The 41,472-nt window shown below is 34.5% G+C and carries 37 protein-coding genes, 1 rRNA gene and 1 pseudogene; 31 read left to right on the forward strand and 8 right to left on the reverse strand.

Going from position 1 to position 41,472, the window contains the following annotated elements; all coding sequences use genetic code 11:
• The 8 genes from GZ63_RS0108075 to rpsI all read left to right on the forward strand — a co-directional run.
• Positions 1–726 (forward strand): DNA-directed RNA polymerase subunit alpha (locus tag GZ63_RS0108075; protein WP_029268419.1); only part of this gene is annotated, 726 nt, incomplete at its 5' end.
• 42 nt (positions 727–768) lie between these two features.
• Complete coding sequence (gene rplQ, locus GZ63_RS0108080; RefSeq protein WP_029268420.1) at positions 769–1,122, forward strand: 50S ribosomal protein L17; 354 nt, start codon at positions 769–771, stop codon at positions 1,120–1,122.
• A gap of 221 nt (positions 1,123–1,343) precedes the next feature.
• Positions 1,344–2,183, forward strand: coding sequence for an energy-coupling factor ABC transporter ATP-binding protein (locus tag GZ63_RS0108085; protein ID WP_029268422.1), 840 nt, complete (start codon positions 1,344–1,346; stop codon positions 2,181–2,183).
• Positions 2,159–3,028 (forward strand): energy-coupling factor ABC transporter ATP-binding protein, encoded by an 870-nt coding sequence (locus GZ63_RS0108090; protein WP_029268424.1) that lies wholly within the window; start codon positions 2,159–2,161, stop codon positions 3,026–3,028. Before GZ63_RS0108085 ends, GZ63_RS0108090 begins: the two co-directional genes overlap by 25 nt.
• The gene (locus GZ63_RS0108095; RefSeq protein WP_029268427.1) at positions 3,025–3,822 is read left to right on the forward strand and encodes an energy-coupling factor transporter transmembrane component T family protein; all 798 of its coding nucleotides are present in this window, start codon (positions 3,025–3,027) and stop codon (positions 3,820–3,822) included. Before GZ63_RS0108090 ends, GZ63_RS0108095 begins: the two co-directional genes overlap by 4 nt.
• A 17-nt stretch (positions 3,823–3,839) precedes the next feature.
• A complete protein-coding gene (gene truA / locus GZ63_RS0108100; protein WP_029268428.1) occupies positions 3,840–4,589 on the forward strand; it encodes a tRNA pseudouridine(38-40) synthase TruA in 750 nt (249 codons plus the stop codon).
• 156 nt (positions 4,590–4,745) lie between these two features.
• Positions 4,746–5,183, forward strand: coding sequence for a 50S ribosomal protein L13 (gene rplM / locus GZ63_RS0108105; protein WP_029268429.1), 438 nt, complete (start codon positions 4,746–4,748; stop codon positions 5,181–5,183).
• An 18-nt stretch (positions 5,184–5,201) separates the two neighbouring features.
• Positions 5,202–5,594: a 30S ribosomal protein S9 gene (gene rpsI / locus GZ63_RS0108110; protein ID WP_029268431.1), complete on the forward strand. Its 393-nt coding sequence runs from the start codon at positions 5,202–5,204 to the stop codon at positions 5,592–5,594.
• Between the two features lie 121 nt (positions 5,595–5,715).
• Here the strand turns inward: rpsI and GZ63_RS0108115 are convergent, their stop codons facing one another.
• Both GZ63_RS0108115 and GZ63_RS0108120 read right to left on the reverse strand, forming a co-directional pair.
• Entirely contained in the window at positions 5,716–6,759 is a 1,044-nt protein-coding gene (locus GZ63_RS0108115; RefSeq protein WP_029268433.1) for a tyrosine-type recombinase/integrase, read from the reverse strand.
• 161 nt (positions 6,760–6,920) lie between these two features.
• Complete coding sequence (locus GZ63_RS0108120; RefSeq protein ID WP_029268435.1) at positions 6,921–7,955, reverse strand: site-specific integrase; 1,035 nt, start codon at positions 7,953–7,955, stop codon at positions 6,921–6,923.
• A 753-nt stretch (positions 7,956–8,708) separates the two neighbouring features.
• Between GZ63_RS0108120 and GZ63_RS0108130 the strand changes: the two genes are divergently transcribed.
• From GZ63_RS0108130 to GZ63_RS0108170, 9 genes are all read left to right on the forward strand, one after another.
• Positions 8,709–9,179, forward strand: a complete 471-nt coding sequence (locus GZ63_RS0108130; RefSeq protein WP_029268439.1) for a MarR family transcriptional regulator — start codon at positions 8,709–8,711, stop codon at positions 9,177–9,179.
• 19 nt (positions 9,180–9,198) lie between these two features.
• The gene (locus GZ63_RS0108135) at positions 9,199–9,603 is read left to right on the forward strand and encodes a hypothetical protein (protein WP_029268441.1); all 405 of its coding nucleotides are present in this window, start codon (positions 9,199–9,201) and stop codon (positions 9,601–9,603) included.
• A 291-nt stretch (positions 9,604–9,894) separates the two neighbouring features.
• Entirely contained in the window at positions 9,895–10,098 is a 204-nt protein-coding gene (locus GZ63_RS0108140) for a hypothetical protein (RefSeq protein ID WP_029268443.1), read from the forward strand.
• Between the two features lie 361 nt (positions 10,099–10,459).
• On the forward strand, positions 10,460–11,305 hold the full coding sequence (locus GZ63_RS0108145) for a hypothetical protein (RefSeq protein ID WP_156947707.1): 846 nt from the start codon (positions 10,460–10,462) through the stop codon (positions 11,303–11,305).
• A gap of 157 nt (positions 11,306–11,462) precedes the next feature.
• Complete coding sequence (locus tag GZ63_RS0108150; protein ID WP_029268448.1) at positions 11,463–12,509, forward strand: YaaC family protein; 1,047 nt, start codon at positions 11,463–11,465, stop codon at positions 12,507–12,509.
• A 193-nt stretch (positions 12,510–12,702) separates the two neighbouring features.
• Complete coding sequence (locus tag GZ63_RS0108155) at positions 12,703–13,257, forward strand: recombinase family protein (protein WP_029268450.1); 555 nt, start codon at positions 12,703–12,705, stop codon at positions 13,255–13,257.
• Between the two features lie 186 nt (positions 13,258–13,443).
• Positions 13,444–16,005 carry a type I restriction-modification system subunit M gene (locus GZ63_RS0108160; protein WP_029268453.1) on the forward strand — a complete coding sequence of 854 codons (2,562 nt, stop codon included), beginning with the start codon at positions 13,444–13,446 and terminating at the stop codon, positions 16,003–16,005.
• Positions 16,005–17,177, forward strand: a complete 1,173-nt coding sequence (locus GZ63_RS0108165; protein ID WP_029268455.1) for a restriction endonuclease subunit S — start codon at positions 16,005–16,007, stop codon at positions 17,175–17,177. The genes GZ63_RS0108160 and GZ63_RS0108165 overlap by 1 nt, the downstream gene beginning before the upstream one ends.
• Positions 17,178–17,192: 15 nt before the next feature.
• Positions 17,193–20,282: a type I restriction endonuclease subunit R, EcoR124 family gene (locus tag GZ63_RS0108170; protein ID WP_029268457.1), complete on the forward strand. Its 3,090-nt coding sequence runs from the start codon at positions 17,193–17,195 to the stop codon at positions 20,280–20,282.
• 51 nt (positions 20,283–20,333) lie between these two features.
• Here the strand turns inward: GZ63_RS0108170 and GZ63_RS17105 are convergent, their stop codons facing one another.
• On the reverse strand, positions 20,334–22,070 hold the full coding sequence (locus GZ63_RS17105) for a DNA methyltransferase (RefSeq protein WP_029268459.1): 1,737 nt from the start codon (positions 22,068–22,070) through the stop codon (positions 20,334–20,336).
• A gap of 1,179 nt (positions 22,071–23,249) precedes the next feature.
• Here GZ63_RS17105 and GZ63_RS0108180 point away from each other — a divergent pair.
• From GZ63_RS0108180 to GZ63_RS0108195, 4 genes are all read left to right on the forward strand, one after another.
• Positions 23,250–23,873 carry a ribonuclease H1 domain-containing protein gene (locus tag GZ63_RS0108180; protein ID WP_029268461.1) on the forward strand — a complete coding sequence of 208 codons (624 nt, stop codon included), beginning with the start codon at positions 23,250–23,252 and terminating at the stop codon, positions 23,871–23,873.
• Between the two features lie 128 nt (positions 23,874–24,001).
• Positions 24,002–24,640: a DUF6037 family protein gene (locus tag GZ63_RS0108185; protein WP_029268463.1), complete on the forward strand. Its 639-nt coding sequence runs from the start codon at positions 24,002–24,004 to the stop codon at positions 24,638–24,640.
• Between the two features lie 593 nt (positions 24,641–25,233).
• A complete protein-coding gene (locus GZ63_RS0108190) occupies positions 25,234–25,584 on the forward strand; it encodes a hypothetical protein (RefSeq protein ID WP_029268465.1) in 351 nt (116 codons plus the stop codon).
• A gap of 54 nt (positions 25,585–25,638) precedes the next feature.
• Positions 25,639–26,115 (forward strand): hypothetical protein, encoded by a 477-nt coding sequence (locus GZ63_RS0108195; protein ID WP_198020922.1) that lies wholly within the window; start codon positions 25,639–25,641, stop codon positions 26,113–26,115.
• Between the two features lie 791 nt (positions 26,116–26,906).
• Here GZ63_RS0108195 and GZ63_RS16550 read toward each other — a convergent pair.
• Positions 26,907–28,092, reverse strand: a pseudogene (locus tag GZ63_RS16550) (IS256 family transposase).
• A 285-nt stretch (positions 28,093–28,377) separates the two neighbouring features.
• Between GZ63_RS16550 and GZ63_RS0108205 the strand changes: the two are divergent.
• Complete coding sequence (locus GZ63_RS0108205; protein WP_051681432.1) at positions 28,378–28,836, forward strand: Panacea domain-containing protein; 459 nt, start codon at positions 28,378–28,380, stop codon at positions 28,834–28,836.
• A gap of 245 nt (positions 28,837–29,081) precedes the next feature.
• On the forward strand, positions 29,082–30,650 hold the full coding sequence (locus GZ63_RS0108210; protein ID WP_029268472.1) for a hypothetical protein: 1,569 nt from the start codon (positions 29,082–29,084) through the stop codon (positions 30,648–30,650).
• Between the two features lie 1,010 nt (positions 30,651–31,660).
• Here the strand turns inward: GZ63_RS0108210 and GZ63_RS0108220 are convergent.
• On the reverse strand, positions 31,661–32,212 hold the full coding sequence (locus GZ63_RS0108220) for a TetR/AcrR family transcriptional regulator (protein ID WP_318842366.1): 552 nt from the start codon (positions 32,210–32,212) through the stop codon (positions 31,661–31,663).
• 934 nt (positions 32,213–33,146) lie between these two features.
• The gene (locus GZ63_RS0108230) at positions 33,147–33,419 is read right to left on the reverse strand and encodes a hypothetical protein (RefSeq protein WP_029268481.1); all 273 of its coding nucleotides are present in this window, start codon (positions 33,417–33,419) and stop codon (positions 33,147–33,149) included.
• A gap of 208 nt (positions 33,420–33,627) precedes the next feature.
• Here GZ63_RS0108230 and GZ63_RS0108235 point away from each other — a divergent pair, with 208 nt between their 5' ends.
• The 5 genes from GZ63_RS0108235 to GZ63_RS0108255 all read left to right on the forward strand — a co-directional run bounded on the left by GZ63_RS0108235 (position 33,628) and on the right by GZ63_RS0108255 (position 37,873).
• Positions 33,628–34,263, forward strand: coding sequence for a TetR/AcrR family transcriptional regulator (locus GZ63_RS0108235; protein ID WP_029268483.1), 636 nt, complete (start codon positions 33,628–33,630; stop codon positions 34,261–34,263).
• Between the two features lie 20 nt (positions 34,264–34,283).
• Positions 34,284–34,685, forward strand: coding sequence for a transcriptional regulator Spx (gene spx / locus GZ63_RS0108240; protein ID WP_029268485.1), 402 nt, complete (start codon positions 34,284–34,286; stop codon positions 34,683–34,685).
• Between the two features lie 42 nt (positions 34,686–34,727).
• Positions 34,728–35,894 carry a GNAT family N-acetyltransferase gene (locus tag GZ63_RS0108245; protein ID WP_029268487.1) on the forward strand — a complete coding sequence of 389 codons (1,167 nt, stop codon included), beginning with the start codon at positions 34,728–34,730 and terminating at the stop codon, positions 35,892–35,894.
• 84 nt (positions 35,895–35,978) lie between these two features.
• The gene (gene cwlD, locus GZ63_RS0108250; protein WP_029268489.1) at positions 35,979–36,707 is read left to right on the forward strand and encodes an N-acetylmuramoyl-L-alanine amidase CwlD; all 729 of its coding nucleotides are present in this window, start codon (positions 35,979–35,981) and stop codon (positions 36,705–36,707) included.
• A gap of 107 nt (positions 36,708–36,814) precedes the next feature.
• Positions 36,815–37,873 carry an Mrp/NBP35 family ATP-binding protein gene (locus GZ63_RS0108255; RefSeq protein ID WP_029268491.1) on the forward strand — a complete coding sequence of 353 codons (1,059 nt, stop codon included), beginning with the start codon at positions 36,815–36,817 and terminating at the stop codon, positions 37,871–37,873.
• Positions 37,874–37,954: 81 nt separating this feature from the next.
• On the opposite strand, the gene gerD is transcribed toward GZ63_RS0108255, so the two are convergent.
• The gene (gerD, locus tag GZ63_RS0108260; RefSeq protein ID WP_038221079.1) at positions 37,955–38,575 is read right to left on the reverse strand and encodes a spore germination lipoprotein GerD; all 621 of its coding nucleotides are present in this window, start codon (positions 38,573–38,575) and stop codon (positions 37,955–37,957) included.
• A gap of 157 nt (positions 38,576–38,732) precedes the next feature.
• Here gerD and GZ63_RS0108265 point away from each other — a divergent pair, with 157 nt between their 5' ends.
• On the forward strand, positions 38,733–39,413 hold the full coding sequence (locus tag GZ63_RS0108265) for a KinB-signaling pathway activation protein (RefSeq protein ID WP_051681433.1): 681 nt from the start codon (positions 38,733–38,735) through the stop codon (positions 39,411–39,413).
• 48 nt (positions 39,414–39,461) lie between these two features.
• Here GZ63_RS0108265 and pdaB read toward each other — a convergent pair whose 3' ends face one another.
• Positions 39,462–40,220, reverse strand: a complete 759-nt coding sequence (gene pdaB / locus GZ63_RS0108270) for a polysaccharide deacetylase family sporulation protein PdaB (RefSeq protein WP_029268497.1) — start codon at positions 40,218–40,220, stop codon at positions 39,462–39,464.
• A gap of 349 nt (positions 40,221–40,569) precedes the next feature.
• On the opposite strand from pdaB, the gene GZ63_RS0108275 reads away from it, so the two are divergent.
• Positions 40,570–40,797 (forward strand): hypothetical protein, encoded by a 228-nt coding sequence (locus GZ63_RS0108275; protein WP_029268499.1) that lies wholly within the window; start codon positions 40,570–40,572, stop codon positions 40,795–40,797.
• 464 nt (positions 40,798–41,261) lie between these two features.
• A 16S ribosomal RNA gene (locus GZ63_RS0108280) occupies positions 41,262–41,472 on the forward strand; the annotation flags it as partial.

A 41,472-nucleotide genomic window follows, 5' to 3' on the forward strand; every position in this document is an offset into this window, starting at 1 on the left:
GATGTCACTACGATTATTTTAAATTTAAAAAAGCTAGCCCTTAAAATTTATTCTGATGAAACAAAAACACTAGAAATTGATGTACAAGGAGAAGGTAAAGTTACGGCTGCAGATTTAACATATGATAGTGATGTAGAAGTATTAAATCCAGAACTACCAATTGCTACACTGAATAGTAAAGGTAGCTTGTATATGAAAATCACTGCAGAACGTGGTCGTGGCTATCGTCCAGCTGAAGAAAACAAGCATGATGAGCAGCCAATCGGTGTAATTCCAGTTGATTCTATTTTTACACCTGTATCACGTGCTACTTATCAGGTAGAAGATACTCGGGTAGGACAAATTGCTAATTTTGATAAATTAACATTAGATGTTTGGACCAATGGAAGCATACGCCCAGAGGAGGCTGTTTCTCTAGCGGCAAAGGTTTTCACGGAACACCTTAATATTTTTGTTGGTTTAACGGATGAAGCACAAAACGTGGAAATCATGGTAGAAAAAGAAGAAGATCAAAAAGAAAAAGTAATGGAAATGACAATTGAAGAATTAGATCTATCAGTCAGATCCTATAATTGTTTGAAGCGTGCTGGCATTAATACGGTTCAGGAACTTTCTAATAAATCTGAAGAAGATATGATGAAAGTACGTAACTTAGGTCGTAAATCATTAGAAGAAGTTAAAGCTAAACTAGATAACCTCGGTTTAAGTTTACGAAACGACGACTAATGATTACAATCGCCCAAGCATCAAGAAAGGGAGGGATAGTCCATGGCTAGAAAATTAGGCCGTAGAACAGAAGATCGTATGGCACTACTTCGCAACCTTGCGTCTGACTTAATCATTCATGAGCGAATTGAGACAACAGAAGCAAAAGCGAAAGAACTTAAATCTATCGTTGATAAAATGATTACGCTAGGAAAACGTGGAGATCTTCATGCACGTCGCCAAGCGTCAGCTTTCCTATATAACCAAGAAGCGGATGAAAACAATAATGTTATTCAAAAACTTTTTGATGACGTTGCTGCACGCTATGAGGACAGACAAGGTGGATATACACGTGTTCTTAAACTAGGTGATCGCCAAGGTGATGGAGCGGCAATGGCAATCATTGAACTAGTTTAATGATACTTGTGCGCGTCAAGGGCAGGACAGAATCTCTTCCACGAGGTGAATCCAGGCCCTTTTTTTATTAGTATTTCTACTAGTAAAAAAGTGTCGGGGTATCACCATATGTCCACTCAAATAGTTTCATTAATATTAAATTACTACGTTAACATGCCAATACACTTAGGTAATATATCTGTTTTTCCAAGGTGCACAACATCTAATAGGGGGAGCCGAAAATGTCTAGTAAATTAGTAGAATTTAAAGATGTGTCTTTTCGATATGGTGAAGAGCAACCTTGGGTGCTAAAAAACTGTTCATTTGAAATCTTTGAAAATGAGTGGTTGGCAATCATTGGGCATAATGGTTCAGGTAAATCTACCATTGCAAAACTAATGAATGGATTATTATTTCCACAAGAGGGCGAAATCATTATTAATGGAAAACAGGTGAATGAGGCCAACATATGGGATATTCGCAAAGATGTCGGAATGGTTTTTCAAAATCCCGATAATCAATTTGTTGGGACAACTGTACAGGATGATGTTGCCTTTGGGATGGAAAACCGAGGCATTCCCAGAGATGAGATGATTCGCCGAATTGATCACACGCTAGCGGCTGTTAATATGCAAGATTACCGATTTACCGAGCCACATCGTCTATCAGGAGGACAAAAACAGCGAGTAGCCATTGCGAGCGTACTAGCTATTTTTCCTCAGGTTTTAATTTTAGATGAGGCGACTGCGATGCTCGATCCTAAAGGTCGCAAAGAAATTATGCAAACAGTCTCCAATGTGCAAACAAGTCAAAAGTTATCATTAATTACGATTACGCATGATTTGCAAGAGGTGGTACAAGCAGACCGTGTTATTGTAATGAATGCCGGAGAGATTTGGGAAGAAGCAAAACCGCGTGATATTTTTGGGAAAAAGGATGCGTTGAGAAAAATTGGATTAGATGTACCTTTTATCGGCATTCTAGCAGATGAATTAAAACATGCTGGAATAGCTATTTCACATGAACCTTTAAACCACGAGGAATTACTGGAGGATTTATGGACATTACATTTAAAAACGTAAATTATATTTACCAGCAAAATTCACCTTTTGCCCATAAAGCGATCGATGATTTATCCTTCCATATTCCTTCGGGTTCATTTGTAGCGATTATCGGTCATACCGGCTCTGGCAAATCAACGCTAATTCAACATTTAAATGGGCTTGTTGTTCCGAGTGAGGGAGAAGTAAGGGTAGGAGACTTTCTTCTGACAAAGGATAAAAAACCCAAAAATATGAAAGAACTACGAAGCCGCATTGGAGTGGTTTTTCAGTATCCAGAACATCAACTGTTTGAGGAGACCGTGGAAAAAGATATTGCCTTTGGGCCTACAAACTTTCATGTAGATGCAGAGGAAATCAAAAGGCGAATTCATGAAATCGTTCCCCTTGTTGGTCTTTCATCTGATTTCCTAAAACGCTCCCCATTTGACCTTAGTGGTGGGCAAATGCGGAGAGTGGCTATTGCAGGGGTGTTAGCAGTTAGACCAGACGTGCTTGTTTTGGACGAGCCCACTGCAGGATTAGACCCACGTGGACAAAAAGAAATCATGCATATGTTTTATAGTATGCACAAGCAGCAGAATTTAACAACGATTTTGGTTACACATAGTATGGAAGATGCACTAAAATATGCAGATCATGTCATTATCTTAAATAAAGGTACGAAGTATATGGAAGGCCGTCCGGAGGAAGTATTCATTCAAAAGGAAGCACTCCATCGCGTGCAGCTTGATGTTCCTGAGGTCATACAATTTTTAGATCAATTTGAAAAGAAGTTCAATCAACCAATTCCCTTTATGCGGCAATCGATTGTAGATATAGCCAAATCGATTCGCAACGTTGTGAAAGGGGATGCTTCGAAGTGAGTAATTCCTTTATTATCGGACAATACGTACCGGGTTCTTCGATCGTCCATCGGTTAGACCCAAGAACAAAAATGACTATTATATTTTTCTTTGTTATTATTGTTTTTCTTGCTAATTCAGTTGGAAGCTATGGTGTATTAATTGTATTTGCACTGCTGAGTATGTTTATAACAAGAATCCCCATTCATTATATTGTAAAAGGATTAACTCCCGTTTGGTTTTTAATTATATTTACATTTATATTACACTTGTTTGTGACAAGAGAAGGAACGGTATTGTTTGAAATATATACATTTAAAGTATATTCCGGTGGTGTCATTCAAGGTTTCGCTATCGCTATGCGTTTTTTCTTGCTGATTCTTGTAACTTCTCTTTTAACGTTAACTACCACGCCTATTGAAATTACAGATGCCATTGAAGATATGCTGGAGCCGCTAAAAAAAATCAAATTTCCTGTTCACGAGCTTGCGTTAATGATGTCGATCTCGCTTCGCTTTATACCAACGCTGATGCAAGAAACAGAAAAGATCTCTAAAGCTCAAGCTTCGCGAGGGGTTGATTTTAAAACAGGACCGATTAAAGAACGTGCTAAAGCAATCGTTCCATTACTAGTTCCACTGTTTGTCAGTGCGTTTAAGCGTGCGGAAGATTTAGCAATGGCAATGGAAGCGCGTGGCTATCATGGTGGGGAAGGGCGTACAAAGTTACGTGCATTAAAGATTGAAAAACGTGATATCTTTGTCTATATCTTATTTGCAATTGTTATTGCTCTCTTGTTGTATACTAGAAATTGATAAACAGGTGGATGGCTATGGAAAAGGTGAAATGTACGATAAGTTATGATGGTACAGATTTTTCTGGCTTTCAATCACAGCCAAAAATACGCACGGTGCAGGGTGAACTGGAGAAGGCTTTAATGAAAGTACACAAAGGAGAACATATTCGGATTCAAGCCTCAGGACGTACGGATGCAGGTGTACATGCTAAAAGTCAGACATTTCACTTTGAAAGCCCGTACGAGATTCCGGAGCATAATTGGAAGAAAGCTTTAAATACACTACTACCATGCGATATATATGTACATGAGACAAGAAAAGTACCAAGTTCTTTCCATGCACGATTCGATGCGATTGAAAAGGAATACCGCTATTATGTATGGAATGAAGAGGGGACCGATGTTTTTAAACGGAATTATTTTTATCTCTTTAAATGTCCCCTAAACATGGAAGCAATAAAAGAGGCTTGTAAATACTTTGAAGGGAAGCATGACTTCACTGCATTTTCCTCTGCAAAAGCAACAGTAAAAGGAAGCAAAGAACGAATACTCTATGAAGTAACATGCAACCAGAATGGGAATGAAATAGAATTCATCATTCGCGGGGATGGATTTTTGTATAATATGGTACGTATCATGGTTGGCTTCCTATTAGATGTTGGGCAAGGAAAAAGGAATGCATCAGAGGTACATGACCTATTTGCAAAAAAAGATCGAAGACTTGTGGGGAAAACAGTACCACCACAAGGCTTATATTTATGGGATGTAAAATATTCATTAAAATAGTTGAAATGCACGAGGAAACTTGACAAATAGCCCTAATTTGGTATATTATGATCTATGGCAATTTATTTCTAAACCATGATTAGCCCCGGAAACTAATTGTGTTGAAATATAGGAATAACAACAAATGAACGAATGAAATATGGAGGGAAATCAATCATGCGCACAACTTTCATGGCGAATGAAAACAATATTGAACGCAAATGGCTTGTTGTGGATGCTGAAGGTCAAAGATTAGGCCGACTAGCAAGTGAGGTTGCTTCGATTCTTCGCGGTAAGCATAAACCTACTTACACACCACATGCTGATACTGGTGATCATGTAATCATCATTAATGCTGAAAAAATTGAACTAACTGGTAATAAACTTAATGATAAAATGTACTATCGTCATTCAAACTTTATCGGCGGTTTAAAAGAACGCAATGCGAATGAAATGCGTACAAAATACCCTGAGCAAATGCTTGAGATAACGGTTAAAGGAATGCTTCCTAAAGGTCCATTAGGCCGTAAAATGGGTAAAAAATTACACGTATATAGAGGATCTGAACACAAAAATCATGCACAAAAACCTGAAGTTTACGAGCTTCGTGGATAATAAAAGGAGGTAAAACCAATGGCACAAGTACAATATTACGGCACTGGCCGTCGAAAAAAATCAACTGCACGTGTACGTTTAGTTCCAGGAAATGGCCGTGTAGTTATTAATAAACGTGAAGCAAAAGACTATTTCCCATATGAAACACAACTATTAATCATGAATCAGCCGCTTGTTGCTACAGAAACAGAAGGCACATATGATGTATTAGTTAATGTTCATGGTGGAGGTTTCACTGGCCAAGCTGGTGCAATCCGTCATGGTATCGCTCGTGCGCTTCTAGAAGCGGATCCTGAATACCGCTCTACGTTAAAACGCGAAGGATACTTAACACGTGATGCACGTATGACTGAACGTAAGAAATACGGTCTTAAATCAGCTCGTCGTGCTCCACAGTTCTCAAAACGTTAAGTGGAATGTTGTCACACCAAGGGTTTATATGCCCTTAGTGATGTTAATTGATGCAAATTTATATACAAAGATAAAAATTGCTTAGAACACCGGCAGAAATGTCGGTGTTTTTTGTACGCTTTTATAAGTCTCGTAACAGGTTGAGAGCTATATCCTCTTGTTCATGTTTCTTCTCTGGCATGAGTTCCAGATAATAATTTTGAGTAGTTTGGATGTTTACGTGTCCTAAACGTTTAGATACATAAACAAGATCAATGTCCTGAGAAAACAAGAATGATGCGTGAGTATCTCTTAACCCATGGAATGTAGTTCTAGATATATTTAGTTCTTCTAATAAAGTTGCAAGTCGTTCAGACTGTTTAAAGGCATCAAAGTCAAAGATGTAACCATTACTTTTAACGGGAATGGACTGGACGAGATTGTAAACTTCTTTGTTGATAGAAATATCACGTTTAGCGTTATTTGTTTTAAGAGAGGTGTCAGTAGATGTTGGGCTGATTGAATGTCTTACTTGAACACCATATTCATAAAGAGACTCAGGACGAATCGCAAGGAGTTCGCCGCGTCTCATGCCCGTTTCTAACGCAAGAAGAACAAGGATGTGAAATTCATTTTCAGGATGTTTTAGAATATAATGACGAAGTTTTTTGAACTCTGTAATAGATAAGGCACGATTTCTTTTTGGAGGATCTGTTCCTCTTGTTTTAACGAGACCTGCAAAGTCATTGACTATGTATCCACGAGCATAAGCATCTCTTAAAGCGGTTTTTATTTTTAGTAAAACTTCATGAGTGGTTTTTCGTGAATGTGTTTCAGCATATGTATCGATTCTCTTTTGTACCATAATGTCATTTAAGTCTTTTAAACGAATATCACCAAAAAGTTCTTTAATTACTTCGGCAGTTCGCATGTAATTTTGAAACGTGGTTTCTTTAACATCATTTCGCTTAACTAGGTGAATCCAGTTCTCGAAGAACTCTGCAAAGGAAGTTAATGTATTCGCAAGATCTTTACCATTTGCTTTTGATAATTCATTTTCTAAAACCCACCTCTTAGCATCGGCTTTATGTTTAAACGTTTTTGTTAATCGGTTACTTTTACCGTTTTTATAAATTGATACTTGTGCTAGATAAGAATTCCCCCGTCTAGTTATATACCCCACCATATCAACTCCTTTATAAATATGGATAGTGTTAGTTAGATACAAGATGAGCATATATGCAAAACGTTAATTTGTACAAAATAAAAAAACATCGGTAAATAGATGTTTGTTGAAATGCTGTATTATAAAATATTGAAGGATAGGGAAGAGGGGAAGAGAAAGGGTTAAAAATCAGATAAGAACGTTTTAATTTTGCTGTCTAGTTTAATGTTATCTTCGTCTAGAATATCAATGTAATATTCTTTCGTAACTGAAAAATCTCGATGTCCCATTAATTTTATAATGTATACATCATCCTTTGTAAGACTGTATGCGATAGAAGCATAAGTGGATCGTAATCCATGAATCGTTGTTTGTGTGATTCCTAGTTTCTTTAAAATTCTTTTTAACTTTTTACTTTGATCAAATTTTTTATCGAAAAAGTAGCCATCTTTATTAATAGGTAAGGACATTAATCGATTATACACATCTTCGTTTATAGGGATTGTTCTACAGGCGGCTTTGTTTTTCAATTCAGTATCAGACGTGTTTGGTGCAATCGATTCCTTGACATGTATTTCATCTTTACTTATATTTTCAGGTCGTAGCCCCAGACATTCACCTCTTCGAAGACCTGTTTCCATTATAACAAAGATAAAGGTGTTTAATTCACTATGATTTGTTTTTACAAAATTCCTGAGCTTTTTATATTCAGTAATTGATAAGACAATATTTCTATCATCTGCATCATAGCCTCTAGATTCTAGTAGACGAGAGAAGTCAGTTGAGATTAATTGTGTTCCACTAGCATGTGCGATTGCTGGTTTGATTTTGTCCATAAAATCTTTTGAAGTCCTTTTAGAACGATTTTCTGAATATATGTCAATTAAGTGCTGCACATTTTCATAGCATAAATGTCTGACTTCTAAATTTGGTGCATACTTTTTAATGATTTTTAAAGCCTGTCTATAATTTTGAAATGTACTTTCTCTAACAGTATGTTTCTTCACGTTGTAAATATAATCTTCGAAGAACTCTGCAAAAGACATCTTCCATTTGTTAAGTTTTATATTGTCGTCTTTAAAAGACTCCATTTTTCGAATCCATTGTTTTGCTTCTGATTTTACATGAAATGTTTTTGTGATTCTATTTTGTCTACCATGCTTATAAAATGAAACTTGCGCTTGATAAGATTTGTTTCTTTTTGAGATTGTTCCCATTTAATATCTTTCCTTTCATAATAAAAAATAATTTTTGTGGTGTTAGTCTGGTAAAAGTAACTTACCAAACTAACAACCGTTTTAACATGCGTGTTTTTCTATAAATTCGATTAATGATTTGATTGTGTATCGTTCGTGTCTCCCTAGCATGAACCTCTGAAAGTTGTCATGAGAGCGAATGTACTTGTCGAACGATTTGGGATCAATGCCTAAAAAGTTAGCGGCTTGTTCCCTAGTTAGTAAATACGGATATTTACTTTGTTCTTTGAAATGTTCCATTTTCATCGCCATCCTTTCGTTATATTTTTTAACAAAGATAAAAAGAATAAAGAAGATGATATATTTATATTAGCAAGAATTTAGTTACTAAAATGGAAAAAAATTATCATAAACGAAAAAAGTTTCTTTTAAAACTGTATCGTAAGAAGACTCAGCATTGGCATGACAGTATATATCAATCTTTTTCAAAAGTTAAGAAGAATTTAATAAAACGTGTGAAAAGTAGAATTATCATAAAAGTGGAGAGAATGAAGGTATAAATATAGATGTATTATTAATGATATAAAAAGCACTGAACGGATTTAACTGAAGAGCACATTGATTAATGATATTGATGCGACGGCAGTGCATGCACCCTTAATAACTAATTAATTTATACAGAGTTTACAATTCTATTTAATTTTGACATCATTATTGTTAACTGGTAAACTACAATTATTAACCGGTTAACAAAAGTGGAGAGGAGAATAATGTTTGGAAAGTTTACCAAAAGAAAGAACGTTGAAGGCCATTGAAAATTTTATTTTACAGCGTGAAAAGAATGAAAAGCAACAAAATGATGTAGCAGAAAGTTTATTAATACATCATGGATTTTCTGAGGGTAAGTTGTCTTTGACACAATTGCATATTGTAGCTTTAATAAATGAACAACCAAGTGAATCAAATAATACATTTTTGGCAAATCAATTAGGTATTTCAAAACCAGCAGTAACGAAAGCCATTAATGCTTTAATGGAGAAAGGTATAGTTACTTCTCAGAAGAAAGAAAGTAATCAAAAGGCAGTTTTTTATAGTTTAACAAATACAGGAAAAGATCTTGTTTTAATTCATGAACAAATGCATCAAAAAGCACGAGAGAAGTATGAACAATTATTAAATCAATTTACCGATGATGAATTACAGCTTATTACTAAGTTTTTAAATAAGTGGTCAGAGCAATTATAAAATAAGGAGCGTGTATGTCATGAACAAAAAGCAGGCTTATGATTTTTTAACAGAAGTTTATCAGGAGATCTTAGTAGCTATGAGAATAGAAAAAATACCTTACTACTTTAGTAAGGAGTATATTCAAACAACTGATGGAGTTAGTTCTAATATAACTGAATTTACCAATCACATTTCAGTACTCCATGAAGTTGTAAAGTCAATATCTATATCTCCATTTTATGATTTTTTATTTGATGAAGATGAACAAACTGCAACACTTAGATATACTATCACTGTAGATAAGGTAGATGGGAACACTGGGGAGATAGAAGTTATAGCAATATTTGAATTAAGAGATCGTTTAATTGTACGTTGCAATGAACTATCTTGTCCTTTGGATCAAGATGAAGAACTTAAACATTTAGCAAAAATTAATTACTAAATATAAATTTAGGCTTTTAAGCAAACGTGTACGATTGTAAAAATATACATTAAAAGATATGCTCTTAAGGTAAGCCTTTTTATTTTGAGAAACGCATTATTACTTTTAAGTTAATGGAAAAAAATCACGTAGTAAAAAGGAGCCTAACAAATTTAGTAATAAACAAAATTAATTAATGATTAAGAACCAGAGACAATATTAAATGTGATAACTGAATATGCTACAATGATGTTCAAATGTATTTTGTTCAATAATGTTGCCAGATTGTTGAAGTTAAGAGGGGATAGAAAAGTGGAAAAGAGTTATTCTTCGGGAGAAAAAACAGATGGATTTACATTAGGTGGTGCATCTGCAACATTAACAATTAGTATAGTTATGTGTTATTTGAGCCCCTTACACAATTTATATAGCCATCGTTTAGGGACAAACTTTGAAGCCTCTTTACGTGTTAATAGATATGAAGAATTCTGGTTACACTCAATCAAAATCGTGTAGTTATTTGTTTCGAACTTAATCAACGTATGTTCTTCTTAACTTTAAATTTCATGAGAATGGAAAGATATAAAAACTATATAGTATGGCAAAAATATCCGACCATTTTTTGTAAATAATTATCATAAGTAGGAATAATGTGATTAACAGATTAATTGTTCTAGTTTAAAACATGGTCAAATCCGTGTTTGTGAAATAATAGAAAATTTCATTAGAAATTTATATAACTAGCGGAAAGTCTACTTATCAAGAAAATGAAAGCAGTTATAAATGAAGATCCGCATAGTAAGTAGACTTTTTGAATGATATAATACAATTAAAATGAGTAGTTATTCGTAAATCAGACTAGGGGAGAGACATGGTAATGGATAAGAGCAAGGCACTCATGGCGTTTAAAGACCAAGGGATTCAGTGGTTTTTAAACACTTTATCGGAGCTTGGAGCTTCAACAATGAAGGAGCATATTTCACATTTTTTGTCCGATGGATTGTCGGAGATAGCATCTGATGCGACAACTTCAACGATACCTGGTCTTTATGGCGTAGTACAGGGTTATAAATTAAGAAGGTACAGAGAAAATACTATGAAATATATTGATGCAATTTCGTTGAAAGTAGATGAAATTCAATACAATATGGAAAATAATTGGGGTAACTATGAGGAAAAAATTAATAAACTTCATGGTATAGTAATGGATTATATAGAAAATGAACGGCAAGTGGATAAGGTTGAGTTTTTTGTTAATGGATTTGTGAATATAACGACTCATGATCCAGATAGTTTATCAGAAGACTTTGTTTTGACGTACTATAATCTCTTGAATTCTTTAAGCATGGTAGATATTGCGGTGTTAAGGGATATATATTTTACTCGTACGAAGTCATTTTATGAAGTGGTTGATGAGTATAGTATAAGACATGATCAATATAAGTCAGTCCAAAATAATTTGTTTAGATTAGGTTTATTGACTACGAAAACAGAACAAGAAAGTACGTCTGATCTTGAAAAATTATTTGATTCGGTTAATGGAATTATTAATCATATCAAAGATTACAATAGTAAATTTGAAAACATCCTTAAAGGTAAAAAAAAGAGATTACCCGAATTAAAAGAGAAAAATATCAAAATGAAGTCAAAAGAACGCTTTGGAATATCGAAATTCGGAAGCGATTTTGTAAGGTTTTTTCTATATACATCTGAAAATTTGTAAACGAAAGAGGTTTTAGAGAATTTTATTAATATAACAGTTCTTATCGCACGAATATCATCCTGCTAATAGTGCTATATTGTTGATTAAATAACTACGGATAATTGAATATATTTGGAGGTTTATTTTTGATGATAAGGAATGTTAGTAAAGGGGGCGTATGAAAATAGATATACGGCCGATAAAATATAATCAAAAAGAGATTTCATTACATAAAACTATAGTAAATCCTAAATTTGGAAATAAAACAGTATTAGTAAGCGATCCATGGGATTACGTTGAAATGTGGCTAAAAAGGAACAATGGAATGGACGAGGCTATTTTTTATTGGCAACAAGCGAAGCACTTTTATGAGGCTTCAAAAATGTTACCATTAACATCTTCCCCTCTTACATTATATTATTGCTTTTTAAATGCTACAAAAACACTACTTACTGTTAAAAAAGTATCTTTTTCAAATAAACATGGCGTTTTTGGTAAATCATACAAGCGAACAGCTCATTTACCAAATGAACATGTAACTTTTTTAACAAGTGGAATATTACCGGCTTTAGGAAATTACTTTAATCAACCAATAGTTAAAAATGAAAAATATAATTTAAAAGAATTGCTGTATAATCTGCCTTATATACATAGAGCATATTGTTTAACTTTTAAAGAACCAGAACTCTTTATCCCCATTAAAGAACCTAGGTTTGTAAAAAAAACAAATTCTAGTGAAAGTTGGTTTACAGCTAGGTTAGATAAAAACTATGCAAATGGACATACATTAAATAAATTGCCAAGTTTTTTTGAAAAGGATTATACCACTAAAAGTAATGATTCCATTCGATTTAAGAAAAAATTTAAATGGATTAGTACAAACAATATTACTAAAGATCAAAGTATAAAAAGACTGTCTAATAAACATCAAAGAATCAGAAAAAATACTTTCTATATAACTGGCTTGACACGGCTATGGTATATAAAACGTGTAGGCTTGAAAACTATAATAGACCATAATTCTCTAATGATAACATTTGCAATAATGCATAGGTTGAGTGAGCTATCTAGATATGAAAACATTTTGTTATACAAACATTTAAATGCTCAACATAATTGGCTGTTGTCGGAGTTTATAAAGAATTCCCCAAATCAATTTATAGATGAAATTGCATCAGAAATTACAGGAGAAGAATTCATGGTTCCTGGATATGTCGAAAAATAATTCTTATTTAATAAATAGATTTTCTGTAAAGGTTTTTGATTTTTAAATAAAGTATCACAAGACCTGCCTTTCTAGCAGTTTTTAACTAAACGTATCATAACTTTTAAGATTTGAAGTGTTTTCTGACTCCACGGTACATTAGGTTTTATAGCGGTTCAAAACTTAATATCATAAGTGGAAAGGAAAATGCGGTGTGAAATACGGATATTCAAGAATTTCAACAATCGAACAAGATTTGCGTTCCCAGCTGAAGATGTTGGAAGAGGAGAATTGTGATTATATTTATACGGAAAAATTTACAGGAACTAAAATGGATAGAAAAGAATTTAACAAATTATTAGACGTGCTAGAAGAAGGGGATACTTTAGTTGTTACAAAACTAGATAGATTTGCAAGAAGTGTGCGAGGCGGCATTGAAGTCATCAAACAACTTTTTGATTTGGGTGTAAGAGTACATGTTCTAAATATGGGAGTTATCGAAAACACTCCTACTGGTAGATTAATTTTTAATATCATGATGTCTTTTGCCGAGTTCGAACGAGATATGATTGTTGAGCGAACACAGGAAGGTAAGATGATGGCAAAACAGGATCCAGACTTTCGAGAAGGCAGACCTAGAAAATATTCTAGGAAACAATTGGATCATGCAATGAAGCTAAAAGATACACATACATATAAGCAGGTAGAGGAAATGACGGGCATATCTAAGCCAACTTTATATCGGGCATTAAAACAAATCAAAATTTAATAGCATTTATAAAGATTGACATGGTTTAAATTATTTTGAACCATGTCTTTTTATGTGCTTCTAGAAAATAAATGATATCATATAGGATAGAAAGATTGATTTGTACAGGTACGAAAATGAAGTGACTGGATTATTAGAAAACATCAAATTGTACATAGTGATATACATATATTAGGGGGAAAATGAATGATTACATCAGAAGAAATAAAAAGAAGGCTATGGGACGGAGCGAATAATCTGAGGGGTTCCATGGACGCAAGTAGATACAAAGATTATATGCTAGGTTTAATGTTCTATAAATTCTTGAGCGATAAAACACTGGAGACATTTGTAACGACAAGTGGAACGAAAGGTACGGAAGCGGAAATTGTTCAAACTTACCAAGATGCTTACGCGAGTTATGGCGATAATTTAATTAAAATGATCCAAAATGTGCTTGGCTATTATGTCTTGCCGCATCATTTATATCAAACATGGCTGAAAGATATTCGAGAAGGTACATTTGAACTCGAAAAAGTAACGGAAAGTTTACAAAGCTTTGAACGTACCGTCGCGACTACTGGAGATATTGATGACTTCAAAGGGTTATTCTCCAGTTCAACGATTGATTTAACAGATTCTGCTTTAGGAAGTAACTTGAATGCACGTAGTAAAAATATTCGCCAATTAATTGAGCTATTTGCTGATTTGAACATGGTTGCACTTCAAAAAGGCGATGTTTTAGGCGATGCATATGAATATTTAATTGGTCAGTTTGCGATGGAGTCCGGAAAGAAAGCTGGCGAGTTCTATACACCTAGACAAGTAAGTGAAGTCATGGCGCAAATTGTTGCGAAAACAACTAGTGTAGAATCGATCTATGACCCAGCAGTTGGTTCGGGTTCTTTACTATTAACGGTGGGAAAACATTTAAATGAAGAAGGCAGAAAAGATCTTCATTATTACGGGCAAGAGAAAAACACCGCAACTTACAACTTAACACGCATGAACTTATTATTACATGGCGTTCGTCCTGAAAAAATGACAGTAAATAATGGAGATACATTAGCGCAAGATTGGCCAGAAGATCCTGAACGTCCGAATGAAGGGGTCCAATTTGATGCGGTCGTCATGAACCCGCCTTATTCGGTTAAAAATTGGAACCAAGAAGGTTTGAAAGTGACGGATCCTCGTTTTGAAATCGCAGGAGTTTTACCACCAGACTCTAAAGGAGATTATGCGTTTCTATTACATGGACTGTTCCACTTGGGTCAAGAAGGAACAATGGCAATAGTTCTACCACATGGAGTGTTATTCCGTGGTGGAGCAGAAGGCGAAATTCGTAAACGTTTATTAGATAAAAATCATATTGATGCGGTGATTGGTTTACCTGACAAATTATTCACGAATACAGGAATTCCCGTCACAGTGATTATTTTAAAGAAAAATCGTGCATTAGATGACCCTGTCTTGATGATTGATGCATCAAAAGCCTTTGTCAAAGAAGGGAAACAAAATGTATTGCAAGAAAAAGATATTTCCAAAATCGTAGATACATATATCGAACGAACGGAAGAAAAAGGCTATAGCCATCAAGCGACGCAAAAAGAAATTAAGGAAAACGAATATAATTTAAACATTCCACGTTATATCGAAGCAATCGATGAAGATATTGCACAAGATGTAGATGCGCATTTATATGGTGGCATACCTATCCACCAGATTGAACAATTAACGGTGTTACATGATATGGCAAAAGATGTTCTTTATGATGCTTTTCGAGAAGTACGTCCGGGTTATGTAGAATTAACGACATCCATAGATGAATTAACAGAGAACGTATTAGCTAATCAAACAGTTCAAAAGCAAATAGAGGACTTAAAAAAATCTTTATACACTTATATGAATACGTATTGGGAAAAATTAAAAACAGTTCAGGATGTTAATAATGTTGAGCCACTGAAAGATGATATGTTAACGGAAATCAAACAGTTGTTAAAACAATTCAATCATGTCAGTACTTATGCAGGTTATCAGATCATCGCAGAGTTATGGGAAGAGATGCTCGCAGAAGATACGGAGAAAATTGCAATCAGTGATTTTTACACCGTTGGAAGAACACGTGAACCTAATATGGTGACCAAAGGTTCGGGTAAAACAAAACGAACAGAACAGGATGGTTGGATTGGTGCGATTGTGCCGAATGAACTTATCTTACAAGAGCTCTATACTGATGAATTAGAAGAAGTAGAAACAAAACAAGCATCTTTAGCATCCATTACGGATGAAATCAATGAACTTGTCGAAGCGGCAAAAGTAGAAGAAAGTGAGGAAGAAGCGGCATTAGGGGATGCGTTAAATGCCAGAGAAGACGATTTTACACTTTCAGCAGTTAGGTCAGAAATAAAAAATGTAGAAAAAGATTCAAATGAATATGAACTATTGGATAAAGTGAGAAACTTACTAGATGAAAAATCTGCATTAACTAGAGAGATTAAAGCAAAAGAAAAAGCATTAAATGAACAAGTGGAAGATAAAATTGAAAATTTAACAGATGAAGAAATGGAGCAATTGATGTATCAAAAATGGTTTGGTGATTTAACAGATAAGATGACACAATTGATAGAGATTCCACTTAAAAATGAATTGGATACCTTGAAAGAGTTACAAGCAAGATATGCGGATACGTTAGAAACGATTGAAAAGGAAAGTCAGTCACTTGAAGCACAATTTGAAGAGATGCTAAAAGAATTGGTGGTGACAGAGTGATGGGAGAGAAAAGGTTGGTGCCTAAGAGAAGGTTTAAAGGGTTTGAAAAGAATTGGGACGTTATAACTTTAGAAGAAACATCTCAGAAGATTGGTGACGGCCTCCATGGCACCCCAAAGTACGATGATAATGGTAGTGTCTATTTTATAAATGGAAATAATATTTTTAATGGAAAGATTAATTTTTATAAAGATACGAAAACTGTAACTAAATATGAACAATCATCCAATGATTTGTTGTTAGATACTGACACTATTTTAATATCTGTTAATGGTACTATTGGTAATTTAGCTTTCTATAATGGTGAAGAAATTATGCTTGGAAAAAGTGTTGCTTTTATTATATTGAAGAAAAATGAAAAACAATATATATTTTATTATTTGCAAACTCCAAATGTATATAACTATTTTTTAAACAATTTAACTGGTTCTACAATTAAAAATTTAGGACTAAAGCAAATTAAAGAAACAGAAGTGGCTTTACCAGTTATAAAAGAACAACAAAGAATCGGAGAGTTTTTCAATATTTTAGACGAACGCATAGCAAATCAAGAACGGAAGATTGCTAAAGTCAAAGATTTAAAATCAGCTTATCTAACGGAAATGTTCCCCAAAGAAGGGGAAACCGTACCGAAAAGACGATTTAAAGGGTTTGAGGATGAATGGAAAACAAAAAGATTAGGCGAAATATCATTTATAAACACTGGAGAAAGTGATGTTAAGGACTCTGTTTCAGATGGAGAATATCCATTCTTTGTACGTTCTAAAAATATCGAGAATAGTGACACTTATACGTATGATGGTGAGGCAATTTTAATCCCAGGAGAAGGGAAATTGGGTGAGATATATCATTATTACAATGGTAAATTTAACTATCATCAAAGGGTTTATAAAATTTCTGATTTCGACGAAAATGTAGATGGAAAGTTCATTTATTATATTATGCATACGACATTTAAACAACATGCATTAAAACACACGGTAAAAGCGACTGTTGATTCACTTAGATTACCAACATTAACAAGTTACAAGTTTTGTTTGCCAAATAAAAAAGAACAACAAAAAATAGGATCATTTTTCAAAAACTTAGATAATCAAATCGAAATGGAAGAAAAGAAACTAGATAAGCTACAAAAAATGAAGGAAGCGTATTTAGAAGAAATGTTTGTGTAGGAAGGAGGATTTACGATGAGCAATCATGCTAAAAATGTGTCTGAGAAAGCTTTTCAAGACAATTTTGTAAAAGAACTACAAAAATATAAATGGCAAGCACCGGCCTTTTTAGACGGTAACAAACAAAAAGTGACGGTTCAAGACTTAGTGAACCATTGGCGAGGGGAACTTAATCGTATCAACGCAGATGTCTTAGAAGGAATTCCACTGACAGATAATGAATTTGCGCAAGTCATGGAGAAGGTTTCGCAAATTGATAATAGTTATGAAGCGGCCAAAATGTTAGCGATGGAACAATCGACTGGTAAAATTGATGGTATTTATCGGGATACGCATCCAGATGTCACTCGTGAACAGATTACGTTAACGATTTTTAAAAAGGCACAAGTACGTGGTGGGGACTCGAGTTATAAAATTGCACGTGAAGTAGAGTCTGCAAACGGAAATCGTTTTGATCTTGTTTTACTTATCAATGGTTTACCACTCATTAACATAGAACAAAAACGTACAGATAAATCATTAGAAGAAGCGTTTAATCAATTTAAGCGATATTATCGGGATGGCGAGTATGTGAATAATTTCATGGCTTTCTCGCAAATGATGGTCATGACGTCAGAAGTCGCTACACGTTATTTTGCGACACCGAAATCAATTCAAGCGTTTAATCCGAGCTTTGTATTTCATTGGGCAAATAAAGATAATGAGCCGATTAATCATTGGGAAGATGTGGTTGGCCATTTCTTAATGATCCCGATGGCACATCAAATGGTGGGCGATTATTTAGTCATTGATGAAGCAAAAGATGTCGAAAATCAAAAGCATATGCTCTTGCGCCCTTATCAAGTGCATGCACTTCAAGCGATTGAAGGAGCTGCATTAGGTTGGGATAATGAAGATAAGATTAAACATGGAGGTTTTATTTGGCATACGACTGGATCAGGAAAAACTATCACAAGTTTTAAAACAGCGTTATTTTTATCTATTAGAGGTGGTTTTGATAAGGTCGTCTTTTTAGTGGATCGTAAGGAACTTGATAGTCGGACAAGTGATAATTTCAAAGCTTATTCAGAATATGAATCAGTGGAAGTCGATGATACGGCACATACCTATCAACTTCGTAAGCTATTAATGTCGGCAACGTCCAATATCGTTGTCACGACAACCTTCAAATTAAATAATCTCGTAAAAGACTTAGAAGAAGGGAAAGATGATCGTTTAGCTGATAAGAAAATCGTGTTCATTATTGATGAAGCGCACCGAACAACCATGGGTGACATGATGGTAACGATTAAAGACTATTTCCGGAAAAATGGATTGTTTTATGGCTTTACAGGAACGCCTCTATTCGATGAAAATAACATCTCAGGTATGATCAATGAAAAAAGTGAACTGATAAATACAACGGAAAAGCTTTTCGGGCCATTATTACATCAATATACGATTGACGAAGCCATTGCGGATAAAAACGTCTTAGGTTTTCACGTGGATTATATCAATACAGGTGAATTTGAAAGCTATGATGTATTAAGAGAACAGATTGCTGATTATAAGTTAGAAGAACAACCAGATACACCGAAGCGGAAGATTGAGCGAGAAGTCTATGAATGGTCGGATTTAGACGTTGAAAAAGCAGCCAAGCAAAATAAATTACTCTTTTATCAGGATGAAACACATATTCCAAGAGTCGTCGAAGAAATTTTAAATAATTGGGAAGAACAGTCACAGCATAGGTTTTTTAATGCGATTTTAACCGTTGCTTTCAAACATCGTGTCATCGCTTATTACGAAGAGTTTCAAAAACAGCTAGCCAAAAGAGATGATATTCATATTAATGTGGCCATGACCTTTAGTTTTGGAACAGATGCTGACCCAGACCCAACCGATCCAGAGCTGATACAAAAAATGTTTCAAGATTATGCGTCCTTTACTGGCATTGAATACACGTATGGTGATAAACGCCGAGGGGAAGATGCGTATTATGATGATGTAGTCGAGAGAGCGACACGAGGTGGTAGTGGACGAAATCCTAAAAACATCGACCTTGTGATTGTCGCAGACCAGTTACTCACAGGTTATGATTCTAAATTTATTAATACGTTATATGTGGATCGTACGTTGGCATTACAAGGACTCATTCAAGCATATTCAAGAACGAATCGGATTTATGGGAAGGAAAAGGAATTTGGTTCGATTGTGAATTTCCAGTATCCTCGTATAACAGAAGAAATGGTTAATGAGGCACTGATTTTATATGGAAGTGGTGGCGAAAGTAGTCAAGCGATAGTGAAACCATATCCTGAAGCGGTAGAAGCATTTGTAGAATACTCCCAAGAAGTGATGGAGATATTGAGAGATCCAACAACTTGGCAAGAGCTCGAAAAAGATGAAGAAACAAAAGAAGCATTTGTAAAAGCTTTTAAACAAGCGAATAGTCAATTGAATAAAATTCAGCAATACTATGAATTTAGCTGGGTAGATGAGGCATTTGGTGTAACGGAGCATGAATGGATGCAGTATGTAGGGGCATACAGGAACTTAACCAGAGATGATAAAGATGATCCTGAAGACGACACACCAATCTTGCCACTCGGTGAAGCGAAACTGGCAGGTTCGCAACGAATCGATGCACACTATATTATTCAATTAATGGGTGAACAAGCAACTACGACAGAAGGGGTACAAACAGTAGATGCGGAGACACTGCGTTTGATCTATCAAAATATTGAAGAAGTGAGCAATATGGGGGATTATGAACAAGCCGAATTATTAAGACGGTTTGTATCAGAAGAATTAGAACCAGGCAATGTTCCAAGCAATATTAATTTTGATGAAGCGTACGATAATTGGCGAAAAGAACAGCTTCGTAAGGAAGTCTATCAAGTATCAGCAGACTGGGGCATTGACAGTGTCATATTTGAGAAGGCAATCGAAGCATATTCTGTTTCAAACCCAGATGAAATTCCATATATAGATGATATAACGAACAGTATTGACTATGCTTCGATTGAGAATCCTAAAACAAATAACTTACTTGAACACAATATGGCATTATCTAATGAATTACCAGGGATTGTTTCTAAATTAAAGAAGAAATATAAATCTTAATGGATACTATTAGAAAATAAGAGACCAACTCATACTTGAGGAGGTCTCTTATTATTTTAACTGGCAAGAAATAAATGATTGTGAATCCGTTATAGATTTTTGTAGACGTTTAATGATTAAATCATAGTTATCTTTGTTTAATTCGACGGAAATCCATTGACGATTAAGTTTAGATGCAGCAGCTGCAGTAGTTCCAGACCCCGCAAAGAAGTCCAACATTATATCATTTTCCAGAGAGGCTAATTCAATGATCTTTTTAATAAGCTTTTCTGGCTTGGGATATGTAAAGTCATTTTCTCCAATAACAGACTTTAGTTCAATAGTTGCTTTCTGAGTTGAACCATATTCTTTAGATGTCCATAAATCATTAACAACCTTAGAAGGTTCTTCATTTAAATAAACCTTTTTAGAAGGAACATTACCATTCGACCAATAAACTAGATTGTTGTTTAACAAATTTTCAAATGTAGCTTTGGGATAATCCCATCGGCTCTCGATATATTCACCATTGGGTGCTTTTACTTGATAGTGATAGTAACCATTTCTTTTATTCTGTATTCTATCAATGCGAAATCTACCATGTTGATCAGTATATTTATAAGATTTTAATTGGCTGGCGGATATATTAGATCTGTTCAATTGTAAATACTTCTTGTTTTTTGCGTAAATTAATATGAAATCCTTTGTTGTTGCCATTTGTGAAGTGTTCTGTTGACCATAAGTTTTCCTCCATACAATCTGATTAACAAAGTTTTCCTCACCAAATATTTCATCACAAAGCACTTTTAAATACCCCTGTTCTTTATTACTGCAATGTATAAATATGGATCCGCTTATTTTTAGTAAGTCTTTTGCTACTTCTAAACGATTTTTTAAGAACAGTAAATAATCCGAACGTGAATAGTTGTCATGATAGCTTAAGTCAGACCTTTCTGTATTGTAAGGAGGATCAATATATATTAATTTTATTTTTCTTCTAAAGTATTGTTTCAATTTATGTAGAATAATAAGGTTTTCTCCCTGTATGGCCAAATTGTCATTCAGAGTAAATCCATCTACAGAATAAGAATCTCTATTTTTGTGTTTATGAAAATCATGCAAATAGGTGGAGTCTAACAATGACTCAATTTTTTGTTTAGCAAACTCTTGATGATAGTATTTACCAGCATTCATATCAAAATATGTATTTTTATTGTGAAAATGTAGTACTACATCTTCGTCTTTATGAAATCGTGAGTTGCTAGCATGCCATTCCTCTTTGTGATTTTTTAGTATTCTAGCAACAGTCGCTTGGGACGTAATAGGTTCGTTGTGATTTATTATTTCTGTAATTCTAGGACTGCCTATATCAGGTCCGTGTTTTAAATATATGTCTTTAACTAGTTTTACTATTTGTTTATATCTTAATTCTTCTAGGCTCTCAGTGCTGTTAGCAAACTTATAATATCCACTTGAAGATACCTTTAACAATCTACACATTGTCTGAACAGGAAAGATTTTTTTGTGTTCGTAAATGAATTCAAAAATGACTTCTGTTTTGTTTGGTAAAAATAGAGCCTTTTTTAGGATTTGGTTTTCTATTTCTAGGTTTCTGAGGATTTTTTTGTTTTCACTTTTTGCATGACCCTTGCCATAAAATTCCCCGCTTTGTTTATAAATATTAAGCCACTTGTACAAATTTCCAATTGGTACTTTTAATTCTTCTGCGACATCTTTCACTTTTTTATTTTCTTTAATTACTTCATGAACCGCTTTCAGTTTAAACTCTTTTGTATAATTTTTTTGCAAAATCAATCTTCCTTTTATCTGTTTTAAATATACACTTTTTTGATAAATCAATGAGTTGATAATAAATTATAGCAAATAAAATGGTTTGTACAAACTATAAATAGCTGCAGAAGGAAATATAAAAAGGTAAGGAAATATCTTAGTGATGGAAAGAAAATTGATAGGGAAATACACCAATAAGAGTAGAAGAAAAGAAATTTTATATTAGGATTGTAGCCATTTACAACTGAATAAAAAATAGGGAGCAACGAGCTTATCTCTCTTTAAGAAAAAGATGTCAGGTTAGCTGTAGCCTATTCAGAAAATACAGCGTGTCAGTAAGGTACACTTCACATATCCTTGCTGATAGGGAAAGTGTTTTTAGGACGGTTCTGCTATCGATGAATAATACCTGTGGCGAGGTAGAAAAAGTCGTAAAAATAAACTGTTCGGTTAAAGGAAATCATGGATGAGGGCGCAGGATGTAGTTTATTAATTCTAATAGGCTTAAGGCAAGGGACGTGATGCGTTTGAAAGCCTGCGTGGTCGACTTTGGACCAAACATGTGAAGACTGACACGGATACTACTGCTCAGTTGCTGTGAGCGATCTTTGTGAGTGTTTCTTCAGGAATTTTGACAATACCAGTCTGTCCAAAATTCCTGGAGAGAACACTAAGCCGTTTCTATTCTCGCCGCTGTGTGTAATTGTTATACATGTATAAGTCAAGTAAAGTTCTTCCTTTAATCTAGAATAATTCAAGATACATTATAGGTTAGTAGAGATAAATCATAGGTGTTAGATGAAGTATTTGAGACCAAGAGAACAGAATTAGATGGAAAAAGAGATAAAGAAGTAGAGAGACATATGAGGTGAGAATAGAGAGAGATGGAAATCATATACGGAAAAGATAAGATAAGGAGAGAGGAAACGGTGTTGAAGAATAACGTTATTGAAAAATGTATAATTTCAAGAGTACTCTGATATATGATTTGGATAAGAATTTCAGAAAATGGAAGAGAAAAATGGTTTATATTAGAAATAAGCTCTTGTTATTAGCTATTGTCAACCGCAAGTTGAATAAAAGGGGGATATAATTAAAATTATATGCAATGCAAAGCGATGTAATATTTAGGTGAGTTAGAGTGGTAGATAAGAGTGATAAACAGAGCTAAAAAAATTTAAACAAGGAGAGTTTTATATGAGTAAAGCATATTATGCAGTTAGAAATGGAAGAAAAAAAGGTATTTATAGTACTTGGTCAGAATGCAAGGAACAAACACACAAGTTTAGCAATGCTGTTTATAAAAAATTTACAAACCTGAGTGACGCTGAAGCGTTTATGAATGGAGAAAATAAGCCGGGAGCTAGAGGAAAAAAGAAAGAAGCGTCTGTAAACAAAACGTTTTTACCACAATTTTACGTAGATGGTAGTTACAACAACGAAAAAGAATTAGTTGGTTATGGGTGTGTAATGGTTAAAGAAGGAATAGAAATTGCTACAAAGTCTGGAAATGCGGAAATAGATAAGGCTGAAAATACGTGGAATATTGCTGGAGAAATTACTGCCGCTTTAGAGGCTGTAGAGTGGGCAATTGCTAATGAGTTCACAGAATTCATGATCTGTTATGATTATATTGGCATTGAAAATTGGGCGAATGGGTCATGGAATGCAAACAAAACTATGACGGCAGATTATGCTGATAGAATGCAAGAATATCAAAAGTATCTTAACATTCACTTTTTCAAAATCAAAGCACATTCAGGTAACAAATTTAATGAGAGAGCTGATGAACTTGCAAAAATGGAAGCACAAATATTATAAGTACCGAAGAAAACGAAAAAAGTCTAGTCGAGGGATACCGGCTAGACTTTTTTATTGATTTAAAAGGAAGTAGATGTTTTGCAACTTTGCTATAATGTAGTTAAAAAAGATATATGGAGGGACTCATTGTGGCACATGTATTTGAAAACTTGAAATTACTAAAACAAAATATGAAGGCTAAAGGGTGGGTCATAGATTCTTTTAGATTTCGTTATAAACAACAGAATTATATTGTATTGGTCAAGTTACTGGAAAAAGATGAAAAGGCTCCAAAATATGCTTTGGTTAAACTTGAATTTTTAAATGAAAATGACTTTTCAGATATATTAGCGGTCTATGCAAATTCAGTAAAACTTTTAACTGATCCCCAAACACTACGGGAGTATTTTGGCATTGAATACAGTAATAATTTAGGAGAAATTTTATTTCAATTTGCGAAAACATTTTCTAAATTTATTCCGACAGAAGTTATAGAAGGTAAAAGTGAAGATCAAAAAGAAGTTATGTGTAATTCGTTGAGTAAAAGTGATTCAGAGGATCCAAGAAAAAAATACTGTTTTTCAGTTAGAAGAAATCCAGTTAAAGAAAATGGTGAACGTGGTCAACGTAGTCTTTTTAATGATAATAAAACAAGGTTGTATAGACCAAGTTTATATGAACGTTTGGGCAGTTCATACAATTTAAGCTTCAGATATTCAATGAATCCAGAAGATGAAGAAGTTGACGAAGTTATTATAGCTAAATGGAATGATAATAAAGATAATTAGCAAACTATATACGGATATAGAAGACGTAGCAAATCATAGAAGGAAAGATGTTTTAAACAATAGAAAATATGATGATTTCATAGGAGAAATGGCAGAAAAATTATTATATTTAGATGGAATAATTATCTGTTTAAACTATCTATATTTCTGATAAGAAAGAGATGAAATCATTTGATGAACGATTTGGAAGACGGTATATTTAGACATAGCTTTTCTTTTTAAAGTCATAGATAATTGGAAATGTTAAAGCATTATCTATTTAACAGGTGGCTTTTTAAAAGGAGTAAGGAAAGCTATACGTCTTTTCACTAACTAATCACCTTTAGTCGATGTTCGTATTCACTTAACGAACAGTAATATTCCATACCATGGGGGGATTTAAATAGACAACAGAATAAAGTAAGTCATGACCCTTTGTTTGTTTCACTAAGCAGACAAAGGGCTTTTTAATGGTCAAATATAGCTGTTTATACAGGTGATGCGGATATTGACCGAGGATCATGGTAACATGACTCAAAATAAAGGATCTCTTAATTGAAGTAGCAAATCAGGTTTAGAATGCGGACATTGCTGAAGTGAGAGGAGTGTAAAGAGTGGATGACTTTTACATGTTTGTTGTTGGTGGGATAGGTGTTTTATTGGTATGTGCATATGTTATATTTAACAGCCTTTTGGGCTTTAGGAGCAAGACAACGAATCGATTTATGAGAGTTTTAATTCTCGGGATCATTGCATATTTTGTCGATGGAGGATTAAGCACCTTTCTTTGGTTACTTACATATTTGTACGGAATTTATGTAGTCATGATTAGTGTAATGATGTTTATTTTTGGCAAGACAGGTCAGGCTGCTAACGGTCTTGGAATCAATGGCAAGAGCATTTTAAATGTCATTATAGGCTATGTAGCTGCAGATAGAATCGTTGATTTGTTTAAACGAAAATAACATAGAACTGAATTAAACTTCCTTTGTTCGTATTCAGACGAGCAAAGGTTTTTTGTGTTAGAAAGCATTTATACATTAAAGAGCGGATATTCTATAGCCAGTCATGATAGTATATCCAGCAAAGGAGTTGATGATGTGATTTATGTAAGTGTAGTTGAACAGGGGAGTAAGGGGAGTGAATGTAGAAATGATAAGTCGTTTTTAACTGTGGATTCGGGTCTTATAGAAAGTTATATTTTGGATCGGAAGGAGTTCAGTTATGTTGGCTTTGATGAAAAGGAGGAAGTAGATATTTACGTATTAGCATGGCATAACTTATTTCCATTTATGCACGATTTAAGAGAAATGTGTGAAGAAACAGTTAAAGTAGATTTTTCTATTGATGAGTTGCGAATGCTTTTAGAATTGGATGAAATACATAACTTAAAACAGCATTTATACAGAATAGTGCAGAATCCTTTATACAGTGGGCAAGATTACATTTTAGAGATGAAGGTAGACGCAATTACTGAAAGTCTTTTAGATGTGTGACAAAGGCTATTTAATAGTAGAAAAGTATAAAAGAGCTGAAAGCATGATTTACAAGAATTAATGAAGTTATGAAAACCTGTTTAATCATGATCTAGATATTTTAAAAAAGCTGAAAGAGTGTAAAGCAATAAATAGAGATAATTTAACCAAGTCGATAAGGATGCGAAGATAAATGGATTTGATTAGAAACAGTGATAAGCAAAATATTTAAAGAAGTCCCTTCTTTGGTAGAAAGTAGCATTTAGGTAGAAATATTAAAAAGCAATTCGTAAAGAAAATGAAATTGAGTCAATTTAGAAATGGCAGAAAGCTTTTTGTAATGGAAATAGGCAGAAGCAAGAAATAAGAAAATAGCAATCAGTAACATGTGAAACTTCAAGGAGTATTGAAAGAGCTAAAAGCAAAAGATTGCAAAACTCGTAAAAGTTTCTCTACTTTTTAAATTTATATAAATATAAGCAGAAAGCATTGAAATTTTGATTGGTGAATCTCGAGGGAACATTTGGTGAAGTGGATGGTGAATTTGAAGTGAAGAACGAGTGAGAAGAATGTGAAATGGGTGGTGACTTTGGGCTTTTAAATAGGAAATAGCGAAAAATGGGGTGGAAATCGTGGTTTTTAGAAAATAAATATGGTTTAAGTAGTCTACAAACGATAAGATATGTATTAAAAATTTGTTTTGGGAGTGTCAATAATTTTGTGTAAATGACAATCCCCTTTTTCTAGTAGACCATCACGTTTATTATTTAAAATACACTTTATTCAAAATCGCGCGCGTTGTGAATCCCGTTTTATTCTTTCGTTTCAAACATTGCTGCTAATTCGGCGCGTGCTTTGTCAAATCCGATATGGCATCGAGTGGCGAAGCGATGATTATAATCCTCAAACTGTGATACTAGGAAGCGTTCGAGTGCTTCTTCATTCGGAAACTGCTCTTTACGCTTTGTATATTTCTTGATTTGCTTGTTAAAGGACTCAATCAAATTCGTCGAGTAAATGCTTCGCCAAATAGATTGAGGGAATCTGTAGAACGTCAGTAAATATGGGTTTTCAGCGAGTGATTTCGTTAATTTCGGATATGCTTTTTGCCACTTTTCACAGAAGGCATCCAATGCTTCTTGCCCACCTTCCTGACTATCGGCTCGGTAAACGGTTTTAAAATCATCACAAACCTCACTCCGATCTTCCACACGCACTTTGTGCGACAAGTTACGGGCCACGTGAACTAAGCACGTCTGGTACTGTGACTTGGGAAATACCGAAAAAATGGCATCCGCCATGCCTTTTAAACCGTCTGAAATGAAGAGAAGGACCTTTTCTACGCCACGTTCTTTTAGATCAACTAGTAGTTCCTGCCAGTTAAATGCAGATTCCGTCGGGGCAATTGTATAGGCAAGCACTTCTTTTGTACCGTCCTCGCTGATGCCGACTGCTAAATAAACGGCTTCTTTCGAAACTGTTTCACGGCGAACAGGAATAAAAGTCGCGTCCAAATAAACGCAAACGTAGCGTGCACTCAGCGTTCTCTTATTGAATGCCTCAACTTGTTCTGTCATCGTTTTCGTCATGTTTGAAATTGTTTGCGGTGTATAATGGTGTCCGTACATTTTTTTCGATTAATCCAGCGATTTCAGACGTTGTAACACCTTTTTGAAACATGTGAATCACAAACGACTCTAGTGTGTCATTTGATCGTTTATATGGTGCCACTGTCTGTTGTTTAAATTCACCATTACGATCGCGTGGAATTTGGATATTTAAATCACCATATTCTGTGTGTAATGTACGCCCATACGATCCATTCCTTGAATTACCAGAGTTAAAGCCAATACGGTCATATTTTTCGTAATCTAAAAATGCTGTCAACTCCGTGGTCAATAGTGTATTGACTGCTTTTTCTAAATGCGACCGAAAAACTTCAGTAATATCTTGTTTTTTCACTAGAGCATTGACAATATCTGTTGTAAACTGATTCATAGGGAAGACCTCTTTTCTGTGAATTGGTTGTGGTGACTTAATTCTACAAGAAAAGGGCTTCCTTTTTCTATTTATTCATTTACACAAGATATTTTATACTCTCTTTGTTTTAAAGCAGATAATAAATGTGGTTAATAATGATATAAATATACGGGGAATATTAATGTGATATGATGGTGCAATAGAGATAGACTTTATGGTTTTGATTATTGTAACACCATAAAATTGAACTATTTGCAACACTGTATTACAATTAAGTTAGAAAGTAATTGGAGGGTGAGACATATGGCTGCAGTAAATGAAGTCGTTAATTATCTTTTGTATTTACGCAATAAAAATAGCGAAAATGGTCTATACTTTTCCTTAACAAATCTTAAATTGCAAAAGTTACTTTATTTTTGCGAAGCCATGTTTTTAGTATCTGAAAATCGTACCTCATTAATTGAAGATACAAAATTTCAAGCCTGGAGATACGGGCCAGTGGTTCCTGAAATTTATTATCGTTTTAATGTATATGGTCAAAATGATATTCCAACTAGTATAAAAGGCGAATTTGAAAATTTAAAACAAAATGAAATCAAAATAATTGAAGAAGTGTGGGGAACCCTACGTGATAAGAGTGCTTTTGATTTAGTAGAAATAAGCCACATTACTGATGGGCCATGGAGCAAAGTATATAAAGAAGGCGAAAATAATGAAATCAATAGTGACGATATTTACAATTATTTTAGTGATGAATCATGAAATATAATACTTCGTTGGAAGCCATTAAAAGAAATGCTGGAATGATTTTCTTAGCATTTCTTGTTTTTATTTGTACTAGTATTTTGGTTATAAAAATATATACTAACCCAAACGTTTATTCTACAGTAGTATTGAGAACTTCAATTTTTTACTTAGGTGCAATAGTAACTATTAATGTATACATATATAGCAAAATGTTTTCAATATCTCCAATCCAATTCACGTCGATGGGGAGAGCTAGATGGATGTTTGTTGGAGTGATAAGCTCTTTTTTATTGATATTTCTTTTTCCTAATAATTTCTATGATATGCCAGCGGTACCTAATCTAGTATATTTAAAGAAAATATTTACTACATCTTGGACAATTGAAAAGGTTATGACAGCTGTAAGCCTTTTTTTATTTGTGGTGTCAACGACAATATTTATTACTAGCCTAGTTAATTTTGTTAATTCATTCGATATAAGAAAAACAATAGAAAAAAATTATAAAAATATCATGAGATTAAGTGCATTGAAAAAAATCAAGAAGTTAGATAATTTAACAAAAAAAGACAATCTCCTGTTAGTTGAGAATATTGAAGAAATAAAGATGCTAACAAACGATGCATATTCTACTCCATTAGGAACAAGAGAAATGAATCAATTATCTAAGGATATTGATATTTTTATAGATAATCTCTGTTATTTAATGACTCTTAATCATAAAGAATATATAGACAAATTTGTGAATGATTGGAGTAAAATAAGTGGTAATATACAATCAATAATTTATCATTCAAATGAAATAACCGATCGCCATGAGAAAATATATATACAAACTCTTGGTGGAACTTTAAAAATTATTGATAAAGTTGCAGATAACATTAATTTAAAATATTATTTTAATAAACTGCTGAATATTCTAATTGTAAGCTTGCCAATGCTAAAAGAGGACTTAGATGATGAGTTTAAGAATCAATATACTAAAAATTATGGTAGATTAGCTTTTCTTTATTATAAAGAATTATTAAAGGGGATAGAGTTTCTATATTTCAATACTAGTCATAAAGAAATATTAAATACATTGCTACATGATGAATCATTTAATTCTATTGTGATAGAAAATAACTATTTTCTTAGAAATAGGGCAAACCTAGATATTAAAGAAGAAATGTATAGTGAATATTTTCTACTGTCCCTTTTATATAAATATGTAACCGAAAATATTACCACAGAGCTCCCGATTATAATTGCTTTGCTTACCAAAAACCAAGCAATTAAAGAAGATTCTTCATATAAGGAACGAACTAGAAGGACAGCTAGAGATATAGAGAAAATGTTTAAGAGTGTATCTGATAAAGAAAGTAACAATTTAGATCTAGATAAGACATGGAAAACTCAGAAGAATTCTAGTTTGAAATTTTCGGATGAGCTTCTTAGTTCTATTGTGATTATTATTGTGAAAGCGTGCGAACTGGAAAATTACAAAGCAGCAGGATATTTAGTTAAACGTGTCAGTAATAGTTCGGAGTATGAACAGATAAAAAGAGTGATAAAGAAATTAGGGAATTCTATTTACGACAGTAAAGAGAGGCATTTACTAGCAACAGACATTACTTTAAATGATTACTCATTAAAATATTGCCTTAATAAGGCCATCTTTCTATTAATGCTTCAATTTGGATATGAAAAAAATCTAAAAGTAAATTTTGATAAATGGATTTCTGACGAATTTAAAAACAATATAGTAGACTCTTTTAAAGATAAGCACAAAGAATATAATTTGTATTGTATTCACTATGAATATTTAAAAAAGGTTAATTTAGTATCATAAAAATATAACTATTAACACTATCTATATGATGGAAAAAGATGCAAGCTGAATCTATATGAGCCCAGTTACATCCCTATTAATCTATTTTCTTTAAATGATGATATTGATACAAAAGGATTCGTATGTATAGATTATCTATGATTTGATAGGCGATAAAACTCAAAACGTTAAGAAATCAAGTTTTTCAAATCCCTCAACCACTTATGGTTGGGGGATTTTACTGTATATGCGGTGCTTTAAAAACAGGTGAAAATTCACGCGTAATATACTCTAAGTACTACCACGGGATGTACTTGTAACTGCTACTGTCATCTTTTAAATTACGCAAGCAATGTCTGAACAGCACAGTGCATAACAAGACAGCAATGTTGACATCAAGCTTCAATTTCAAGCAGCTGTAGATCAGATTTTCCTTGAATACCATGGCGTGTTTAGATTATCTCCTCGCTTACGTCATATCGATAGCAACTCCCTGGAATGGGGTGAATCCCGCTTTGATAGTCATTGATGACATTCAATTTTTTTCCGGATACTCTAACTTCTTTCAGACATAAAGATGCTCCTTCTCAGTAAACAGATTTTTTATATCTGTCTACTGAGAAGGAGCATATCAGTACGTGTGAGGAGTTCTCTTTTTCTTCCCGCGATACGGCGCATGTAGTATATCAATGATGTGTCCCAATTTTTCGTACGCCTCATTGATTGGGTAGGAAAAATCGGCCGGTGTGCAGGTCGCATCAAGAAGCATCTTGCTTTTATTAGAGGGCTTCTCGTTATGTAATAGAGTATCATTGTTCCCTGAAGACATTTCGCCATCCTTTGGCGGTCATTTAGGTCTTTCTTCTATTGAATGTACAAAGTACCCAGGCGCTATACGTACACTAAAGGCATGCTGGCCGCGCAAGGATGGTTTCATGGTCTTGGCGTATTCGTCCTTAAAATTCCACCAAGGGATGAGATTGGCTAGAGAGACCTAACGATTGTTTTTATTCAACTTGCCGCTCAAATGTTCATTCTTCCTTCGTTAACTGGATGAGTCTTTCTAGAACACGTTGGCGGCGATCATCTTCTAATGGGGCCAACTCAAAAATTTCGGAAAACCAAAGACCATCCACGGCCAGTCTTAAAATAGTGGCGTTAATGGGATCAAGGCCATCGTTGTCAATATGATCCTGCCATTGTTCATAAGCATCTTGAACAGGCTTCAATAAATCTCGATTGATTGTGGCCGCTGCCATTAACCCAGCGTCCATATGTTTATCGGGATTGCTTTGCTCGAATGTTCCTTTGATGAACGAACGTGTCCATCTTCCTCTCCCATGCTGTAATGTATCCTGATCAACATTCTTTTCGATATTATCTATATAATTTTGCATGGGATGTTGTACCATACCGGCGACTAAGGCATCTTTGGACGGAAAATGATATAATAGTCCTCCCTTACTCACACCGGCTTGCTTTGCTGCAGCTTCGAGTGTTAAGCTCAATATGCCATCTGATTGTACGATATATGCCGCCGCCTTGAGAATTTTAGAACGCGTGTCATTTTTAGACATAAACATATTCCTTTCGAATAATCTTCCACTCTTATTATACCGTCCAGACAGTTTTTAAAAAGAGGCTTTTTCCTCATTGTTCATATTATTTCTTACAAGGTTTCTTGTCTTCTTTTAATGAATGAATTAGGACTGCTGAACAAGTATGCCTTCCTTTCAATCATATTGTATCACAATGAGTGGGTTATGAGTTTTATAAAATGTATCGTGCAGAAAATTGATAAATGTAAGATAATAGATAAACTATTTCCCTTGGCTTTCTACCAAATGCATGAACAAATCAGGAAGTTCTCTTAACCACTCTAATATCTTCGCTCTATATTTATCTAATTTCCAGGTTTTACGCTTCGTAGAAGATGGCCAAAGAGACATTTCCTCCGGATCCTTTTCTAAATAATGAATAACAGCTTCATGAAATAGTGATTTGCCCAAAAAGAAGGAAATTGGGAATATTTATTTTGCATAGCGTGATATTGTAATAGAAAGATGCATAAAACCTTAGGTGTGTGAATGATAATGAAAAAGTTTTGGGGGTTTGTAGGTGCTGCTATCTGTCTGTAATAACAAGAGATGATGATTTGAATTTCCATCGACATAGCGTGAATAAAAAAACGATCCTTTCAACTGATGTTGGGGAGGAAGTTTCTGGGTATAACGTAAATAATCAGTTTGTTACGTTGAAAGATATCGTCTTTGTTTATATATATATATACATTTACTTTTATCATAATCGGTGTGTTTTTATTTATTGCTGGAATAATTCTTTTAATTGGAAAAAGGGAATTCTTTTATCCTATAGAAAGATGGGTTCAAACGATCCACTTAAAGCTAGGAAAAATCAAATATTTTAAGTCTTTATTAATGATAGCTGGTCTTCTTTTTCTTTTTGGAGGACATTTGCTTCATAAATGAAAAAGGGATACATATTGTACCCCCTCCTTTACAAAATATCATGGTTATTTTGTCTTGCTTCTTGTACTTGCTGACGTAAATCATGCAATTGTTCATAGGCTTGCTGAAATTGAGGATTTTCTGTTGCTTCTGTACCAGATTGACTTTGAGCATTTTCTAATTCTTGTTCTGCTTGCTGTAATTGTTCATGGGCTTGTTCCAAGAGCTGCGTATGTGACCCCTGTGCCCGGGAAACAGCTGCTCGAGCTTCTTTTATTTGTTTACTTGCTTGTTGTAGTTGTTGATGTAAGTTTTGCTCCACCGTATTTACCCTCCATTTCTTTTTTATAAAGAATGCCTCTGTATATTGTTCCTTGAAATGAACGTAATATGTATCACTTGGTTTACTTGCCTTTTAACAAATAGGTGACAATATGTCATTTTCAATTGACAAGCGTAGTGTTTTGACGTAGTGTAAAATTATACTTATACGTGACAATGTGTCACCATCCAAAAATGGGGGAGACAAGTTGCCAAAGCACACTTTTTATAATTTACCAGAGGAAAAAAAAGATACATTAATCGATGCAGCTAAAAAGGAATTTTCTAGAGTCCCCTTATTTGAAGCTTCTATATCTAATATCGTTAAAGTTGCAAAAATACCCAGAGGTAGCTTTTATCAATATTTTGAGGGCAAGGAGGATGTCTTTTTTTATCTGTTAGAGAAGCGGACAGAAGATATGAATAAAAAATTTATTGCCATTTTAAGGCAAAATAAAGGGGATCTGTTTAAAGCATTTCTAGAAGTATTTAAACATTTGCTATACGACTTTAAAAACCCCGAAAATCGTAATTTTTTTAAGCACACTTTTTTAAATATGAATCATGAAATAGAAATCATCTTTTATAAAATGTTTCATGAAAATAAACGAGAAGATGATTTGACTAGTATCAATGCTATTTTAGACAAGGAAAAGCTTAACATTGAAAATGAATGTGAATTACCGCACGTAATGCAAATTTTAAAAATCGTTACGGTTCAAAATCTCATTCAAAACTTTGCAAAGGAGATTTCGTTTGAAAAGGCGATTGAGAAATATGAGTTAGAAATTAATTTGCTTAAAAATGGTCTTTATAAAGATAAATCATCTTATTTTATAGAATAAGCATTATAGGAGTGTTTGACATGACAACAACCATTTACACAGGAACTTGTACTTCATCCAGAAAAGCTAAATCATGGCTAACACAGCATAATATTCCTTTTGTCGAAAAAAACATAGATAAAAATCCATTAACGCTTGAGGAAATTAAGCATATTCTCTATATGACTGAAATGGGAACAGATGAAATTATATCCACAAGATCAATGGTTTTCCAAGACCTTCAGATAGATCTAGATACTATTTCTCTAAAGCAGTTAATGGAACTTATTTCTGCAAATCCCAAAATGTTGCGACGCCCGATTATTATGGACGAAAAAAGACTCCAAGTTGGTTTTCAAGAGGATAGCATCCGCCGATTTCTTCCAAGGAAAACCCGTAAACAATTATTAAATACTGCGGTCACTCCTGGAGCAGCTATTTGATAAAATAAATATTGTAATATTGAGTAGAGGAGGAAGTGCGTAGTGCAGCAAATAAGACAGCTAACGAAAGCGGATTACGGAGATATTTTTGCCTTATCCCAATTTGCCTTTCAATATGAATTATCAGAAGCGGCTTTAGCTAAAAAAGAAGAAGAGGCAAATCGTCATGCGATATGGGGTTGGATGGTTGATGAACAGCTTGCTGCCAAAATGCATATCGTCCCACTGTCCTGTTATATTCATGAGAGAGAATTCGCAATGGGTGGCATTAGTTCTGTAGCTACATGGCCGGAACACCGAAGAAAAGGATTAGTTAAAGATCTTCTTTATCATGGACTTGAACAGATGAAAAAGAATGGACAAACATTATCCTTCCTGCATCCATTTTCCGTTCCTTTCTATCGTAAGTTTGGGTGGGAACTTACCTTTACTGAAAAGCATTATTCCATTCCTATAGAAAAATTAAGAGGGAGTTGGAATCCAGCGGGATATGTAAGGCGAATACATAGAGATATTCCTCTCCTACATAAAATCTATAGCTCGTATGCTAAAAAATTTAGTGGAACTTTAATTCGGGATGAAAAATGGTGGGAACAGCGTGTATTAAAAGATGACCAACATATTGCGGTAGCGTATAATGAAAAAAATCATGCGGAAGGTTATGTTATTTATCGTGTGAAAAATAATACATTCAGTGTATCGGAAATTGCTTACACATCAATAAATGGTTGGAAGTTGTTGCTACAGTTCATCACTAATCATGATTCGATGGTTGAGAAGATTGATATGGTTGCACCTGAAAGTGATCATTTATCTCTTTTGGTAGATGAACCGAGGTTTGAACAGAGGATAATACCTTATTTTATGGCGCGAATTGTTGATGTATTAACTTTTTTAAAAAAATACCCATTTGAAAATAAATTAAGTGACGATAACTTGGTTTTACATGTTGAAGATTCGTTTTTTCAGCAGAACAGTGGCACATATCAGTTGGATAGAGAGGGAAACATCGAACGTATTCATGTGAATCAGACAGATGCCAAAGTCGGGGTTCATTGTACCATCCAGATGCTTACTTCGATGTTTCTCGGTTATAAGCGGCCATTCGAACTTTATCAGGTTGGATTAGTAAAAGGAGACGAACGCTCAGTCTCGGAGCTTGAGCAAATGATTCCAAACCAGCAACCTTTTTTTGCGGATTTCTTTTAACTATATTCAGTCATAAACCCTCAACTTGTCCCATAAAATTAGATAAATAATATGAAAGAACGAGGGGCGACTAGCATGGGACGTATGAATAAAACAGGAAAAGTTGCTATTTGGATTACAGGCTTTCTTCTTTTAGCTTTTCTCATTCAGTTTCCAATTCAAAAAAGTGAAACAACATGGGAATCCTGGTCACTTCCGCTTTCCGGAAAAACGATTGTACTTGATCCTGGGCATGGTGGCCCTGATGGTGGAGCAGTGGGGAAAGATGATACAACTGAAAAAGAAATTGCCTTAGATGTAGCTAAAAAGCTGCAAAGTTATTTACAACAGTCCGGTGCTCTCGTTTATTTGACGAGAGAAGAGGACAAAGATCTAGCAGCTAAAGATACAAAAGGGCTGGCTAATCGAAAGTCGGAGGATATACGCAATCGATTGAAATTTATCCATGATAAAAAGGCTGATTTCTTTGTGTCCATTCATTTAAATGCTCTTTCCGCCACTCAATGGCATGGAGCACAATCATTTTATTATCCGAAAATGGAAGAAAGTGGGCACCTGGCAAATATGATTCAATCGGAAATCATCCGTAACCTGGAAAACACGGATCGGGAAGCATTGTCGATTAATGGGGTGTATCTTTTAAAACATGCTAAAGTTCCTGGGGCGTTAGTTGAAATTGGATTTTTATCAAATGAACAGGAGCTTGAATTACTGAAACAAGAAGATTATCAGCGCAAGTTGGCAGGTAGTATTTATAAAGGTATTTTACACTACGAAACCAAGGAACCGGAAGAAGATAGCAAAGCCAATTAGATCATCTTTCCTATAATTCAAATCACTTAGTTTTTGTTTGAATTATGTTATACTAGCAGTGGACGGAATTTGAGGATTGTGAAGCTAGAAAAGGAAGGTGACGCATTGTGTTAACAAAAGAGGAAATTGTACAACTCCTTAACCCAATTAAGGATCCGTTTTTACATATAACGATGGAAGAAACCGATGGTATTAAAGAGATTACGATTAAAGAAGATAAGCAGCATGTTAGTTTGAAACTTGCCATCGGTAAACCGAATACCGCTGAGCAGATGCAATTACAGCAAGAGATTGTTGGAATTTTAAAGAAAAATGGGGCCAAAACTGTTGGCTTGCGTTTTGAACAATTACCAGATGAAATCATTCAAAAGTTCCAGCCTGCTGCAGATGCTGCAAAGGAAACATCATTACTGGGTGGAGGATCCCATCCTCATTTTATCGCTGTTTCCAGTGGTAAAGGTGGGGTTGGTAAATCGACAGTAACTGTAAACTTAGCTATGTCTTTAATGCGACTTGGAAAAAAAGTTGGTATTATTGATGCGGATATTTATGGGTTTAGTATTCCAGATATGATGGGTGTTGAAAAACGCCCTACTGTACGAGGAGAAAAGATCATTCCAGTGGAACGCTTTGGCGTCAAAGTGATTTCAATGGGCTTTTTCGTAGAGGATAATTCACCAATTATTTGGCGTGGACCAATGCTTGGTAAAATGCTAAATAGCTTCTTTAAAGAAGTGGAGTGGGGCGAATTAGACTATCTACTATTGGACTTGCCTCCAGGTACTGGAGATATTGCCATGGATGTTCATGAGCTATTGCCTACATGTAAAGAAGTTATTGTTACTACACCACACCCAACAGCAGCCTTTGTAGCGGCACGTGCCGGACAAATGGCATTAAAAACGGATCACGATATTTTAGGTGTCATCGAAAATATGGCTTATTTTGAGAGTCAAAAAACGGGAGAAAAAGAATATGTTTTTGGCCGAGGTGGAGGTGAAAAGTTAGCGGAAGTTCTTAAAACGAAAGTACTTGGACACTTGCCTTTGCAACAGCCATATGAAGATGAGGATGTTTTTGCCCCATCCATTTACCAGGAGGATCATCCGATCGGGAAAGAGTACCATAAAATAGCTGCAAAAGTGATAGCAAAAGTAGAAGAATAAAGAAGAGAAAAGAGGTGCTTGTAGTCACCTCTTTTGTACGTTTATAGGGAAGAAAGCGTGGTCGTCTAACCTTCTGTATTATTAGGACTGTCCCCCACCTTGCTGTTGTGATTGGCCACCACCACCTTCATTTTTTCCTTCTTGTCCTTGCTTTTCCTTCTTTCCTTGTTCTTCAGCAGCCTTTAGTAATGTTTCCTTCATTTTTGCTTGGAATGAAGGAGTTTCTAATGTTTGTTGGATTGTTTCTTCTAAATGAGAACGAAATTGTTGACTTTTCATCACTTTTAGCATTTGATCTGTTATCTCGGGATTTTGTAACAATTCGAGCATTTGTTTTTGATAATCAGAATCATTCATTAACTTTTTGATTAGCTTTTTTTGTTCTTCAGCCATCGATTTAGAGAAGGTCTCAACAAAAGCTGGATCTTTAAAAAGATTAGTCCACATCTCTTTTCCCTTTTTCGATGCGAGTGCATCGTTTAAAGACTTTTTAACGGTATCAGACTCGATAATCAATTGTTTTTTCATTTTCTCATCTTCCATAATTTCCGAAAGTGCCTTTTTCCCGTCATCCGTTTGTAGTATATCAACAACCATTTTTTTCGTTGTATCATATTCTGCATCTTTTGTTTTTTCCCCATTACATGCACTAATTAATAGGATGGAGAAACTTAATATAGAAATGAAAATAATCCGGAGCAATTGGGACTCCTCCTTCCTCATACATATAATATGAGTGCTCAAATAAAAAAATATTCACGTCATAAAGGAAAATAGTCATTGTTCGTGATAAAATACAAGGAAACAGCGTATTTCATTCTAAATTATCTGTAGTTATATAGAAGTAGGAGGATTCAAATTGAATAGTCGTAAATTGGTTGGAATGTTTTTTAAAACATTAACGATAGGCGGATTGGCTGGTCTTATTATTAGCTTTTTTGTTAAGGCTGGAGAATATGCAAAGGTGTTAAGTCCTTTTGATGCCTTGGAATTCCTGGGTCTGCTTGTATTCTTTGTTGGCCTTGGATTGGTGTTTGCGGTTGTCAGTCAGACAGGATTTTTTGCATATCTGTTTATTAACCGATTAGGTCTTAGTGTTTTTCGTTCGTTTTGGCCTACGGTGCAAATATTACTTATTGCATTTGTTGTATTTGATTTAGTTTATTTTCCGTATCAGGCAGCAGAAGGAGAAATTCCATTATATTTATTTATCCTTATGTCAGCTGCCATCCTTGTATATGGATGGATCATCGCTAAAATAAAAGCGAAGGAAACCAATCAACGCGCATTTATACCTGCTTTATTCTTAATGGTAGTCATGACGACGATTGAATGGGTTCCTGGATTGCGAACAAGCGGTACGGATTATGCGTGGCTCATGATTATTCCACTGCTGGCATGCAATACGTATCAGTTATTAATATTACACCGATTGACAAGAGTAGATTCAGAAAAACAATCTGCTAATAAAGGGAAAGGTTCCCCGGCCAATAAAAGAAACGCTGCGCAGCATAAAAAAATAAAACCGAGTAAAATATAACAGTAAAACCCCTGGTATGATTCATTATCAGGGGTTTTGAGTTATTTATTATTCAACTAATTTTGCTTTAGCGTTTGCTTGATTAATCAACTCAGACATGGACACCAAATGGAATCCCTTATTTTTCAAACCAGGTAATATTGTTTTTAAGGCTTCTGCTGTTTGTTTTGCAGAGTCAGACGCATGCATTAATATAATATCTCCATTTGTAGTTTCTTTCATGACATGATCTATAATTTTTTGTGTACCTGGGTTTTGCCAGTCATCAGGATTTACGTTCCAATGAATGACTTGAAAACCCATATCCTCTGCAAGTTCTATGATTTCTTTGTTAAAATGCCCGCTAGGTGTCCGAAGAAGCTTTGTATCTTCGTACCCCAACTTATCAAATATTTCTTGTGCTTTAACTAAGTCTTTACGAACCTCCTCAATTTCCTGGTCGAGATAGCTTTTATAACGGTACCCCATCATACCAAGTTCATGCTTGTCCTCGATTATTTTTTCAAGAATTTCCGGGTGGCGTTCAGCCCATTCACCGCTAACAAAAAAAGTAGCTTGTATTTCGTGCTTTTTTAACTGTTTTAATATGTCGTGTACCTTTTCCTCCCCCCAGCTAATGTTGAAAGTTAAACCAATATTTGTCTCATCTGCATTCCCTTTTGCAAATGCACTTGGTTTCTCATTTGAGAAAACAGAAAAGGTGCCATTTTGCTCGAACCAGACAAACAAAGCTGTAAATAAAGCCAATATTCCTATGATTAGCCAACGTTTCCATTTGTTAAATTGTATTGCATAAAAGTATTGCATAGATAATACCTCTCCTTCCTAAACTGATGTGTGTATGTACTTTCGAATGAAATTTAGAAACGATTTACTAAAGTCTATGAAAATAAAAGCATAATATGTCCAAGCTATAATATAAAATGAAAAAATATAAGTTAAAGATGGATGAAAATGGGTTTATTTTGGAATAGTAATTTTAAACGGTATCTTTTAGGGGTAAGAAGTAAGTGAAGAAAAAGTGACATAATAAAGATTAACCGACAAAATTTGCGAAAGGCCACGAATGAATGTAAGGCAATCGTTTTAGAGATTGTTTGATGCAGTATCGAAAAGAGAGTCAGTGAACAGTAATGAAGGGCTTGAGGTGATAGGAATGTTGGGTTTATTAATTAATGATATAGAACAAAAAGAAATGGAGTATATGCTTAAACGTGAATTAGAAGAGCTGCTGATGGATATGGATGATCAACGAATCGATCATGTGGTAAGACGAGCGATGAGGGAGAGGTATCAAATCGTATTTCAATTATTTCGCCGCGTTGCTAGTGAACAAGAAACAATGAAATATATGCTTAAAAGAAGCAAAGCGAATGATGAATAGGATCTTGATGTCTATATCCAAGGTGTAGTCACTATTTCTTTATTAAAGGATTGTATAACAATACAAAACATAATTTTATTATTAGGTGTAATAGGAAAAAAAGAATATGCTACTTTTTTCGATTTTCCTATTGCACTTATTATTTTTATATGCTATATTATTTTTTGTCGAAAGAAACGCAAGGGATATTTCATAGCAAAACAACGAAAAAATATTTTTTATAGTTTCTAGTTGACAACTAATTGCGAACATGGTATATTAAATCTTGTCGCAAAAAGACAAAAGGAAACATTGATCTTTGAAAACTGAACAAAACAACCAGTATGTCAAGAGTATAGATGATAGCTTGTGGTTGTGGATGCAGATCAACTGATCTAAATTCATGAATACAATCTGATTATCTACATGCAAGAAATAAAGCTAAGACATTTGTAGAATTGATTGGTGTCAATTTTACACAAACTTTTATGGAGAGTTTGATCTTGGCTCAGGACGAACGCTGGCGGCGTGCCTAATACATGCAAGTCGAGCGCGGGAAGCAAATCGATCCCCTTCGGGGGTGACGTTTGTGGAACGAGCGGCGGACGGGTGAGTAACACGTGGGCAACCTGCCTGTAAGATTGGGATAACTCGCGGAAACGTGAGCTAATACCGAATGACACTTTTCATCGCCTG

It is taken from the genome of Virgibacillus alimentarius (assembly GCF_000709085.1).
Classification (GTDB): Bacteria; Bacillota; Bacilli; order Bacillales; family Amphibacillaceae; genus Virgibacillus_B; species Virgibacillus_B alimentarius.

What these genes read in the sequence shown, in the direction of transcription:
- rplQ (WP_029268420.1), top strand. Translation starts at nt 769, where the DNA reads ATGGCTAGAAAATTAGGCCGTAGAACAGAAGATCGTATGGCACTACTT.
- GZ63_RS0108085 (WP_029268422.1), top strand. Translation starts at nt 1,344, where the DNA reads ATGTCTAGTAAATTAGTAGAATTTAAAGATGTGTCTTTTCGATATGGT.
- GZ63_RS0108090 (WP_029268424.1), top strand. Translation starts at nt 2,159, where the DNA reads ATGGACATTACATTTAAAAACGTAAATTATATTTACCAGCAAAATTCA.
- truA (WP_029268428.1), top strand. Translation starts at nt 3,840, where the DNA reads ATGGAAAAGGTGAAATGTACGATAAGTTATGATGGTACAGATTTTTCT.
- rplM (WP_029268429.1), top strand. Translation starts at nt 4,746, where the DNA reads ATGCGCACAACTTTCATGGCGAATGAAAACAATATTGAACGCAAATGG.
- rpsI (WP_029268431.1), top strand. Translation starts at nt 5,202, where the DNA reads ATGGCACAAGTACAATATTACGGCACTGGCCGTCGAAAAAAATCAACT.
- GZ63_RS0108115 (WP_029268433.1), bottom strand. Translation starts at nt 6,759, where the DNA reads ATGGTGGGGTATATAACTAGACGGGGGAATTCTTATCTAGCACAAGTA.
- GZ63_RS0108120 (WP_029268435.1), bottom strand. Translation starts at nt 7,955, where the DNA reads ATGGGAACAATCTCAAAAAGAAACAAATCTTATCAAGCGCAAGTTTCA.
- GZ63_RS0108135 (WP_029268441.1), top strand. Translation starts at nt 9,199, where the DNA reads ATGAACAAAAAGCAGGCTTATGATTTTTTAACAGAAGTTTATCAGGAG.
- GZ63_RS0108145 (WP_156947707.1), top strand. Translation starts at nt 10,460, where the DNA reads ATGGATAAGAGCAAGGCACTCATGGCGTTTAAAGACCAAGGGATTCAG.
- GZ63_RS0108150 (WP_029268448.1), top strand. Translation starts at nt 11,463, where the DNA reads ATGAAAATAGATATACGGCCGATAAAATATAATCAAAAAGAGATTTCA.
- GZ63_RS0108160 (WP_029268453.1), top strand. Translation starts at nt 13,444, where the DNA reads ATGATTACATCAGAAGAAATAAAAAGAAGGCTATGGGACGGAGCGAAT.
- GZ63_RS0108165 (WP_029268455.1), top strand. Translation starts at nt 16,005, where the DNA reads ATGGGAGAGAAAAGGTTGGTGCCTAAGAGAAGGTTTAAAGGGTTTGAA.
- GZ63_RS0108170 (WP_029268457.1), top strand. Translation starts at nt 17,193, where the DNA reads ATGAGCAATCATGCTAAAAATGTGTCTGAGAAAGCTTTTCAAGACAAT.
- GZ63_RS0108180 (WP_029268461.1), top strand. Translation starts at nt 23,250, where the DNA reads ATGAGTAAAGCATATTATGCAGTTAGAAATGGAAGAAAAAAAGGTATT.
- GZ63_RS0108205 (WP_051681432.1), top strand. Translation starts at nt 28,378, where the DNA reads ATGGCTGCAGTAAATGAAGTCGTTAATTATCTTTTGTATTTACGCAAT.
- GZ63_RS0108210 (WP_029268472.1), top strand. Translation starts at nt 29,082, where the DNA reads ATGTTTGTTGGAGTGATAAGCTCTTTTTTATTGATATTTCTTTTTCCT.
- GZ63_RS0108220 (WP_318842366.1), bottom strand. Translation starts at nt 32,212, where the DNA reads ATGTTTATGTCTAAAAATGACACGCGTTCTAAAATTCTCAAGGCGGCG.
- spx (WP_029268485.1), top strand. Translation starts at nt 34,284, where the DNA reads ATGACAACAACCATTTACACAGGAACTTGTACTTCATCCAGAAAAGCT.
- cwlD (WP_029268489.1), top strand. Translation starts at nt 35,979, where the DNA reads ATGAATAAAACAGGAAAAGTTGCTATTTGGATTACAGGCTTTCTTCTT.
- pdaB (WP_029268497.1), bottom strand. Translation starts at nt 40,220, where the DNA reads ATGCAATACTTTTATGCAATACAATTTAACAAATGGAAACGTTGGCTA.
- GZ63_RS0108275 (WP_029268499.1), top strand. Translation starts at nt 40,570, where the DNA reads ATGTTGGGTTTATTAATTAATGATATAGAACAAAAAGAAATGGAGTAT.